Source organism: Thermocrispum agreste DSM 44070 (assembly GCF_000427905.1).
Taxonomy (GTDB): Bacteria; Actinomycetota; Actinomycetes; order Mycobacteriales; family Pseudonocardiaceae; genus Thermocrispum; species Thermocrispum agreste.
In genome coordinates this window covers 115,098-172,066 of record NZ_ATYX01000009.1, presented here as the reverse complement: position 1 = coordinate 172,066, position 56,969 = coordinate 115,098, and the positions used below count along the sequence as shown (strand labels likewise).

Below are 56,969 nucleotides of genomic sequence, written 5' to 3'. Positions count from 1 at the left end.
CCGTTCTCGTTCATCGAGTACAGGATCCGCCGATGGACCGGCTTCAACCCGTCCCGCGCATCGGGCAGGGCACGGGAGTGGATGACCGAGTACGCGTATTCCAGGTACGACTGCTCGATCTCCTGCTTGACCGGGCTGTCGTAGACGTGCGCGCCCGCCTTGTCGAACGCAGCGGGGTCGATGCGGGTGGTAGGGCCGGTGCGGCGTGCCATGCTGCGGCTCCTCGTGTAGCGCTACGCGTGTGGGATCAGATGTCGATGGCTTCCTGGTCGACGCGGGAGGACGACTCCACCAGCCAGTTGCGCCGGGGCTCCACCTTCTCGCCCATCAGCAGCTCCAGCGCCGCTTCCGCGGCCTCGGCGTCCTCCAGCGTGATCCGGCGGACCGACCTGGTCGCGGGATTCATGGTGGTCTCCCATAACTCGTCCGGGTCCATCTCGCCGAGGCCCTTGAACCGGGGCACCGGTTTGACCACCTGATGGCCGGCCGCCTCCAGCCTGGCCACGGTCTGCTCCATCTCCCGCTGGGTGAACGTGTAGTGGGTCTGCGGATTGCGACCCTTGGTCATGACCTTGTGCAGCGGCGGCATCGCCGCGTACAGCCTGCCCGCGGTGATCACCGGCCGCATGTACTTGGCGAACAGCGTGATCAGCAGCGTGCGGATGTGCGAGCCGTCCACGTCCGCGTCGGCCATGATGATCACCCGGCCGTAGCGCATGGCGGACAGGTCGAACGTGCGGCCGGTGCCCGCGCCGAGCACCTGCACGATCGCGGCGATCTCGGCGTTCTTCAACGTGTCGGCCAGGCTGGCCTTCTGCACGTTGAGGATCTTGCCGCGCAGCGGCAGCAGCGCCTGGTACTCCGAGGACCGCGCCAGCCTGGCCGAGCCGAGCGCGCTGTCGCCCTCGACCAGGAACAGCTCGCTGCGCTCGATCCCGGTGGACCGGCAGTCCACCAGCTTGGCGGGCATGGCCGCGCCCTCCAGCGCCGTCTTGCGCCGGGCGGCGTCCTTCTGCTGCTTCTGCACCAGGCGCACCCGGGCCGCGTCGACCACCTTCTGCAGCACGACTTTGGCCTCGGACTTCGTCCTGCGCGCCTGGGTCCACGCCTTGACCTCGCGCTCGACGATCTGCTGGACGACCTTGGTGATGCCCGCCGTGGAGAGCTCGTCCTTGGTCTGCGAGGTGAACTGCGGTTCGGGCAGCTTGACGTGCACCACCGCCGTCATGCCCTCCAGCACGTCTTCCAGCGTCGGCAGCGCCTCTTTCGGCTTCAGCAGGCCGCGGCTGCGGGAGATCGCGTCGTTGATCGCGCGCAGCACGCCCCGCTCGAACCCTTTGCGATGCGTGCCGCCGTGCTGGTTGCGGATGGTGTTGGTGAAGCACTCGACGATGCGCTCGTAGCCGGTGCCCCAGCGCAGGGCGACCTCGACCTCGGCGCGGCGTTCCACGTTGGACCGCATGACGCCGTTGGCGTCGGCCGCGTTCTCCCGGTAAGTGCCCTCCCCGGCGATGACCAGCGTCCCGGACACCGGCTTCTCGTCGCTCGGCGCCAGGAACTCCACCATGTCCGCCAGGCCTCGCGGATAGTGGAAGACCTCCTCGGAGATGCCGTCCTCGCCGGCCAGGCGCAGCACGTACGTCACACCGGGCACCAGGAACGCGGTGTGCCGCATCTTCTGCCGCACCGCCTCCACGTCCAGCGCGGCACCGGATTCGAAGTAGCGGGAGTCGTGCCAGTACCGCACCGACGTGCCGGTGGGCTCGCCGCGCTTCATCTTGCGCACCACGCGCAGCCCGGACCGCTCGGTGAACCGGGCTTTCGGCCCCGGACCGTGGAACTCGCCCGGCGTGCCGTGGGCGAACGAGATCTCGTGGACCTTCCCGTCCCGTTTCACCACCACGTCCATGCGGTGTGACAGCGCGTTGACCGCGGACGCGCCGACGCCGTGCAGGCCACCGGACGTCTTGTAGCCTGCCCCGCCGAACTTGCCGCCCGCGTGCAGCTTGGTGAGCACCAGCTCGACACCGCTGAGCCCGGACTTGGCGTGCACGTCGGTCGGGATGCCCCGGCCGTCGTCGTCGACCTGGACGCTGCCGTCGGCGTGCAACGTCACCACGATGCGGGTGGCGTGCCCGGCTATGCCCTCGTCGGTGGAGTTGTCCAGGATCTCCGACAGCAGGTGGTTGATTCCCCTGCTGTCGGTGGACCCGATGTACATTCCGGGCCGCTTGCGTACCGCTTCCAGGCCTTCGAGGTGGGTCAGGTCGTCCGCCCCGTACAGGGGCTCCACGGTGGCAGTCACGAGCGAGAAGGTTAACCGGGTCGGCCGACGAACCCGTGGACCCGCGCCGGTCGGTGCCCGAGCTGTGACTCGGGCGGCACGAAAGCCGCCGTGCGGAAGTCCGTGCGGAAGTCTGTGCGCAACTCTGTGCGAACCTCTCGGAATATCCCGGCCTGCGGTGGCCGTTGCAGCTGGCAGTGTCGTGATCCGATGTGATCTCCCAGTGGCGAGGACGGCGTGATGCTTCCGGTTCCGTTGTCGGTGCTCGACCTGGCCACCGTCGACCGTGGGTCGACGGTGAGCGCGAGCTTGCAAGGCAGTGTCCGGCTTGCCCAGCTGGCCGAGCGGGCCGGCTACCGCCGCGTCTGGTACGCCGAACATCACAACTTCGCGTCGATCGCCTCCTCGGCGACGGCCGTGCTCATCGCGCACGTCGCGGCCAACACCACGCGCATCCGGGTCGGCGCGGGCGGGGTGATGCTGCCCAACCATGCGCCGCTGGTGATCGCCGAGCAGTTCGGCACGCTCGCCAGCCTGCATCCGGGCCGGATCGACCTCGGTCTCGGCCGGGCCCCCGGCACCGACCCGGTCACCGTGCGAGCGCTGCGACGGGACCCGCAGGCGGCCGACACCTTCCCGGAGGACGTCCTCGAGCTGCAGGGCTACCTGACCGGGGACAGCCGGGTCCCCGGCGTTCAGGCGATACCCGGCCGTGGCACCAACGTCCCGCTCTACATCCTCGGCTCGTCGTTGTTCGGCGCTCAACTGGCTGCCCAGCTCGGGCTGCCGTACGCGTTCGCCTCTCACTTCGCGCCCGCCGCGCTGCAGCAGGCGGTGCGCATCTACCGCGAGCGATTCCGGCCTTCCGATCAGCTCGAGCGCCCTTACGTCATCGCCGCGGTCAACGTCATCGCCACCGACACCGAGGAGGAGGCGCAGGAGCATCTGCAGGCCGCCCGCCGCACCCGGGTGCGGGTGTTGTTCGGCCGCAGGGACCGCAAGATCACCGACGAGCAGGCGGACGAGATCCTGCGCGGGCCGCATGCGGCGCAGGTGGACGAAATGCTCACCTACACCGCGGCGGGCACCCCGGATCGTGTGGTGGAGTACCTGGCCAAGTTCGCCGACCACGCCGACGCCGACGAGCTGATCGTCGCCCTCCAGAGCCCGACCGTGGACACCCGGTTGCGGTCCGCGCAGTTGCTCGCCGAGGCGGCCGGGCTACCGGCCGAGTCCTGATTGTGACGCGCGTCGCCACATTCATGCCGAATCGGACATTGGCAGGGAAGTGAGGTTAGGCTAGCCTCACTAGCCGTGAATGTGCTCAGCGGTCACGCACTCGACGTCGGCTATCACGGCACCACCGTCGTGCACGCGGCTTCCCTGACGTTGACGGCGGGCAAGGTGACTGCCCTCGTCGGACCGAACGGCAGTGGGAAGTCGACGTTGCTGCGCGCACTCGCCCGCTTGCACAAGCCGACCTGCGGCGACGTCCTGCTGGAGGACGGCGAGTCCGCGTTCGCGTTGGCGCCGAAGGAGTTCGCGCGGCGCGTGACGCTGCTGGCACAGAGCCGGCCGACCCCGACCGGCATCACTGTCCGGGACGTGGTCAGCTACGGGCGGTACCCCTACCGGAGCCGGTTCAGCGGCGAAGACCCGGACGGCCTGCGGGCGGTGGAGCACGCGTTGGAGGTCACCGGGACGACGCCGATGGCGCACCGCCCGGTGGACGAGCTGTCCGGCGGTGAGCTGCAGCGGGTGTGGCTGGCGACCTGCCTGGCCCAGGACACCGGCGTGCTGCTGCTGGACGAGCCGACCACGTTCCTCGACCTGCGTTATCAGGTGGAAATCCTGGACCTGGTGCGTGACCTGGCCGACGAGCACAACGTCGCCGTCGGTGTGGTGCTGCACGACCTGAACCAAGCGGCCCAGGTGGCCGACGAGGTGGTGCTGCTGCACCGGGGGCGGGTGCGTGCCTTCGGTCCCCCGGCCGACGTGCTGACCAGCGAGCACTTGACCGAGACCTACGGCATCCGCATCGACGTCACCACCGATCACACGACCGGCCAGCTCACCGCTGTCCCGGTCGGCAAACACACCCATCGAGTAGTCAGGACATGATGATGAGGACCCGGATCGCCGCGTTCGCGGCGTCTGCCATGCTGCTCGCGCTCGGCGCCTGCGGCACGACCGAGAACCCGGAGCAGGTCGCCGACTCCGGCTCCGCCGCGTCGTCCGGCCCGGTCACGGTGACCGACAGCCGCGGCAAGACCATCGAACTGAAGGCCCCGGCCAAGAAGGTCGTGGCGCTGGAGTGGGGCGAGGCGGAAATGCTGGCCAGCCTCGGGGTCATGCCGGTCGGCGTCGCCGACGTCAAGGGCTATTCCACCTGGGTGACCGCCGAGAAGCTGGACGCCGGCGTCAAGGACGTCGGCACCCGCGCCGAGCCGAGCGAGGACTCGATCCTCGGCCTGACGCCCGATCTGGTCGTCATGGAGGAGAACCGGGACTCCAACCTGAGCAAGCGGCTGGAGGACAAGGGCATCCCGGTGCTGGTCACCAAGGGTGCCGACGCCAAGCGCGGCGAGCTGGACCGGATGCGTGACGACCTGATGATGATCGCCACCGCGACCGGTACCGAGGACAAGGCCGAGCAGCTGCTGGAGGAACTGGACGCCACGCTTGCCGAGGCGAAACAGAAGCTGGCCGACGCGGGCAAGGACGGCGCCAAATTCGTCATGGCCGACGGCTACAAGGAAGGCAACGTCATCTCCATCCGGCCGTTCGGGCAGGGCGCGCTGGTGTCGCGGGTCGCGCAGGAGATCGGGCTGGAGAACGCCTGGCAGGGCAAGGTCGACGAGATGTGGGGCCTTGGCGCCACCGACGTCGAGGGCCTGACCACCATCAAGGACGCCGACGTGCATTTCTTCTACAACGCCTCCGACGGCAACGACGTGTTCGCCGACGGGCTCAGCAGCAACCCGATCTGGAAGTCGCTGCCGTTCGTCAAGGCGGGCAACGTGCACAAGCTGACCGACGGCATCTGGACCTTCGGCGGCCCGAAGTCCTGCGCCCAGTACGCCAACGAGCTCGTGCGGATCCTGACGTCTTGAGCCAGACCGTCGCGGCACCGCAGGCGGATCAGGCACCCCCGCCGCTTCGGCCCATCCCGGTGGCCACGGCGTTCGTCGTGGCCACCGCGGCGGTGGTGGTGCTCGCGGCGGTGCACCTCACGCAGGGCACGTCCGGGGTCGGCGCGCTCGATCTGCTGGAGCTGCTGGCCGGCCCGGCCGATCAGCAGGTGCTCGACATCCTCAGCGGCTCACGGCTGCCGCGCATGCTCGCCGCGCTGTTGGTGGGCGTGGCGCTCGGCTGCGCAGGCGCCGCGCTGCAGTCGGTGGCGCGCAACGCGCTGGCCTCGCCGGACACCCTGGCGGTGAACGCGGGCGCTCACCTTGCGGTCGTGCTGTCGGCGGCGCTCGGCATCTCGTTGACCGCGGGCAGTTCTCTGCTGAGCGGGCTGGCCGCGCTCGGCTCGGCCTTCGTCGGCGGACTGCTCGCCGCCGGGCTGGTGCTGCTGCTGTCGTCCGGGGGGACCTCGCCGACCAGGATCATTCTGGCCGGCTCGGCGATCACCATGGCCGTGCAGTCGGTGACCTACCTCTTCCTGCTGCTCTACGAGGAGGAGACGCACGGGCTGTTCGCATGGGGGATGGGATCCCTGGTCCAGGCCGACGTCACCCCGGTCGTGCAGCTCGCGCCGGTGGTGCTGCTGTGCGTCGCCTGCTGCATGCTGCTCGGTCATCGGCTGGACATCCTGGCGCTGGGCAGCGACACCGCATCGGTGCTCGGGGTGCGGGTGCGGCAGACCCGGTTGATCACCGCGATGCTGGCCGTGCTGCTGGCCGCCGCCGCGGTCAGCCTCGCCGGGCCGATCCCGTTCATCGGACTGGTCGCCCCCGCGGTCGTGCGGCTGATGGGCGCGCGCATCCCCGGTCTGATGCGGCACCGGGTGCTGTTCCCGCTGTCCTCGCTCGTCGGCGTGGTGATCGTGCTGAGCTCGGACATCGCGGTGCGTGCCGTGCTCGGCGGGCAGGCGGGCGTGGACGTTCCGGCAGGGGTCGTGACGACGATCCTCGGCGCCGGGGTGCTGATCGCGCTCGCCCGTCGTTACCGGGACGCGGGACCGACCCGCAGGCCACCGACACCGCATTCGGCGGCGGTGCGTTCGCGTCGTTTCGTGCTCACCGTGGTGGCGGTCCTGGCCGTCCTGCTCGGTGCGGCGCTGTTGGCGGGCATGCTGCTCGGCGACCGCTGGGTGCTGACCGGCGACATCGTCAACTGGCTCACCGGCAACAGCAGCGTCGGCATGGCGGCGATGCTGGAAGGCCGCTGGCCGCGGGTGGCGGCAGCGCTGCTGGCGGGTCTGGCGTTGGCGATCGCCGGGTCGGTGGTGCAAGCGGTGTGCCGCAATCCGCTCGCCGAACCCGGGATCCTCGGCGTCACCGCGGGAGCCGGGGTCGGTGCGGTCACCCTGATCACCGTGGTGCCGATGGCCGGGACGGTCACCATGACGGTGATCGCCACCGGCTCCGCGCTGCTTGCGTTCGGCACGGTCTACCTGCTGGCGTACCGCGGCGGGCTCAATTCCGACCGGCTGGTGCTCATCGGCGTCGGCATGTGGATGGGCTGCAACGCGATCAGCACGTTCCTCATCGTCGCGTTCGATCCGTGGAACACGGTCAAGGCGCTGACCTGGCTGTCCGGGTCCACCTACGGTCGGACACCGGAGCAGCTGCTCCCGGTGGGCGTCGCGCTGTTGGTGCTGACGCCGCTGATCGTGCTGGCGCGCCGGGAGCTCGATCTGCTCGCCCTCGACGACGACACCCCGCGGGTGCTCGGGGTGCGACTGGAACGGGCCCGGCTGCTCGCGCTCGGGGCGGCGGCCGTCCTCACCGCGACCGCCGTCGCCGCGGTGGGCGTCGTCGGGTTCGTCGGGCTGGTCGCCCCGCACATCGCGCGCGGCTTGGTCGGGAGCAAACACGCCCGGATGATCCCGGTGGCCGCGCTCATCGGCGCCCTGGTCATCTCGCTTGCCGACACGGTGGGCCGGACGGTGATCGCCCCGGCACAGATCCCGGCCGGCCTGCTGGCCGCGTTGATCGGCACGCCGTACTTCGTCTACCTGCTCTGGCGGACCCGCACGCGGTGATCAGGCGAGCCACCCGTAGGTGTGGCTGACCGCGATACGCAGCACCAGCCTGCGCTCGTCCACCATGGCCTGGCGAAACTCCGCCCAGTCCGGATGCTCCCCGGCGATCGTGCGATAGAGGTCGACCAGCTCGTCGACCGTCGCGTCGTCGGGTTGCCGCGCGACCGGCGTGAGCTCGGCCGTGCCTTCCAGGACGACGTAACCGCGCATGGACGGCGGGGTGACCAGCAGGCTGGCGCGCGGATCCCGCCGCAGGTTGCGCGTCTTGGCCCGCGAGTCGGTGACGGAAATGCGGATCAGCCGGTCCTGGTCGTCGTAGGCGAACCCGACGATCGACATCTGCGGGGTGCCGTCGCGCTTGAGCGTGGTCAGCACACCGTGCCGCACCTTGTCCAACAGGTCTCGTTGCGCATGGTCGAGCATGCCGTGTGCAACGGCCACGACGGCGCGGCGATTCCCTTGGCGAAGAAGTGAATTCGTGATTCACTTCTTGCATGGCGTATCGCCGGACACCGGCCGTGCAAGCCCGGCTGGACGCCCAGCGGGCTGCGATCGTGCAGGCCGCCCACGACGTCCTGGCCGAACACGGCTACACAGGGTGCACGATGGCTGCGGTCGCGGCCAGGGCAGGTGTTGCCACCGGCACCATCTACCGGCATTTCCCCAGCAAGTCGGCGCTGGCCGTGGAGCTGTTCCGGGCCGTGGTGGACCGGGAGGTGTCCGCGGTGGCCGAGGCGAGCGCGTCCGGTGATGCTCTCGAGCGGGTCGTGGCCGTCACCGAGACGTTCGCCCGGCGCGCGCTCAAGGCGCCCCGGCTGGCCTACGCGCTGCTGGCCGAGCCGGTCGACCCCGCGGTGGACGCCGAACGGCTGGTCTACCGGCGCGCATTCCGCGACATCATCGCCAAGCACGTCGCCGAAGGCGTCGCCGCCGGGGTCCTGCCGCCACAGGATGCGGAGCTGACCGCCGCCGCGCTGGTCGGGGCCGTGGCGGAAGCGCTGATCGGCCCGCTGTCCACCGGCGATCACCCCGACATCGTGCCCGCGATGACCGCGTTCACCCTGCGAGCGTTAGGAGTGCAGCATGCCCCCAACCCATGAGGTCACCAACCAGGTCCCGCCACTAGCCGGTCACGACGTCGCCAACTATCCGGCGTTGCTGGAGAGCGTGCGCGCCGGGGGAGCGGAGTGGGCGGAGGCGGAGCTGCATACGCTGGGGCGGCTGGCCGGCAGCGAGCAGGCGCAGGAATGGGGACGGCTGGCGGAGCAGAACCCGCCGGTGCTGCGCACCCATGACCGCTACGGGCATCGCATCGACGAGGTCGAGTTCCACCCGTACTGGCACGAACTGATGCAGGTGGCGGTGGAGAACGGCTTGCACGCCGCACCGTGGGCCGACAGCAGGCCGGGGGCTCATCTGGCCCGCGCCGCCAAGACGTTCGTGTGGACGCTGGCCGATCCCGGGCACATCTGCCCGATCTCGATGACGTATGCGGCGGTGCCTGCGCTGCGCGAAGAGCCGGAGCTGGCCGAGCGGTTCGAGCCGCTGCTTGCGTCCCGTGTGTACGACTACGGGTTGCGCGAACCCATGTCCAAGCGCGGTCTCATCGCGGGCATGTCGATGACGGAGAAGCAGGGTGGCTCGGACGTGCGCGCCAACACCACGCGGGCCACCCCCAACGGCGATCACTACCTGCTCGTCGGGCACAAGTGGTTCACGTCCGCGCCGATGTCGGACATCTTCCTGGCGCTGGCGCAGGCGCCCGGTGGCCTGTCGTGTTTCCTGGTGCCGCGGATCCTGCCGGACGGCACGCGCAACCCGATGCGCCTGCAGCGGCTGAAGGACAAGCTGGGCAACCGGTCGAACGCGTCCGCCGAGATCGAGTACGACGAAGCGGTCGGCTACCTGGTCGGGGAAGAGGGCCGCGGCATCCAGACGATCATTCACATGGTCAACATGACCCGGCTGGACTGCACCATCGGCTCGGCCGCCGGGATGTACGCGGGCCTGCTGCAGGCGGTGCACCACGCGCGGCACCGCTCGGCATTCGGCGGCCTGCTGATCGACAAGCCACTGATGGCCAACGTGCTGGCCGACCTGGCGATCGAGGCGGAAGCAGCGACGACCGTCGCGATGCGGTTGGCTGCGGCCGTCGACCGGGCGGCGGCTGGCGACGAGCACGAAGCGCAGCTGCGCCGCATGGCCCTGGCGGTGTCGAAGTACTGGGTGTGCAAGCGAGCGCCCGCGCACGCCGCGGAAGCGCTGGAATGCCTCGGCGGCAACGGTTACGTGGAGGAATCCGGGATGCCGCGGCTGTTCCGGGAGTCCCCGCTGATGTCCATCTGGGAAGGCTCCGGCAACGTCGCGGCGCTGGACGCGCTGCGCGCCATGGCCAAGCAGCCGGAGTCGTTGCAGGCCTACTTCGACGAGGTCGACAAGGCCGCTGGGGTGGACCCGCGGTTGGACGAGGCCATCGCGCTGGTGCGCAAGGAACTGTCGGACCCCGGCAACCTGGAGTACCGAACCCGGCGGGTGGTCGAGCTGATGGCCATGGTGCTGCAGGGGGCCCTGCTGCACATGCAGGGCAACGCCGCGGTCGCGGACGCCTTCTGCGCCACGCGGTTGAGCCGCGACTGGGGCGTCGCCTTCGGGACCCTGCCTGCCGGTGTGAACACCAAAGCCATCCTCGAGCGCGTCGTCACGGGCTGAGCGCTGGAGGTCAGGTGCCGGTGAGCCCGAGGGCGCGTGGGCGTTCCGTGCGCCCTCGGGCTCACTCCAGGGCATGACCGGTCCCCAGGGACCGGTCATGCGGCTTCCTTGTGCTGCCGGATCATGTCGCGGTACCAGTAGTAGGAGTTCTTCGGCGTGCGGCGCTGGGTCTGGTAATCGATGTGGATCAGGCCGAATCGCTGGCTGTACCCCTCGGCCCATTCGAAGTTGTCGGTGATCGACCAGACGAAGTAGCCGCGCACGTCGACACCTTCCGCGATCGCCTGGCCGAGGGCGTCGATGTGGGCCCTGTGGTAGGCGATGCGTTCTTGGTCGTCGACCTTGCCGTCCGGCCCCACTTCGTCGTGATACGAGCAGCCGCTTTCGGTGATGTAGACCGGAGGGAGCTGCTCGCCGTAGCGGGACTTGAACGTGGTGAGAATCTGCCGCAACCCGTCCGGCACGACGGGCCAGCCGAACGCGGTCGTGGGGTAGCCGGTCAGGGCGCGCGGTGCGAACGGCAGGCCGGCGGGCAGCTGCGCCCCTTCCAGGACGGACGAGTCGGCCTCGCCGTCCGGGTCGGGCGCTCCGACCAGGGTGGGCTGGTAGTAGTTGATGCCGAAGAAGTCCAGGGGCTCGGCGATGATCCGCAGATCCTCCTCGACGGGGCCGGGCATCGCGGCGGCCAGCAGGGGATCGGGGTACTCGCCGCGCAGGATCGGATCCGCGAACAGCCAGTTCACCAGGGTGTCGTAGCCGTTCGCAGCCTCGACGTCGGCGGGGTCGTCGCTGGCCGGCCAGGTCGGCGCGTGGTTGGAGGCGATCCCGATCGTGCCGGCGCCCTCGGCGCGGAGCGCGCGCACCGCCTGGCCGTGGCCGAGCAGCAGGTGATGGGCGACCGGCAGCGCGCCGAAACCGAGCTCCAGGCCGGGTGCGTGCCTGCCGACCGCGTGTCCGAACATCGTCACCACGACCGGTTCGTTGATCGGCATCCACAGGTGCACCCGGTCGCCCAGCCGCCTGGCCACCAGCGCGGCGTAGTCGGCCAGCCGGGCCGCGGTGTCCCGGGACTGCCAGCCGCCGGCGTCCTGCAGCTCCTGCGGCAGATCCCAGTGGTACAGGGTCACCACGGGTTTGATCCCCGCTGCCAGCAGCTCGTCGACCAGGCGGTCGTAGAAGTCGAGTCCCGCCGGGTTGGCCGGGCCCGAGCCGGTGGGTTGCACTCGTGGCCAGGAGATGGAGAACCGGTAGGCGTCCACGCCGAGTTCGCGCATCAGCGCCACGTCTTCGCGGTATCGGTGATAGTGGTCCGCTGCCACGTCGGCGTTGTCGCCGTTGCGAATACGACCGGGTTGGGCGCAGAAGGTGTCCCAGATGGAACGGCCCCGGCCGTCGGCGGTGAGGGCGCCTTCGACCTGGAACGCTGCGCTGGCCACACCCCAGAGGAATTCGCGCGGGATCATCGGCTGCCTTTCCGGTTCGTCGTGTGACTTTTCATGTGCCTGTCACGCCACCGAGGTGATCCTGCCGACGAGCACCGCGCCGAGGACCGCGACCAGCCCGGACGCGGCGAACAGCGCCGGATAGCCGCCGAGCTGGGTGACCAGCGGCGCGGCCAGCGCGGGAGCCACCACCTGCGGCAGCGTGTTGGAGATGTTGAGCACGCCGAGGTCCTTGCCGCGGTCCGCGGCCGCGGGCAGCACCTGGGTGATCAACGCGAAGTCCACCGAGGTGTAGACGCCGAAGCCGATGCCGACCACCGCGGCGGCGATGATCGCGACCGGGTAGGTGGCGACGCCGGCCAGCAGGAACGCGGCCGCGGCCATGATCAGGCCGGAGACGATGACGAAGACCTTGCGGCGAGCCAGCCGGTCCGACCACACGCCGGCGATCAGCACCGCGGCCATCACGCCGAGCACGTTGACCACGGTCAGCACCAGCAGGGCGCCCTCGGCGTCGGCGATGCCCAGTTCGTCGCGCAGGTAGTACAGCAGATACGCCAGCAGCAGCCCGTTGGACAAGTTCAGCAGGAACCTGGTCAGCCACGCCCAGCCGAAGTCCGGGTACCGGCGCGGGCTGACCCAGAAGCCGCGGAGGAAAGCGCGCAGGTCCCACGGTGGTCGCTGCTCGGGTGGCAACGGCGGGTCACGCCGCTGCAGCAGGAACGGCACCAGGCTGACCAGCAGCACCACCGCGCAGGCGAGGTAGCCCGCGGCACCGGGCAGCACACCGGCCAGCCCGGTGGCGATCACCACGCCCAGCATCTGCGCCAACCCGAGATACCCCGCGGCGGCGCCGCGTTGCCTCCGCGGCACTTGATCGGGCACTACGGCGGTGAGTGCGGCCCACGGGGCGTTGAGCGCGGTCTGCACCAGGCACCAGCCGATGACCAGCTCGGCGACCGTGTCGGCGGCCGAGAGCAGGACCAGGCTTGCCGCGCCGGCCAGCCCACCGACCGCGATCCACGGCAGCCGCCTGCCGAAGCGGGACAGCGTCCGGTCCGACAGCGCACCCCACAGCGGGTTGAACACCGTCGAGAAGGCTGCGCCGATGCCGAACACCCACGCCAGCACGGTTTCCTTCGACTCGGCGGCGATGGCTTCCGCCTGGTTCGGCAGCAGCACCTGGATCGGCCCGTAGAAGCCGACCATCACGCCGACCCAGGCCGTGTTGTAGCGCAGCGTCCACGGCCAGCGGACGTTCTCGGTCGGCTCGACCAGCACCGTGCTCATGACGACCACCCAAACGTGAAGATGGTTCACTTTCGCCTGTCGGGTGGTGTGCCGTCAAGGCTTCGACGGGCGACGCGGGTGTGGGGTGGGAGGGGTCACCGGCTCAGTGAGCCGGGTCCGCGTCAGTCGCCGACGTCGGCAGCGGTCCCGCCGGTGATGCGCAGCAGTGTGTCGAAGGTGGTGGGGAAGACGGTGTTGGGATGGCCGGCAGCGGCCCAGACCGTCTCGTAGCGACGGAGCCAGGTGTCCACCAGTGTGCGCAGCGGAGCCGGGTGGCCGACCGGGGCGACCCCGCCGATGGGCTGCCCGGTGGCCTGGCGGACGAATTCCGGCTTCGCCCGGCGGAGCTTGCCGACCTCCAGCAGCTTGGCGCAGCGCTCGGTGTCCACCCGGTGCGCGCCGCTGGCCAGGATCAGCACCGCCTCACCGTCGGCGTCGAAGATCAAGCTGTTGGCGATCGCGCCGACTTCCACGCCGAGCTGCTCGGCCGCGGCCGTGGCGGTGGGCACCGGCTCGGTGAAGGCGCGGACTTCGGAGGTCTCCCCGTGCGCGCGCAGCGCCTCGACGACGCGGATGACGTTGGGATGCTCCAGCACGGTGGTGACTGTACCGCCGGGCGACGGCCGATCCGATTCCGGTTGGCGGCTGCGCGTGCTGCGCAGCGGCCTTGGCAACGAGTCACTGACTAACAGCAGATCCGGTGAACTTGTAGCAGTGGGTAACTGCTGGTCGGTCTCGGTCGATCACATTCTCGCGGACGGTTACCGAAGTGAGGAGAAGTGAATGCGGAGAGTAGCGGCCGTGCTGGGGGTGGCGGTGCTGACCCTGGCCGGAACGATGGTGTCCTCGGCGACGGCGCAAGCTGCCGGGGCAGTGGTGATCTACAAGGTGCAGTACAACTCTCCGGGGACGGACACCAGGTCCAACAAGAGCTTGAACGGCGAGTACGTCGTCATCAAGAACACCGCGAAGCAGACCAAGACGATCACCGGATACCGGCTGCAGGACGAAGCCGGTCACCGGTACGTGTTCGGCACCACCAAGCTGAAGCCGGGCAAGGTCATCTACGTCCGGACCGGCAAGGGCACGAACAACTACCTGAATCGGTACTGGGGACGCAGCTGGCACGTCTGGAACAACACGGGGGACACCGCCTACCTGCGGTCGCCCAACAACCGGCTGCTGGACAAGTGCTCCTGGGGCAGTAAGGGAAGCGCCAAGTACTGCTGACCAGCGCGGGCACCGGGACCGTATGCGGACTCCGGAACGTATGCGGACCCCCGTGGTCCGGGATGGCGAACGTGACGTCCCGCCACGAAGCCCAACCGGATGCGCGGGCTGGTGGCGGGGCGATTCACGGCACGGGGAGGGCTGGGCTCGACCGGGCTGACGGAGTCCGACGGCGACCGGCGCGTCGTGTGCAGTCGATCTATGGTGGGACTCCACGGTCGAACTCGGCCGCCGACGAGCACGCATTCCTGGAGGGCAGCAGTGACACCGGCGCGCGCGTTCTGGGTCAGTGCACCGGGCGTCGGTGAGATCAGGCCGTGCTCGGTGGAACGCACCGACCCGGACGACGTGCTGGTCGATACCCGCTACAGCGCGATCAGCCGGGGGACCGAAACCCTGGTGTTCACCGGACGCGTTCCGGTCGGCCAGTACGAGGTGATGCGCGCTCCGTTCCAGGAAGGGAACTTCGGCGGACCGGTGAAGTACGGCTACCTCAATGTCGGCGTGGTCCGGGAGGGGCCGCCGCACCTGGCCGGCCGGACCGTCTTCTGCCTCTACCCGCATCAGACGCACTACGTCGTGCCTGCGGCCGCCGTGGCCGTGGTACCGGACGAGGTGCCTGCCGCTCGTGCCGTCCTGGCGGGCACCGTCGAGACAGCGATCAACGCTTTGTGGGACGCCAGGCCGCTGATCGGCGACCGGGTGGCGGTCGTCGGTGCCGGCATGGTCGGTTGTGCCGTGGCGGCCCTGCTGGCCGCCTTCCCCGGGCTCCGGCTGCAGCTGGTCGACGTCGATCCGGCTCGCCGATCCGTGGCAGAGGCCATCGGAGCGGAGTTCGTGGCGCCGCACGAGGCGGCGCGCGACTGTGATCTCGTGCTGCACGCCAGCGCCACCGAGCAAGGGCTGCGCACCGCCCTCGACCTGCTCCGCACCGATGGCCGGGTGATCGAGCTGAGCTGGTACGGCGACCAGGAGGTACGCCTGCCGCTCGGCGAGCGCTTCCACTCGGCGCGGCTGTCGGTGCGATCGAGCCAGGTCGGCACGGTGGCCCGGCCCGACAGGACGCACGCCGAGCGGATGGCATTGGCGTTGAGCATGCTGCGGGATGCCCGGTTCGACGCGTTGATCACGGGGGAAAGCCGCTTCGACGACCTGCCCCGCGTGCTGCCCGCGCTGGCCGACGGATCGTTGCCTGCGCTGTGCCATCGCGTGGTGTACTGATCTTGCCCGGGTTTACGCTGACCCGGTGCACGACGCCACTCAGCTGGTTCGTTCCTATCTGTTCCTGCGCCGCGGGCTCGGCCTGATGGGGATCGCGCTGCCGTTCGTGCTGATCCTCGGCACCGCGATCGCCGACGGCGAGCTGTTGTATTCGATCAGCGGCTACTACCACTCGAGCATGCGCGACGTCTACGTCGGCACGATGTGCGCCATCGGCGTGTTCCTGCTGTTCTACCGCGGCTACGCCCGCAGCGACCGGGTGGCCAGCATCGTCGCCGGAATCTCGGCGATCGGGGTGGCGCTGTTCCCGGTCCCCGGGAATGCGCGGGTCACCAGCACGGTGAGCGGCGTGCTGCACATCGCCTTCGCCGTCGTGCTGTTCGCGACCTTCGCCTACTTCTGCCTGATCGAGTTCCGCAAGAGCGACACGGCACGCCCGGCAGGCCGCAAACGCCGCCGCAACGAGATGTACCTGGTCACCGGACTGATCATCGTGGCGTGCCTGGTGCTCGTCGCCGTCGTCGAGCTGATCGGCGGCCTGGACGACCTGCGGCCGGTGCTGTGGCTGGAGGCGATCGCCACGGTGGCGTTCGGCGTCGCGTGGCTGACCAAGGGCGAGGCGATCCTCGGAGATCGTGCCCCCGGCGGCGTACGGTGATCGCATGTTCACCGTGACCGTGCGCGATCACCTGATGATCGCCCACAGTTTCCGTGGCGAGGTGTTCGGCCCCGCGCAGCGGCTGCACGGCGCGACCTACGTGGTCGACGCGACGTTCAGCGGCCCGGAACTCACCGAGGACGGCATCCTGCTGGACATCGGGCTCGCCGCCCGGGAACTGTCCGCGGTCGTCGCCGAGCTCAACTACCGCAATCTGGACGACGAGCCCGCCTTCGCGGGCCGGAACACGTCGACCGAGTTCCTGGCCAAGGTCATCGCCGACCGGCTCGCGGACCGCATCGCTCACCTGGCCATGCCGAACCTGACCGGACTCAAGGTCACGCTGCGCGAGTCCCACGTGGCCTGGGCCTCCTACGAGCGGCAGCTGTGAACCGGCGGTTGCGTCCGGCCTTCCGCTGGGTGGTGGCCGCGGCCGTCGTGGCGCTGCTCGTCGTGCAGTTCGGTGCGGACGGTGTCGCCGCCGGATTCGCCAGGGTCGGCAGCGCCGAGATGCTGATCGCGTCGGGCATCGGACTGGCGGCGACGGCGTGCTGCGCGGCCAGGTGGTGCCTGATCGCTCGCCGAACCGGCTGCGAACTGCGTTTCGGCCCGGCGCTCGCCGAGTACTACCGTGCCCAGCTGCTCAACTCCGTGTTGCCCGCGGGCGTCGTGGGGGACGCGCATCGCGGGATCCGGTTCGGCCGCCTCACCGGAAACGTCGCCCGCGGGGTGCGGACGGTGGTCTACGAACGACTTGCCGGCCAGGTGGCGCTGCTGATCCTCGGCACGGTGGCCCTGATCGGACACCCCCAGCTGCGCCGGATCTTCGCCGAACTCGCGACGAAGAATGCGGCGCTGGTGGTCGTCGCGGGCATGCTGCTCGTCGCCGTCGTGGCCGTGGCCGCCGGTACCGAGAGGGTCCGCGCGTTGCGCGCGGAGATCAGCTCCGCCCTGACCGGAACAGGTGCGCTGGTCGTACTGGTGCTCTCCGTGCTTGCCGTGGCCGGACATCTCGTGGTGTTCGTCGTCGCCGCCCGGGCGGTTGACGACACCGCGCCGGTGGCCGACATGTTTCCGCTGGCGGTGCTGGCGCTGGTGGCGATGTCGCTGCCGATCGGCGTCGGCGGCTGGGGGCCGCGGGAGGCGGCATGCGCGGCCGGTTTCGCCGCCGCGGGTTTCGGCGCCGCGCACGGGGTCGCGGCCGCTGTGGTGTTCGGCGTGCTCGGCCTGGTGGCGTGCACACCTGGCCTGGTGGTACTACCTGCGGACGCGGTCGGCAAACGCGAGCGTATGGGGCCAGCGGTACCAGGCGACGAAGGCGAACAGCACCAGCAGGACGGCGGGCACGACCGCGCCGCCGGGCGAGCGCACCGCGAACTCGGCGACGATCGCACCGATCATCACGGCGGTCAGGCCCAGCGCCGCGAGGCCGCACAGCAGCGGGATCAGCAAGCCGACCGCGCCGGCGAGCTCGATCAAACCGGTCAGGTGCCGGAACCAGTCGCCGAAGCCGATGCGATCGAACGTCTCGGTGACGTAGGCGTCGCCACGCAACATGGGTAGCGCGGAGAAGACCCCGAGGTAGATGGCCAGCGCGAGCTGCAAGGCCCACGTCGCGAGGTTGGCAGGCATGCTGGTGCGCATCGAATCGGAGATGCGACGATTCGCTGCCATGGCACCGCTCCTTCCGTCGGCGGTCCCGTGCCGGTCGGGGACAGGGCCTCCGGCGTACCCGGAGTGTCGTACTCGGGTCGCGGGGGCGTTACCCCGCGATTGCGCGATCGTCACACGTCGCGGCTCGGCTCGACCGTTTCCAGCACCCGCAGGACGTCGGCGTTGATCTCCCGCACCCGGGGAGCCAGCTCGGGAACCTCGATCACCGTGCGCCCGGCCGCGGTGAGTCGTTCCGCGCCCTCACAGACCACGATCAGCTCCGGCTCACGCCACGCGAACACCACCCGGGGAATGCCGGAGGCGAGGATCAGGTCGGTGCACGACCGCGGCCGGGACAACCGCACGCTGCATGGTTCGAGCGAGGTGTAGATGGTCGCGGTGGCCAGCCTCGGGTCGTCGGCGGCCAGCTTGGCCAGCGCGACTTCCTCGGCGTGGTCAGCCGGGCCGGTCTCGCGGGTGTAGCCGGTGGCCAGCACCCGATGCTCGGCGTCCGCGATCACCGCTCCGACGGCGTAGGTGTGGCCGCGCGGGCTGCGCCTGGACAACTCGACGGCCTGGCGGAGCAACCGGAGATCGGCTTGGGTGAGGTCAGGCATCCGCCGCTCCGGGAAGGTAGCGCAGCAGCGCACAGTCTCCGATCTGCCGTACCTCGGCCAAGGTCATCCGTTCGGTCACCGGGAAGGCTCCTGGGTTGACGAATCGGGGCGCACGCTCGTCTGCCACGAACAGCGGTGCCACGACCACGTGGAGTTCGTCGACGAAGCCGGCAGCGAGGAACAGGGTGTGGATGGCTCCGCCCCCTTCGACCATGAGCCTGCGCACTCCGCGCGATGCCAGGTCGGCGAGCATTCCTGGCACGTCCAGTGGATCACCGGCGTCGACCACGTCGGCAAGCGCGCCGAGCCGTTCGGCGGCCTTGGGCACCGCAGAGGTGAGCGCGTAGACGATCTTCGGGCTTTCGCCGAGTTGGAAGAAGTTGGCCGCGGGGTCCAAGTCGCCGCTGCCGGTGATGGTGACCTTGATCGGGTCCGGCGGCTCGCCCCTGGCCCGGCGTCGCTCGCGCAGCCGGGGTGCGCGGACCACCAGCCGCGGGTTGTCGCACCGTACGGTGTTCGCGCCGACCAGGATCGCGTCCACGCCGGCGCGCACCTCGTCGACCCGAGCCAGGTCTTGCTCGTTCGACAGCACCAGGCGCTCGGCGCTCGCGTCGTCGATGTATCCGTCGAGCGACACCGCGACCGACAGCAGCACGTACGGGCGGGAGCTCACGGCCCCACGGTAGCCGGGTCAGGCGGACGAGCGGTGGTCGGCTTGCTCCATGGGCAGGTCGGAGCCGAAAGTCGTGACGAAGATCTCGCCGGGCTGGGCCGTGGGCGTGTTCGCGCCGACGTGGACGGCGTGCCGCACGACGTCGGTCAGGGCGCGAGCCGGCTCCAGCTCGATGAGGTCGATGTAGCCGTTGTCGACGGCCACCACTGCCACCAGCCACCGGAGTGTGGTCACCAGTGGCACGTGGCGGAACGTCAGGCGCCAGCCGGCGTGCAGGTCGTTGCCGAACGGTGCGACCGCGACCACGCCCGCGTAGGCACCCATCCGCAAGCGCAGCACGTTGCGCACGCCGGGAACGGGGCCGCCCACCCTGGCCCGCCGGGGATGGATCGCCACCGGTGCGGCGTGCTGGTCACGCAGTGACCGGTAGGTCGCGGCGAACACGTCGTCGGCCGCCGCCGCCCTGCCGACCAGAAGATCGCTTCCGGTGGCCACCGGCAGTGTCCGCGGCACGAGCAGCTCGGCGAGCAGCCACACCGCGGGGAGCACGATCCCGAGCACCACCAGTGCGGCCGGGTCACCACCGAGCTGGCGGGTCAGGTACGCCCCGAGGAACAGCGCCAAGGCCAAAGCCGCGGTGCGCATCAGCGCCCAGCCGAGCGTGCGCCGGAGCAATCGCCCGAGCGTGTGATCGGAGAAGCTTCGCGAGGGGGTCACGGGTTGCAGATTCTCGCACCTGCGGCCGTCGCGCCAGGGAAAATGTCCGAACTGGCGCCCGATTTGTGTCCCATGTCGTGGTCTGCCCGCGGTCTGTCTACGGAGGAGTAACAAACCCGCCTGCCCCGGCGACTGCACGGGACAGAAGCGAATGGGGTGGTCATGACGGCGCAGGAGTCGTACGTACTCGAAGCGATGGGGTGGCACATCACGGCCGGCCACTCCGACTGGCTCCAGTCCGGCGAATCACTGGCGGGCCGGGCCGACGTCCGGCTGGCGTACGAGGCCCTGGATCGCAAGCTCCGTCCCGATGCGCTGTACCGCGTGATCGGCTTGATGCATCACGACAGCAGCCACACCGAGTACACGCCGGTCGAGGGTGGACGCGGCGTGCGGCTGCTGGTGTCCGGCGACGGCCTGAAAGTGGAGGAGTTCGAGGTGTGTGTCGCCGACGAGGTGGCGTTCGGGCTCGTCGGTGGCTGCGACTGCACGCGATGTGGGGACGACGCGGGTCCTGTCCGGCGCGCTGCTGACCCGTCCTGACGCCATCCGGCCCGTTCGGTCCGCGCTGCCGGCGCCCGGGACGCGGTAGCGTCGGCCGTGTGACCGATGCGTTGACCGATCTGCTGCAGAAGGCGGCGAGGACAGCCGCGGAGTTCCGCACCGGGCTCCCGGAGCGGCCGGTGGCCGCTCGAGCCGACGTGGACGCCATGCGGGCTGCCTTCGCCGCGCCGCTACCGGAAACCCCGACACCGGCATCCGAGGTGGTCGACGAGCTGATCCGCACCGCGGATCCCGGCTTGACGGCCAACGCCGGGCCACGGTTCTTCGGGTTCGTCATCGGCGGTGGGCTGCCGAGCGCGACGGCGGCCGACATGCTGGCCGTCGGTTGGGACCAGTGCGCGTTCAACGGCGTGCTCGCGCCGGCGGCGATCGCCGCGGAAGAGGTGGCGGCGGACTGGATCAAACAGCTGCTGGGCATCCCGCGGACCGCGTCGGCGGGCTTCGTCACCGGTGCTCAGGAGGCCAACACCGTGGGGCTGGCGGCCGCCCGGCACCACGTGCTCGCCACCGCGGGGTGGGACGTCGAGCGGGACGGCCTGGTCGGCGCCCCGCGCATCCGGGTGGTCGCGGGCGAGGAACGGCACGCCACGATCGACCGCGCGTTGCGCCTGCTGGGGTTCGGCGACCGGGTGCTGGAGCTGGTGCCCGCCGACGACAACGGTGCGATCGACCCGGCTCAGCTGGACCGCGTGCTGGCCGACGGCGAACCCGGGCCGTTGATCGTCTGCCTGCAGGCGGGCAACGTCAACACGGGCGCGTGCGATCCGCTCGGCGAAGCTGCCGACATCGCGCACCGGCACGGCGCGTGGGTGCACGTCGACGGTGCCTTCGGGCTGTGGGCCGCCGCCAATCCGCGCACCGCGCATCTGGTCGCGGGAATCGAGAAGGCGGACTCATGGGGCTGCGACGCGCACAAGTGGCTGAACGTCCCCTACGACTCCGGCTTCGTGTTCGTGTCCCGGCCGGAGGCCCATGCCGGCACGATGAGTCATTCCGCGGCGTATCTGACCGGATCGGCCGAGCAGGTCGCCGGCTCGAGCTTCGTGCTGGGCTCGTCCCGCCGCGGGCGCGGGTTCGCGGTGTGGGCGGCGCTGCGTGAGCTGGGCCGGGAAGGTGTCGCGGAGCTGGTCGACCGGTGCTGTCGCCACGCGCGGCATTTCGCGGACGTGCTGGCCACAGGCGGAGCACGCGTGGTGAACGACGTCGTGCTGAATCAGGTTCTGGTCGACGTGCACGCCGATGCCGACGCGGTCGCGGCCGCGGTGCGCCAGGAGGGGACCTGCTGGCTGGGCGCGACGACCTGGCGGGGGCAGCGGTTGCTCCGGCTCTCGGTGTCCAACTACGGCACCACCACGGCCGACGTGGAGCGGTCGGCGGAGGCGATCCTGCGCGTGGCCAAGCAGGTGCGCGACGGGGCGGCCGGCTGATCCTTGCTCTCGGTGCCGACGGCGCGTCGTCGGCACCGAGAGGCGGCCGTGGGCGATGTGTCGGCACCGAGGGGCGACCGTGGGCGATGTGTCGGCACCGAGGGGCGGCCGCGTCCGCGGTGTGGGTGTGCGCTCGGAACGCTCGCCGCGGGCTGCGTCGTGCAGCGGCGCGATGCCCGGTCACAGCAGGTGCGTGGCCATCGGCCTGGCAGCGGCGACTGGGCGGCGCAGGGCTTGAGCACGGTAGGCAGCGTCGGCCCTGGCGCTCGTCCGGCGCCTCAGGTGGACGGAGGCCGACCGTCAGGCATGGGTGCGGGCTCGAGCGCAGCAGGGAGACCAGCGCCACGTCATCGGCGACCGAGCTCACGGTGTGCCAGGAACTCGATGAGGTCGGACCCGGCGCGTTCGCCCCAGGGCCGGTCTCGTTGGTCGGCCACGTGCCCGGCAGGGCCGCGACGGTGCCGACCAACACGGTCAGGTCGAGCCGATGGGCTGTCTGCCGGGAAGTATCAGCCGGGTGGGCAACCCGGTGGAAGTGTCAGCCGGGTGGGTAACCCGATGACCAGGCGACCAGGATCGCCGTCACCACTCCTGGTGACGGTCGGGTGACCTCCGCGCGTCCGTCTCGTGGTGCCGGGCAGCTACCGGGATGGGACGGCAACGATCGTTCCGGCAGCGATTGACAGCGGTTGACAGCGATCGACAGCGATTGACGCTGTACCGAACCAGGTTTGCCGCCGCCTTGCATCGGCCGCCGGGCGGCTGGTCGGGTGTGTGGCCGATCGCGCTGCCGGTGCTTGCGCTCATCTGGTTCGTCCGGCAAGCGGGCAGCTTCGCCGCCCACCAATCAGGCGATGGCGCTGCCGGTGCTTGCGCTCACCTGGTTCGTCCAAACGGGCAGCTTCGCCACCCACCAGCGGGACACCATCGCCGCAAACCGCGGATCGCGTCGTGTGACGTCCCAAATTCGTCCCACGCGCCCCGTCGCCGCGAATCGTGGTGGAGGGGTGCTTGTACGGGTCAGCAGGTGACGTCGATGTCTTCGCCGGAGAAGCTGACATGGACGTGGTCCATGTGGTTGGCGGTGGGGGAGCCGCGGTCTTCCATCATGGACCAGCCGCTGCCGTCGTTGTAGCGCTGCTGCCAGATCACGTAGGTGACGCCGAAGTCCTCCTGGTTGTCCAGGACGTAGTCGGCCAGCTTGTCACCGGTTGCCGGATCGACCATGAAGTCCAGCGCCAAGCCGCTGGGGTGGTCGCTGGCGTTGGCGCGGGCGGCGCGGCCGCCGATGTCGGAGACGCCGAACTTCTCCTTGATGTGGTTGCCGACCTGGGCGACGGGTGGCTGCGTGCCGGCCAGCACGGTCGGGCATGGCTCAGCCGGCTTCTTCGGTGGCGCGGTCTTCTTCGGTGCACGCACCGTCGCCGTCGCCACGGCCTTCGAGCTCGTGACGGTCGGCTTGCTGCGCGCCGTGCGGCGGTCGTCGCCCGACGTGGCGCGCTTCGCCTTCGGTACGGCCGACTTCGCAGCCGTCGCGGCCGAGCTGGACGGCGCGGCGCCGGGGGACGGGTGTGCGGCGACCTGGGCCTGTTCGCCCGACGTTTCCGTACCGTTACTGGCAGTGGCGAACGAGACCGCGGCGGCCAAACCCATCGCGGTGACCGTTCCGGCGATTGCGCCGGGAATCTTCAAGGACCGGGGAGGGCGGGGGGCACGATGTCGGCCAGCCATCACTCAACCAATCAGGACGAATGAACGGATTTCTGGCATTTCGGGGTCTGCCTTGCTGCATTACTGCAAGGCCTCGGCAAGATTACGAAAAGAAAACAGAGGTGTCATCGGGTTGTGACAGCTGTCACGCCCGGTGTGCGAGGAAGGTAGCGAAGCCGCAAGTCAGAGCAGTGATGGCAGCACGGTTCCGAGTGGTCCGCGCAGCACTTCGGCGGCGAGATGATCGTACGGAGTGGGCTCTGCGTTGCAGATGATCACCTTTGCCCCGGCGTCGGCGGCAATTCCGACCAGGTCGGCTGCGGGATGGACCGAAAGGGAAGTTCCGGCGGCCAAAAGGAGGTCGCACGACTCCGCCGCGGATTGTGCGCGAGCTAACACCTGAGGATCAAGAGCTTGGCCGAACGAGATTGTGGCGGATTTCAAAATGCCGCCGCACAGCCGACACGGTGGATCCATTTCACCGGATTCCACGCGAGCCAATGTCTCACGCATCGGCCGCCGATCGGAGCACTGCAGGCACACCGTCTGGTGGATGGTGCCGTGCAGCTCGACGACGATGTCCGCCGACGACCCGGCCTGCTGGTGGAGCTCGTCGATGTTCTGGGTGATGAGCGCGGCGAGCTTGCCGGTGCGCTCCAGCTCGACCAGCGCGCGGTGGGCGGCGTTGGGGCGGGCCTGCCACGCCGGATGACGCAACCGTTCCTGCCAGGCAGCCCGTCGCACCTCGGCGCTGGCCAGGTACGACTGGATGGTCACCAGCTTCTGGGCCGACGGGTTGCGGGTCCACACGCCTTGCGGCCCCCGGAAGTCGGGGATGCCGGACTCGGTGGATATCCCGGCACCGGTGAGAGCGACGATCCGCTCGGCTTCGGCGATCAGCTCGCGGGCGCGCTGCAGCGCCGCCGTTTCGTCTGCGTCGGTCATGTCGCCCCCATCTTGCCGCATCGTGCATCGTCATGGAGGTCGACGACGTGGTTGGCGGGTATCTCGTCGTCTGCGTCCGCACGCTGCAGCCGTCCAAGGCCTGGCGCCGGAAATCGTTCAGGTTCCCGCACCGTCGCGCGCACCCCGCGGGTGATGGCGCCGTCCATGCCCCTGGCCTGCCGGCCATCGGAGCCGTGTCCGGCCGAGTCCCTGGTGAGTGGGAGGCCCCGCGCGTCACCGGGGCTTCTTCGCCCGGCTGGGTGCCACGCGCGGCGGTTCGTTGGGCATTTTCGGGTACACCGGCGGCCACGGCGCGTCCATCATGCCGCTGGCCAGGTCCCGGTCGTACTGCTCGAGCAAGGGTTCGATCGATTGCGGCTCGCGGGCCGGGCCCGACCAGGGGTTCCCGCGCGCTGCGACCAGCGCGGGCACCGTGGCGATGGTCAGGTCGTCGGGCTCGACGTCGTCGAGCTCGTCCCACGCGAGGGGAGTGGACACCTGCCCGCCGACCCGGGGGCGGACACACCAGGCGCCGAAGACGGTCTTGTGCGGCGCGTTCTGGTTGTAGTCCACGAAGACCCGCCGCCCACGTTCTTCCTTCCACCACTGGGCGGTGATCAGATCGGGATGACGCTTCTCCAACAGGCGCGCGAGGGCGACGGCGGCCGCGCGCACCTGGTAGGAGTCCCAGCGCGGCTGCAACGGGACGTAGATGTGCAGACCGCGGGATCCGGACGTCTTCACGTTCGCCCGGATGCCCAGCTCGCCCAGCAAGTCACGCGCCAGGCGGGCGGCCTGCTTGACTTCGTGGTAGCCGACACCGGGCGAGGGGTCGAGGTCGACCCGCAGCTCGTCGGTGTGTTCCGGGGTGGCGGCGTGGAACGGCCACACGTGGAAGCCGAGACAGCCGAGGTTGACGGCCCAGACGACGTGCGCCATGTCCTGCACCACCAGGGCGTCGGACTTGGTGCCGTTCGGCGTGGCGACCTCGGTGGTGTGCACCCACTCCGGGGTGCCGGCGGGTACGCGCTTCTGCCACCACGACTTGCCGCCGACCCCGTTGGGGTAGCGCTCCATCATGACCGGGCGCCCGCGGATCCACTCCATGAACGGCTCGGCGACCGCACGGTAGTACTCGATCAGGTCGAGCTTGGTCTCCCCGCGCTGCGGGAAGAAGACCTTGCCGGGATTGGACACCACGACGTCGACCCCGTCGGCGTGCACGGTGATCGACTCGGCCTTAGCCATCGGTGCCCGTTCCCGGATCGTCTGCGGCATCCGATGGCGAGCCTCCGTCATCCGGCGCGGAGCCGTTCCGGCCGCCGGCCGTTCGCGCGGGAGCAGCTTTCGCCTCGGTGAACAGCGTCGCCAATTCGGCGGGTGGCACTTCTTCCAGCTGCGAGTACGTGCACGACTCCGGCGTGCGATCCGGGCGGAACCGCACCAGGCGGCCGCCGTGCCGCAGCCTGCCCGCCATCAGGTGCTCGTAGCGGATCTCGGCGACCAGCTCGCATCGCAGCGGCTCCCACGACATGTCCTTGTCGGCGTTCCAGCGGTTCAGCCCGCCGGGCATCCGGCTGCCCCGCAACTGGGCCTGCGTTTGCGCCTCCACCCAGTTGCGCCACGGATGGTTCTCGGCCGCGTTCTCGCGCAACGGCGCCAGCTCGTCGACCAGCTCCGCGCGCCGCTTGGCGGTGAAGCTGCTGGCGACACCGATGTGGTGCAGCCGGCCCTGGTCGTCGTACAGGCCGAGGAGCAGGGAACCGATGCCCTTGCCGTCCTTGTGCCAGCGGAACCCCGCGACCACACAGTCGGCCGTGCGCTCGTGCTTCACCTTCCACATCACGCGCTTGTCCTGCTGGTACGGAGCGTCGAGCGGCTTGGCCATCACCCCGTCGAAGCCCGCTCCTTCGAAGCGGGTGAACCAGTCGTGCGCCACGTCGGGATCTTCGGTCAGTGGCGTCAAGTGCACCCTGGCCAGCGTCTCGTCGAGGATGCTCGCCAGGGCTTGGCGCCGCTGCCGGAACGGCGCGGAGGTCAGGTCGTCGTCACCCAGCGCCAGCAGGTCGAACGCGACGAAGCTGGCCGGGGTGGCCTCGGCGAGCATCTTCACCCGTGACGCGGCCGGATGCAGACGGTTCTGCAGCGCGTCGAAGTCGAGGCCGGTGTCGGTCACCACGACGATCTCGCCGTCGACCACACAACGCGGCGGCAACGCCTCCAGCAGCAGCTCGGCCAGCTCGGGAAAGTACCGGGTGAGCGGCCGGTCGTTGCGCGAGCCGAGCTCGATCTCGTCGCCGTCGCGGAACACGATGCACCGGAAGCCGTCCCACTTCGGCTCGTAGGCCAGGCCGGGCTCGCGGGGAACCTCGTGCACGGCCCTGGCCAGCATCGGCCGCACCGGCGGCATCACGGGCAACTTCATGCATTGATCCTAGGAGCGCGCAGGGACGACCGCAGCCGTCCCAAGTCACGACCGCCAGGAGAGCAGCCGCCAGCGGGTGGCGGCGAGCAATCACCCGCTGGCGCGTGGAGGCGAGAAATTGCGCTTGGAGACGGCCTCGGGCAAAGCAGACGGCGCCGGTGGCTTGCGCGCTGCCCGGCAGAGCGGGGAGCTCACCGCGGTACACGTCATGGCGGTCGTCGTCACGCGTGAAGCGAGGAGTGCGGTTGGGGGTGAAGCCGGGTGTGCTGCCATGCGTGGACCGGAGCGTGCTGCCGCGAGTGGAGTGGAGCGTGCTGCTGCGAGTGGAGCCGGGCGTGCCGTCATGCGTGCAGCCGGGCGCGCCGTCGTGAATTGAGTGAGCAGCGCCGCCGTGGGCAGAGCGGGGCACGCCGCTAACGGCTTTCGGCAGCGGTGGGCCGCTCCGGCGTCTCGCGCCAAGCGGACAGCGAAGCCGGGCTGGTGAACCACCTCTCCTGTTTGCTGATCGGGTCGATGAACGCCAGCGTGCGGGCCAGTAGCTGCAATGGCCGGCTGAAGTCGTCCCACGCCGACGGCCGGACGTGCGGATACACCGGGTCGCCGACGATCGGGATGCCGAGCGCGTTCAGATGCACCCGCAGCTGGTGCGTGCGCCCGGTGCGCGGGACGAGCCGGTAGCGCCCGAGATCGCCCCGCCTTTCCAGCAGCTCGACGTACGTCTCGGCATTCGGCTCGCCCGGGACCTCGTGCGCCTGCAGCACTCCCCTCCGCTTGACGATCCTGCTGCGCACCACGGTCGGCAGCGTCAGATCCGGTCGCACCGGGGCGATGGCCTCGTACTCCTTGTGCACCAGCCGCTGAGCGAACAGCTTCTGGTAGGCGCTGCGCAACTCCGGCCGCACCACGAACAGCAGCACGCCCGCGGTCGCCCGATCCAGCCGGTGCGCCGGGCTCAGCTCCGGCAGGCCGAGCTTCTGGCGCACCCGCACCAGCGCGGTCTGCATGACGTGCTGCCCCCGCGGCGTGGTCGCCAGGAAGTGCGGCTTGTGCACCACCACGATGTGCTCGTCGCGGTGCAGGATCTCCACGTCGAACGGGACCGGCTTCTCCTCCGGCAGCTCGCGATGGAACCACACCGACAGGCCGGGGCGGTACGGGGACTCCGTCGCCACCGGCCCGTCCGCGGTGACGAACCGCCCTTGGCTCAGCATGGCGTCGATCCGCTCCGGCTCCAGGCGGGACAGCCGGACGTGCAGGTACTCGCGCACCGTCCGCCACGGCCCTGCGGGCGGCAGCACGATCCGCACCGCGTCCAACCCGTCCCGCTGGGGTAGGGGTGACGCCTCCCTCTTGCTCATCGCTGCCAGTGTCGCGCATCGCCGCGCGCCGCCGTCAGCGCACGCCCCGCGGCCGGAACTGAATGCTGATCCGTGGGCCGACCGGCTTGGTCGTCTTGGGCACCGCATGCTCCCACGTCCGTTGGCACGAGCCGCCCATCACCAGCAGGTCGCCGTGGCCGAGGGGGAAGCTCAGCTGCTTGCCGCCCCCGTTGGGGCGCAGCGCCAGCTCGCGCGGGGCGCCGACGGACAGGATGGCCACCATGGTGTCCGCCAGCCTGCCGCGGCCGATGCGGTCGCCGTGCCAGGCGACGCTGTCCCGACCGTCCCGGTAGTAGCACAGCCCTGCGGTGCGGAACGGTTCCCCGAGTTCGGGCAGGTAGTGCGCGGACAACTTCTCCCGCGCTTCGGCCAGGATCGGATGCGGTAGCGGATCGTCCTCGTCGTAGAAGGCGAGCAGGCGCGGAACGTCGACGACCCGGTCGTACATGACCCTGCGCTCGGCACGCCACGGCACCTCGGCGGCCAGCCGCTCGAACAGCGTGTCGGCGCCGGTCAGCCAGCCGGGCAGGACGTCGACCCACGCCCCGTGGCTGAGCTCGATGCGCTCGGCCCTGCTCAGCGGCGCCAGCCCTGGGTCGTCGACCAGATCGAGCAACGATCCTTGCAACTCCATGATGCCAGGGTAGCACACTTTTCGAACATATGTTCTAGTGCGGGTTGCGGGGGAGGGCGTGCCCGACGGCGCGCCCGGCGCAACGATCTACCGGGTATCCGCCGAACCGCCGGGTAATGTTGCGCGCATCGGCAACATTTCGATACCTCCGGATGGCGCAGTGATCGGTCCAAACGGGGTGCCTTAACTGACTTAACCGGTTGTGGGGTTTATGCTCATCGCAAAGTCCTTCCGGAGGTGACACGACATGGCCCGCAACGCCCGACGTCAGTTCGCGCGGCGGCTGCGGGAGCTGCGCGAGTTCGAGCTGGGGGAGAAGATCACCCAGGAGGGGCTGGCCGCGGCGTTCTCGGCGACCCGGGCGATATCGGGTGCGGCGATCTCCGCATGGGAGAACGGCAACAGCGACAAGCGCCCCTCCGACGAGCGGCTGAAGCAGTACGCGCTGCTGTTCAGTTCGCCGGCCAATCTGCGCCCCAAGCCGACCGTTCCCTCGGAAGCGAGCCTGGACGCGCAGGCGCGGCAACGCTTCGTGGAGCTGCGCCGGGAGCTGCACCGGCTGCGTGACGAGGCGGAACAGGAAGCACGCAGGGAGAAGTCGGTCGCCCCGGCGGCCGCACCGCGCAACGAGATGTGGGCGCACGACAGGGCGGACGACATCATGGTGGTCACGTCCGAGGTGAGCGAGGACCGGCTGCCGGAGACGGCGCGGCCGCGCAACGTCAACTACTCGCGTCTGGCTCGTTACGGCGACATCGACGCGTTCTTCGAGATGTACGTGAAGTTGGCCGCGATGGGTTACCAGAACCGGCACCATCGGTCGGCCAACGACCGCGGCATCGACCTCGAGCAGACGCTGGTGCTGATCGGCGGGCCCGGCCGCAACCGGCTGACCCGCAACTACCTGCAGTTGCTCGACCTGCCGGTGCGCCAGCAGGGCCAGCCGTTCGGCAAGCCGGAATTCTTCGTCACGCCGGAGGGCGAGGAGCTGCGGCCCCGGGTGGCCGACTTCGCCGACGGCGAGCAGGAGCTGGTGGAGGACATCGGCCTGTTCGTGCGGGCCAGGAACCCGGCCAACCCGCAGACCGACGTCACGATGTGCACCGGCTGCTACACCGCGGGCACGCTGGCTGCCGTGCGCGCCTTCACCAACCCGGACGTGGCGGACGCCAACATCGAGGTGGTGAAGTCCAAGGTCGGCCGGATCTCGGACTTCTACGTGCTGTTCCGGGTTCCCGTGGTGAACGGCAGGGTGCCCGCGCCCCGGCTGGCCGTCTCGCTGCTCGACGCGCAGGCGATCTGACCTGCTGGACGCGCAGGCGATCTGACGGCCCGGGCCGGACGGGAGCCGGGTGGACCGTGCCACCCGCCGATCGGCACGCGGTGTCAGCGCACGCTGCTGCTCACGCTGTCCTGGTCGAACCTGGCGCTGGCCTCGTCGACGATCTCGGCGAGCTGGACCACGCCGAGCAACAGCACGACCACCACCGCCGCGATGGCGAGCTTGAGTGCTTCGCGCCAGTAGGCGACGGCAAGGATCAGCAGCAGGATGATCGCGATCAACATGACCATCTCTCCTTCCCCCTCGTGCTGCCGGCGTCGCCGGTGCCGCCGGGCGAAGTGAGATGGCCCCCTTCGACGGCGGCAGGCTAAGCCTGGACTCGCGTCATAGTTAACTGCTCCACAGGTAGAGGCAGGTTGAAGTAACAACTTAACCATCGCAGTTGGTGAAGTTTAGGTCAATACTCCAGTTGGGGACTGTGGGGCGATGTCGTCGGACGACCTGGCTCGCCGGTCGCAGCGAGCCCGCCCACGGGAACGGCCGACCGAGAAGGACGTGGTCGGACCGGAACGATCACTGCCGACCGCGCAAGGACGACCCCGGCGACCGAAGGTCCGGAACCTGCGTTGCCGGGCCTGTGACGGCCGGTCGTGACGATCGGCCGTCCGCGCCCCACTCGGGCCGGCCCGAGACGGCGGGACACCCGCTTCCGACGACGACGGGCTCAGGCGCGCGCCGACGCCGGGGACGCCTGCCCGCGAATGGGCATCGGTCCGCGGTGCCGGTGAGCACGGGAGACCCCGGCTTTACCGCATTCCGGCGACGGGAGAAGATCGGCTCATGCGATTCGCACCCGGTGGCCTGCGCAAACTGGTCGGAGCGGTGGCTGCATACGCGCAGAACGGGCTCGAGGTGCTGCGGTTCGGCGGCCTGCGCACCGACGAGGCTCCCGCACCGTACGCGGTGCTGGAGCAGACGTCGATGTATCAGCTGCGGCGGTACTTCCCGGAGCAGCCGAACACCGACGGCGCCCCGGTACTCCTGGTGCATCCGATGATGCTGGCCGCGAACCTGTGGGACGTCGCGCCTGCCAGCAGCGCGGTGACGTCGCTGTACCGGTCCGGGCTCGATCCGTGGGTGATCGACTTCGGCTCTCCGGACAAGGTGGAAGGTGGCCTCGAGCGCACGCTGACCGATCACGTCGTGGCGCTGAGCGAGGCAGTGGACCGAGTGATCGGGCACACCGGCCGCGATGTGCACCTGGGCGGGTACTCCCAGGGCGGCATGTTCTGCTATCAGGCCACCGCCTACCGGCGCTCGGCGGGCGTGGCCAGCGTCGTCACGTTCGGCAGCCCGGCCGACATCCAGGGCAGCACCCCGCTCGGCCTGCCCGAGGAGCTGCTGGTCAAGGGGGCCGAGCTGCTGGCCGACCACGTGTTCAGCCGGCTTGCGCTGCCGGGGTGGGCGGCCAGGCTGGGGTTCAAGCTGCTCGACCCGGTGAAGTCCACCCGGGCGCAGATCGACTTCCTGCGTCAGCTGCACGACCGGGAAGCGCTGCTGGGCAGGGAGAAGCAGCGCCGCTTCCTGGAAGCGGAAGGCTGGGTGGCCTGGTCAGGCCCGGCGATCGTGGAGCTGTTGCGCCAGTTCGTGGTGCACAACCGGATGATGACCGGCGGCTTCGTGATCGGTGACCGCCTGGTGACGCTGGCCGACATCACCTGCCCGATCCTGGCCTTCGTCGGCGAGGTCGACGACATCGGCCGCCCGGCCGCGGTGCGCGGGATCGGCCGGGCTGCGCCGCGCGCCCAGGTGTACGAACATCCGGTGCACGCCGGGCACTTCGGCCTGGTGGTCGGAACGACGGCGAACAAGGTGACCTGGCCCGCGGTCGCGGACTGGGTGCGGTGGCACGAGCAGGGCGGCGAGGCCCCACCAGGAATCCGGCCGCTCACCGAAGCCGCGCCGGAACCGGCGCCTGCGGACGTCACGTCGCTGGTCGGCCAGGGCCTGTCCACACTGGCCGACGTCGGGCTGACCGCGGGTCGCCGGGTGGTCCGGCGCGCCACCGAGGCGGCGCGGACGTCGCGGGAGATCGCGCTGGAAGCCGTGCAGACGCTGCCGCGGCTGTTCCGCCTCGGGCAGCTGCAAAGCCACACCCGCGTTTCGTTCGGCAAGCTGCTCGACGAGCAGGCCGAACGTGCCCCGGACGGTGAGTGCTTCCTGTTCGACGACCGCGTGTACACCAACGCCGCCGTGCGCACCCGCATCGACAACGTCGTCCGTGCCTTGATCCAGGTGGGCGTCCGGCAGGGTGACCACGTCGGGGTGCTGATGCACACCAGGCCTTCGGCGCTGGTCGTCATCGCCGCGCTGTCCAGGCTCGGCGCGGTCGCCGTGCTGTTGCCGCCGGTGGCGGATCTGTCCGTGGCGATCCGGCTGGGCGGGGTGGCCGACATCGTGGTCGACCCGGAGCACGTGGTGCAGGCCTCCGCGACCGGTTGCCGCATTCTCGTGCTCGGCGGTGGTGGTGAGCGCGAGGTGCCTGCCCGCGCCGACGCCGAGGTGATCGACCTGGAGCGGATCGACCCGGAGACGGTCGATCTGCCCGGCTGGTACCGGCCCAACCCCGGATTGGCGCGGGATCTGGCGTTCATCCTGTTCAGCCGCTCCGGCGAGCAGACCGTGGCGAAGTTCATCACCAACCACCGGTGGGCGTTGTCGGCGTTCGGCACGGCGTCGGCCGCCGCGTTGACCAGCAGCGACACCGTCTACTGCATCACGCCGCTGCACCATCCGTCCGGCCTGCTCACCAGCGTGGGCGGTGCGGTGGCCGGCGGGGCGCGCATCGCGTTGTCCCGCGGCTTCGACCCGGAACGGTTCGACACCGAGGTCATGCGATACGGCGTGACCGTGGTGTCCTACACCTGGACGTTGCTGCGGGAGATCGTGGCGCGGCCGCAGGCTGCGGAGCCGCACGCGATCCGCCTGTTCATGGGGTCGGGCATGCCGCGCGGCCTGTGGCGGCGGGTGCTCGACCGCTATCCGTCGGCGCGGGTGCTGGAGTTCTACGCATCCACCGAAGGCGACGTGGTGCTGGCCAACTTGTCCGGCGCGAAGCCGGGCGCGAAGGGGCGGCCGATCCCCGGCAGCGCCCAGGTGCGGCTGGCGCGCTGCGATCCGCGCACCGGGAAGTTGGTCACCGGCGACGACGGATTCGCTGTGGAGTGCGCAGAAGGCGAGGTCGGGCTGCTGTTGGCGAACCCGCGGGCGAGCATCGACACGACGGCGCGCAAACTTCGCGGCGTGTTCGCGCCCGGCGACACCTGGGTGGCCACCGACGATCTCTTCTGGCGCGACGCGGACGGCGACTTCTGGCTCGCCGACAACCGGTTCACGGTGATCGAGACCGAGCACGGGCCGGTGTACACCCAGCCGATCTGCGATGCGCTGACCGATCTCGACCGAGTCGACCTGGCCACCGCGTACGGCGTGCCCGTACGCGGTAGGGAAGAGGTGGCGGTCGCGGCGGTGACCACGTGGCAAGGTGCGACCCTGCGGCCCGAGGACATCACCCGTGCGCTGGCGAACCTCCCGGCCGAGCGGCGGCCGGACGTGGTGCACGTCGTCGACGAGATCCCGCTGACCACGTGGTTCCGACCGAATCCGGCGCCGCTGGCCGCCGAGGGGCTGCCCAAGCCAAGCGAGCGAGCCTGGTCCTGGGACGCGGCCACCGGCCGGTACGTCGAGTTGACCGAGGACGCCCACGAACGGTTGACAACCGCGCGCTGACCGTCGGCCGTCGTGCGGCTGGCGCCGTCAGCCGCTCTTGCGCCGGAACTGCCGTTTCCCCACCGCCGGACGGTGCGGATGGGCGACCTTCGAGCCGGCGTTCGCGTGGCTTTCCCGTGCTTTGGTCGCGGCCTTCTTGCGTTCCAGGGCTGCCCGGAACTGGTCCCGGACGGTGTCGGCACCGTCCGAATTCGCCGTCGGTCCGGATGCTGAGTCGGCCATCGTGACCTCCATGCCAGCGTAGTAGGTCCTGCCAGCCTCGCACGCGCGGCCCGTCCGGTCGAGCCGCGTGGCACGTCGGGGTGAGGGATCGCGACACCGAGTGCCCGGGCGGACGGCCGGGAACCGCCGCGACACACCCGCGGAGTTGCCTCGGATGGCCCATTGACGGCCTAGGTGACGCGGCACACAATTGTGCTCGCAGTTCGTTGCGAATAAGGCAACCCAATCGTATAGCGCAACGACATACCGAACTTTCCTCCTATCTCGTGACAAGTCCCGCCCAGCTGGAGAGGTCCCCCGATGACAGCAGTTGCTCCGAAACCAGCGACCACGACGACGAACGATCAGCCTGCGGTGATGCTGTACACGCGGCTGCGGAAGTCCCCGTTCTTCTACAAGTCCCGCGAACACGGCGTGAAGGTGTACAGCGTGTACAACCACACGTATCACCCACGCCACTACGGTGACCCCGTCGCCGAGTACTGGGAGCTGCTCAACGGCGTCACGCTGTGGGACGTCGGCGTGGAGCGACAGATCGAGATCTCCGGCCCGGACGGCTTCGCGTTCACCAACTACCTGGTACCGCGTGACCTGACCAAGTGCGCGGTCGGCCAGTGCAAGTACGTGTTCGTCACGGCACCGGACGGCGGTATCGTCAACGACCCGGTGCTGCTCCGGCTGGAGGAGAACAGGTTCTGGCTGTCGCTGGCGGACAGCGACGTCGGATTGTGGGCGCTCGGCCTGGCGCATGCGGGCGGCTGGAACGTCACGGTGAAGGAAGTCGACGTCGCGCCGATGCAGATCCAGGGCCCCAAGGCCAAGGAGGTCATGGTCGATCTGTTCGGCGAGGACATCCTGGACCTGAAGTACTACTGGCTGACCCGCAGGCAGATCGACGGCATCGACGTGGTGATCAGCCGCACCGGCTACACCGGCGAGATCGGCTACGAGATCTACGTCGAGCAGGTCAGCCGCAACGGCGAGCACGTGTGGGACCGGGTGTGGGAAGCGGGCAAGGCCCACGGCATGAAGGTGATCGGTCCCAGCCACATCCGGCGGATCGAGGCGGGCATGCTCGCCTACGGCTGCGACATCACGCTGGACACCAACCCGCTGGAGGTCGGCTACGACTACAAGTGGATGGTCGATTTGGACCAGGAGGCCGACTTCGTCGGCAAGGAGGCGCTGCGCCGCATCAAGGAGGAGGGCATCTCCCGGCTGATGGTCGGCGTGGAGATCGACGGTCCGTCGGTGGGCAGCTACAACGACGGCTCGATGCTGGAGCCGTTCCCGGTGTCCACCTCCGGCGGCGAGCAGGTCGGCCAGGTGACCAGTGCCTGCTTCTCCCCGCGCTTGGAGCGCAACATCGGGCTGGCCATGCTGCCCATCGAGCTGGCCAAGACCGGCACCGAGGTGGTGGTGCACACGCCGACCGGGCCGCGCGCGGCCAAAGTGGTCGACAAGCCGTTCATCGACCCGGCCAAGGAAACCCCCAAAGGCTGAGGCGGTATGGCACGGGCGAAAGGCACCGGGCAGGAGCCGACGGGCAAACGCCAAGCCCTCGAGCCGCTGCTCGCGCGTCCGCGCTACGAGGTCCTGCCGCTGGAGTCGGTGCTCACCCAGACGGAGTCGCTGCCCGCGGGGTCGGTGGTGACCGTGACGTCCTCGCCACGGCAGGGCCTGGACTCCACCGTGGCGGTCGCCGAGAAGCTGGCGGCCCAGGGCATGTCCGTCGTCCCCCACCTGGCAGCCCGGCAGGTCACCGGGCCTGCCGAGCTGCGCAGGCTGCTGGACCGGCTGGACGTGGCGGGCATCGGCGAGGTCTTCGTCGTCGGCGGCGACGGCCGCGAGCCACGCGGGCCGTATCCGGACGCGCTGAGCCTGCTGCGGGCGATGGACGACCTCGGCCGGATGCCGGCCAAGGTGGGCGTGGCCGGTTACCCGGAAGGCCACCACGCGATCGACGACGACACCCTGTGGCAGGCGCTGCGGGCCAAGCGGGACTACGCGTCCTACGTGGTCACGCAGATGTGTTTCGACGCCGACGCGATCGGCCGCTTCGCCACGGACGTGCGGCGCGAGGCCGGGCTCCCGGTGATCGTGGGAGTGCCCGGCGTGGTCGAACCCGCCAAGCTGATGCGGATCGCGCTCAAGGTCGGCGTCGGCCAGTCCCTGCGGTTCGTGCGCGGCCACCGGTCGGTGGCTGGGCGGCTGCTGTGGCCGGGGGGCTACCGCCCCGATGCGCTGCTGCGGAAGCTGGCCGCCCGGATCGCGGCCGGCCGTGCCCAGCTGACCGGCCTGCACCTGTTCACGTTCAACCGCGTCACGGCCACCCATCGCTGGGTGGCCCAGGCCTATCGGAGGACCGCGTGAGCATGCCAACGGACCTGGACATCTCCCGGGCAGCCGAGTTGCTGCCGATACCCGAGGTGGCCGCGTCCATCGGGCTCGGCGAACACCTGCTCGAGCCGTACGGGCACTCGGTCAGCAAGATCTCCCTGGCCGCGGTCGACGAGCTGGCCGACCGGCCGATGGGCAAGTACGTGGTGGTCTCGGCCATCACCCCGACGCCGCTGGGGGAGGGCAAGACCACCACCACGGTCGGTCTCGGGCAGGCGTTCGGCCAGCTCGGCAAGAAGGCGATCGTGGCCATCCGGCAGCCGTCCATGGGGCCCACGTTCGGCATCAAGGGCGGCGCGGCGGGCGGCGGCTACGCCCAGGTGGCGCCGATGGAGACGATCAACCTGCACCTCACCGGCGACCTGCACGCGGTGACGTCGGCGCACAACCTGCTGGCCGCGATGATCGACAACCACATCCACAAGGGCAACAAGCTCGGCATCGACCCGTTCTCGATCACCTGGCGCCGGGTCATCGACGTCAACGACCGCGACCTGCGGAGCATCGTCACCGGCCTGGGCGGCAAGTCCGACGGCGTGCCGCGGCAGACCGGGTTCGACATCACCGCGGCCAGCGAGGTGATGGCGGTTCTCGCGCTGTCCACCTCGCTGCACGACTTGCGCGCCAGGCTGGGCCGCATCGTGATCGGCTACACCTACGACGGCGAGCCGGTGACCGCGGAACAGCTGCGGGCAGCGGGAGCGATGTGCGTGCTGCTCCGCGATGCGATCAAGCCGAACTTGATGCAGACGATCGAGCAGACGCCCGCGCTGGTGCACTGCGGCCCGTTCGGCAACATCGCGCACGGCAACTCGTCGGTGGTGGCCGACCTGATCGGCATCCGGGCAGCCGACTACCTGATCACCGAGGCCGGTTTCGGCGCGGACATGGGAGCCGAGCGGTTCTTCAACATCAAGTGCCGCGCCTCCGGCCTGCGCCCGGACGCGGCCGTGGTGGTGGCCACCGTGCGAGCGCTGAAGGCGCACAGCGGCAAGTACAAGGTCGTGGCGGGCAAGCCGCTGCCGGAAGAGATGCTGAAGGAGAACCCGGACGACGTCTTCCAGGGCGCGGCGAACTTGCGCAAGCAGATCGCCAACATCCGGGCGCACGGCGTCAACCCGGTGGTGGCGGTCAACGCCTTCCCGGAGGACTACGAGAGCGAGAAGCAGGCCATCCTCCAGGTGGCCGCCGAGGAAGGCGCGCGGGCGACCGTCGCCACGCACTTCAGCCGCGGTGGCAAGGGCGCGGTCGAGCTGGCCGAGGCGGTCGCCGAGGCGTGCGAGGAGCCGAGCGAGTTCCGCTTCCTGTACCCGGACGACATGCCGCTGGTGGACAAGATCGAGACGATCGCCACGCGGATGTACGGCGCGGACGGCATCGAGCTGAGCCCGAAGGCCCGCAAACAGCTGGAGACCTACGAACGCTGCGGCTTCGGCCACCTGCCGGTGTGCATTGCCAAGACGCATCTGTCGCTGTCCGACGATCCCAGCCGCAAGGGCGCGCCCACCGGATGGCGGCTGCCGGTGCGGGAGGTGCGAGCCTCGGTGGGGGCTGGATTCGTCTACCCCATTTGTGGCGAAATGCGGACCATGCCAGGACTGTCGTCGCACCCTGCGGCGGAACGCATCGACATCGACGAAGCAGGCCAAGTGGTGGGGTTGTCATGACGGACACAAGCAGCGCACAGCGGAAACTCCCGAGCACCGCCGACGTGGTGGTGATCGGTGCCGGGATCGTGGGCAACTCGGTGGCCTACCACCTCGCCGAAGAGGGCTGGCGGAACATCGTGCTGCTGGACAAGGGGCCGCTGCCGGACCCGGGCGGGTCGACCGGCCACGCGTCGAACTTCATCTTCCCGGTCGACCACGCCAAGGAGATCACCATGCTGACGCTCGACTCGATGCGTCAGTACGAGAAGTTCGGCACGCTGACCACCTGCGGCGGCATCGAGGTGGCCCGCAAGCCCGAGCGGGTCGAGGAGCTCAAGCGCCGTATGGCCTCGGCCAAGGCGTGGGGCATCGACGCGGAGCTGATCACCCCGCAGCGGGTGGCCGAGCTGGTCCCGTTCGTCGACCCGTCGATCCTGCTGGCCGGCTTCTACACGCCGTCGTGTGCGGTGGTCGACCCGCTGCAGACCGGGGCGCTGATGCGGGAACACGCGCAGAAGCGCGGTGCCCTCACCGTCTCGGCCAACACCGAGGTGCTGGACATCGAGGTGGTCGACGGCCGGGTCCGCGGTGTGCGGACCGACCGCGGCGACATCGCCACCGAAACCGTGGTGATCGCCTGCGGTGTGTGGAGCCCGCGGATCGCGCGGATGGCGGGTGCGCGCATCCCGCTGACGCCGGCGGTGCACCAGATGATCGACGTGGGCCCGATCCCCGAGCTGGCGGCGACCGGCACGGAGATCGCCTACCCGATCATCCGCGACATGGACGCCCTGATGTACGAGCGGCAGAGCGGGGCGGATCTGGAGATCGGCTCGTACGCGCACCGGCCGATCCTGCATGAGCCGGACGAGATCCCGTCGATCGAGGAAGCCGCGCTGTCGCCGACCCAGCTGCCGTTCACCGAAGAGGACTTCGACCCGCAGATGGAGGACGCGCTCGAGCTGTTCGGGTCGATCCTGAACTCCGAGGGAGCGGGCGTGCGGCACGCCATCAACGGGCTGCTGTCGCTCACCCCGGACGGATCCCCGCTTCTCGGGGAGACCCCGGAGGTCAAGGGGTTGTGGTCGGCTGCCGCGGTGTGGATCAAGGAAGGCCCCGGCGTCGGCCGCATGCTGGCCCAGTGGATGACGCACGGCCACAGCGAGATCGACCTGCACGGTGCGGACATCAGCCGCTTCTACCCGCACCAGCGCACCCCCGCGCACGTGCGGGCGCGCACGTCCGAAGGGTTCAACAAGACCTACGGCATCGTGCACCCGCGCGAGCAGTGGACGTCGGAGCGGCAGCAGCGGCTGTCGCCGTTCTACTCCCGCGAGAAGGCGTTGGGTGCGGAGTTCTTCGAGGTCGCGGGCTGGGAACGGCCGCAGTGGTACGAGTCCAACCGCGACCTGGTCGACAAGTACGGCGTCGAGGACCGGCCGCACGAGTGGGACGCCCGCTGGTGGTCGCCGATCATCAACGCCGAGCACCTGGCGATGCGGGAACGCGCCGCCATGATCGACCTGTCCGCGTTCGCCCAGTTCGACGTCAGCGGCCCGGGCGCGGTCGACTACCTGCAGCGATTGTGCGTGGCCAACGTCGATCGCCCGGTCGGCCGGATCATCTACACGCCGCTGCTGGATGCCAACGGCGGTTTCCGCAGCGACCTGACCTTGGTGCGCCTGGGACCGGACAAGTACCGGGTGATCACCGGTGGCGCGGACGGCGCGCGGGACCGCAAGTGGTTCCTCGACCACCTGCCCGACTCGGGAGTGTCGTTCTCCGACGTGACGTCGGCGGTGTGCACGCTGGGGCTGTGGGGCCCGCGGGCCCGCGACATCCTGTCGGCGGTGACCGAGGACGACGTGTCGAACGAGGGGTTCCCGTACGGCACGGCGAAGGAGATCGTCATCGGCAGCACCCCGGTGCTCGCCCTGCGGGTGTCCTACGTCGGTGACCTCGGCTGGGAGCTGCACGCCCCGTTCGAGCAGGGCACCAAGCTGTGGGACGCCATCGCCGACGCAGGCGAACCGCACGGGCTGATCCCGGCGGGCATCGGCGTCTACGGCACCACCGGCCGGCTGGAGAAGGGCTACCGGCTGATGGGCGCCGAGCTGGAGTCGGAGTACGACCCGGTGGAGGCCGGGCTGGCCCTGCCCAAGGTCAAGTCGGCCGATTTCATCGGCAAGCAGGCGTACCTGGCGGCGCGCGAGACCGAGCCCGCCGCGCTGCTGTGCACGCTGACCGTCGACGACCACACCAGCTCGGCAGGCATCGCCAGGTACCCGCAGGGCGGCGAACCGATCCTGACCGAGGACGGCGAGCGGATCGTCGACAGCAAGGGGCGCAGCTCCTACGTCACCAGTGCGGGCGCCGGGCCGTCGCTCGGCAAGTACCTGCTGATGGCCTACCTGCCGCCGGAACACGCGGTGGAGGGCCGGAAGCTGAAGGTCGAGTACATGGCAGAGCAGTACCCGGTGACGGTTGCCCGGGTCGGCCGGAAGCCGCTGTTCGACCCGGACGACACGCGCATGAAGGCGTGAGGCCCATGAGTCTGGACGTGTTGGTCTGCGTCAAGCGGGTGCCCGCCCCCGGGGCCAAGGTCCCGCTGACCGAAGACGGCAGAGACATCGACACCCGGCATCTCGGCTTCACCATCGGTCCGCACGAGGAATGCGCGGTGGAAGAAGCCGTGCGGCTGAAGGAACGGCACGGGGGCAGCGCGACCGTGCTCGCGGTCGGGCCGCCGGAGGTCGCCGAGCAGGTCCGATACGCGATCGCCATGGGCGCCGACCGCGGCGTGGTGGTGGACACGGGCCAGGACGAGCTCGACCCGCAGGCCACCGCCGCGGCCATCGTGCATGCGCTCGGCGAGCTCGACGCCCGGTTCGACCTGATCATGTTCGGCAACGAGTCGGCCGACGCCGGGCATTACCAGGTCGGTGTGCGGGTGGCGACCGAGCTGGGCTGGCCGATCGTCGGCGGCATCAAGGGCATCGAGGTCACCGACGGCGGTGTGCGGTTGCGCCGTGAGATCGCCGACGGCAGCGAGGTCTACCAGCTGTCGCTGCCGGCCGCGGTGGCGGTCAAGGAAGGGCTCAACCTGCCGCGCTACCCCAGCCTGCCGGGCAGGCTGAAGGCGAAGAAGGCGAAGCTGGACACGATCTCCTGGCAGCCGCCGCCGGGCGGGCTGCGCAAGATCCGGCTGCGCCAGCCGGAGGAGAAGCGAGCGGACAGCGTGCTGCTCGGGCACGGCCCCGAGGCGGCCCCCGCGGTCGTGGACGTGCTGGAAGAACTGGGGGTGTGCTGATGTTGCTGCTCGTGGTGCAGGTGGACGACCACCCCGCATGGCTGGACGCGGTGCAGCTCGCTCGTGGCCTGACCGACGATGTGCACGCAGTGCTGTTCGACGCGTCGCGGGCCGACGAACTGGCCAAGCAAGGCATCAAGGCCGCCCATGTCGTGGAGCATGACGTGCTCAGCGACTACGCCCCCGAGGCGTACGGCGAGGCGCTGGCCCAGCTGGTCGGCGAACTGCAGCCCAGCGGCGTGCTCGCGGTGGGCAGCGAGAAGGGCAACGAGGTCATGGCCCACCTCGCCGCACGCATGCGTGCCCCGTTTGCCGCGAACTGCACCCAGATCAGCGGCACCGGCAGGCCGTGGCTGATCACCCGGATCCGGGGCGGCGGCATGCTGCTGGAGGACGCGGAGATGGACGCGGGCTGCGGTGTGTTCACCGTTCAGCCGGGCGCCGGGACGGGCGCGGAGACCCCGTCGACCGTGGATCAGGTCGACGTCCGGCGGTTCACCCCGGATCTGCGCGACGAGCTGGCGCGCACCCGGGTGATCGAGCGGACCGAGCGGGAGGCCGGGGTCAGCCTGGCCACCGCGGACGTGGTCGTCTCCGGTGGGCGCGGGGTCGGCAGCGCCGAGGGCTACCGGGTGCTGGAGGAGCTGGCCGAGTTGCTCGGCGGCGCGGTCGGATGTTCCCGGGTGGCCACCAACAACGGCTGGCGGCCGCACAGCGACCAGGTCGGCCTGACCGGGACCAAGGTCGCACCGAAGCTGTACATCGCCTGCGGCATCAGCGGAGCCACCCAGCACTGGGTGGGTTGCATGGACGCCAAGGCGATCCTGGCCATCAACACCGACCCGGACGCGCCGATGGTCACCCGGTCGACGTACTCGGTGATCGGTGACCTGCACGAGGTGCTGCCCGCCGTGATCGCGGAAATCCGGGCACGAAACGCGTCCGCTGGGACATCCGGATGAATCTGCCCGCGTCGACCGGCCACTCCGCCGACCGTGACCTCCTAGACTCTGACGGCGTGACCAGCCAAGAGCGACGATCGGGCGGGGTGCAGTCGGTCGAGCGGGCGATTTCCATCCTGGAGTTCCTTGCGCGCTACGGGTGGTCCGGAGTGACCGACATCGGCAACGCGCTCGGGGTGCACAAGTCGACGGCGTTCCGGCTGCTGAGCACGCTGGAGGCGGGCGGCCTGGTGGAGCAGCACGCCGATTCCGGCAAGTACCGCCTGGGCGGCGGCCTGGCACGGCTGGCGCGCAGCGTCAGCGACGAGCCGAACCTCAGCCAGCAGGCGCGGCCCGGCTGCGAGTGGCTTGCCCGCCACACCGAGGAGACGGTCACGCTGAACGTGCTCGAAGGGACCGAGTGCGTCACGATCGACCAGATCGCCTCCACCTCGTTCGTGGTCAGTCGCAGCTGGCTGGGGCGGCAGACGCCGCTGCACTGCACGTCGCCGGGCAAGATCTTCCTGGCTTTCATGCCCGAGGAACAGCTGGCCGAAGTGCTGTCCGCGCCGCTCACCCGCTACACCGAACGCACGCTGGTCGACGAAGCGCAGCTGCGGGCGGAGATCAGTCGCGTGCGGGTCAACGGATACGCGGTGGCGGTGGACGAGCTGGAGGACGGCCTGACCTCCGCCGCTGCGCCGGTGCGGGACCAACAGGGGGAGGTCGTGGCCGCGATGGGCATCTCCGGCCCGTCCTACCGGCTGGATGCCGACCAGCTGAAGAAACTCGTCCCGTTGGTGTGCCAAGCCGCCGACATGGCCTCGGCCCGCCTCGGCTACCGGACAGGGGCGTGATCGCGCGCCCCGGCCGTCGGGTCCGATGAACCGGCCGCGCGCCGCCACGGCGCCCGCGACCACGGCAGGCGCACCGCACGCGGATCGGTGAGTTCGTGCGGGCGGAGCGTGTCGATGTCGAGGGCTTCGGTGTGGCGTCGGAAGACCGAGTCGACGTAGCGGTGCCCGGTGTCGGCCGCGATGAACACCGTGGTGCCGCCCGGCGCGGTCGTGCGCGCGTGCTCCCAGCGCGCGGCCAGATACGCCGCCCCGGTGGACAGCCCGGCGAAGACGGCGTGCCTGCGGAGCAGATCGATGCTGCCGGACAGTGCCATCCGGAAGGACACCCAGTGGATGACGTCGTACCGGTCGTGGTCGACGTTGCCGAAAGGAATCGAGCTGCCGATGCCCGCGATGATCATGTCCGGGTCGGCCAGGTGTTCGCTGCCGAACGTGACGCTGCCGAACGGCTGGACGCCGACCAGCTCGACGGGCACCCCGAGGTCGGCCAGCGCGGTGGCCAGCCCGCCGGTCGACGCGCCGGATCCGACGCCGCCGACCAGCGTGACGGACTGCTCGCCGAGCTCGGCGTGCATCATCTCGGCGACGCTGCGGTAGCCGAGGTAGTGGATGCGGTCGTGGTACTGGCGCATCCAGTGCCAGCCCGGGTTGGCCGCGAGGAGCTCGCGGACACGCCGCACGCGGCGGTTCTGGTCCAGGCGCAGATCGCTCGACGGGGGCATCTGCTCCAGCTGGGCGCCGAGCACCGCCAGCTGCACGCGCAGCGTTTCGTCGACGGTGGTCGAGCCGACGATGTAGCAGCGCAAGCCGTACCGGTGGCAGGCCAGGGCCAGTGCGCAGGCGTAGATGCCGCTCGAGCTGTCCAGCACGGTGTCGCCCGGCCGCACCACGCCGGTGTCGAGCAGGTGCCGCACCGCCGCGACGGCGGAGACGACCTTCATCGTTTCAAACCTCAGGCAGACGAGCCCGTCCGCGAGCCGCACCAGGTCGGGGGTGCCGATGGCCTGGCTGATGTGGTCGTGCACGCACGTCCTCCTTCGTTGCCGAGTTCGATGTCCAGGCGTGGGCCGGGCCCTGTGGCGAACGCTGTGCCGAGTGCTGCCTGACTCGGAACGTTCTGGTCGGGGGAATGCCTGCGCGGCGCAGGCGGACACGACAGCTGTGCAGCTGCTGAGCCAGGTCCGGGCGAGTGGCGTCGAACAGCAGGCCGGCGACGTTCCCGCTGTGCGCCACCTGCACACCGACGGCGCCGACGTCGTCACCGATCTCCTGCAGCGTCGCCAGCTCGGCCTTGGGCAGCACGCGTTGGTTCAGCAGGCTGCTGGCCGTGCAGACCTCGCCCACACCGGCCGGGTCGGCCGCCCGGATGGCGGCCCGTAGCCGGGCCCGCAGTCGTTCGAATCGGGCAAGGTCGGCAGGCCCGTACTCAGGCCTGAGGGCGAGGGTGTCCACCGGCCGCCCTCCGCCGGTGCAGCAGCCGACGACGGCCAGCGGAGGCAGCGAGGCACCGAGATCCTCCAGGATCCTGCCCTCGCGCTGGGCGAACAGCACCGGCTGTCCGTCGTGCATGAGCGGGTCGCTCGCCGTTTCCGCCCGTACCGCGATGCGCGCGATGTCGGTGGGCGACAGGACACAGCGGTAGCACGCGGCCACGGCGCGGATCGTCGCGATGATGTCCGCGCTCGACGATCCCATGCCCAGGCCGACCGGCAGGTGCCCGCGCAGGTGCAACCGCCCACCGGTGGCCGGGACGTCAACGCGTGCCGCGCACTCGGCCACGGCCAGCACCGCGGCTTTGGCTGCCTTCGTCCGGTCAGGTGGATCGACCACGACGTGTCCTGCGGCAAGGTCCGCACAACGCCGGTACTCCGCATGGACGCCTGCGTGCGGCGTCGGGAGAGTGACCAGGCCCCGGCACGGTTTGCCGGCGTCGTCGAGGAAGATTCCTTGGAGGAGTTCGCCGTGGTGGCCGGAGGCGTGTCCGATACCGATCACGGCCTGTCCGCCCGATACCGGTAGAGGGTGGTCGGCTCGGCGCTGAACTGTGAGAACGGGAAGGGCTCCGCGCTGAGCGCGGTCACCCCGTCGCCAAGGAACGCGCGCGCCACGGCCGCTCCGCTTTGCGCGTAGACGAGCAGCGGAACTTCGCGCCGGCGGCATTCGGTCAAGATCGTGTCGAACGTGCCGTTGCCCAACGTCATGCCGGTGGCGACGACAGCGTCGGCGGTGCCGAGCACGCGATGCATGTCGTCGGTCACCGGATCCCCCCACCGCGTGTGGCGCAGGTTGTAGTCGCACGGCAGGCACTCGGCACCACGGTCGCGGATGGCGGCCACCAGCGGGTTCACCACTCCGATGAGCGCGACCTTGCTGCCGGCGGGGACGTCGAGCAGGCCGGCGATGGCCGCGTCCCTGGCGTGCGCTCGCCGTTCCGGGGTGCCTGCCGGCAGAGTGACCCGCTCGGCGCGCGGGTCGTCCCGGAACGGCTGCCTGCCGGCCAGGTAGGCGTCCGCGGCGGCGATCCGCAGCGGCAGCGGGCCGGAGGCGATGAGGTCGGCGAGCGTCGCCCCGGACACCCGGATGCACAGCTCCGGGTCCACTTCTCCGGGTTCGAACGCGCACGCACCGAAGGCGCTGCCGCAGCGCACGAGCACGTACTGATTGCGATAGGTGACGTCCGCTCCGGCCAGCCGGGTGCCGTGGTGCACCCAGAAGACGCTGGTGGCGGTCAGCTCGGCGGGGGACGGGCCGAACCGTCCAGTGAGCACGTCGGACAGCAGGCCTGTGACGGTCACGCAAGCTCTCCTTGGTCGACGGTGAGAACGGGGGAGGGTTGCTCCGTGGCCGGAGCGGGGGACGGGCGGCTGCCTGCGATGGGGTGGGCAGGGTCGGTCAGCGGGTGCAGGCTGACGAACGGATGGCCGCGACGATCGGTCTCGAGCCGGGCGTCGACGGCGAACACCGAGCGCACCCGGTCCGGGGTCAGCACCTCGGCCGGGGTTCCGGTGGCGACGATCTCGCCGCCGGCCAGCAGGGCCAGGCGGTCGCAGAATCGTGCGGCGAGCGTGAGGTCGTGCACCGCGATCAGCACCGTGGCGGGTGATGCCGCCAGCGTGGTCAGCAGGTCCAGCTGGTGGCGGATGTCCAGGTGGTTCGCGGGCTCGTCGAGCAGCAGGCACGGGGTGCGCTGCGCCAGCCCACGGGCGATGTGCGCACGTTGGCGCTCGCCGCCGGAGAGGCTGCGCCACGGACGATCGCGTAGGTGGCTGATGTCCATGCGCGCGAGCTCTTCGGCCACCACCGCGTGGTCTTCTTCCCGCAGACCGCGCCACGGCGAGCGGTACGGTGTGCGGCCGAGCGCGACGACGTCCGCCACCCGGAGTTCGGACGCGACGTGGGCGTCCTGCTCGACGAAGGCCACCTTGCGCGCCAGTTGCCGGGGCGTGAACCGCGTAATGTCGGCGCCGTCGAAGCGCACCGTGCCCGCCGACGGCACCCGCAAGCCTGCCAGGCAGCGCAGCAGGGTGGACTTTCCCGAACCGTTGGGGCCGATGACCCCCAGGGTTTCCCCCGGCCGGACGTCGATCGTGACACCACGGAGGATCCGCTTGCCGTTCGCCGTCCAGCTCAGCCGGTCGGCCTGCACTCTCACAGTTCACCTCGCCGTTTCAGGATGAGCAGGAACAACGGCACCCCGGCCAGCGCGGTGAACACGCCCACCGGCACCTCTTGCGGGGCCAGGAGCACGCGCGCCAGCGCGTCGGCCCACACCAAGAACACCGCGCCGGCTACCGCGCTGTAGGGGAGCAGGGTGCGATGCAGCGGCCCGGCAAGGAAGCGCACGCCGTGCGGGACGATCAGGCCGACGAACCCGATCGCCCCGACCGCGGACACCGCCACCGCGGTGAGCAGCGACGTCACCACGAGCAGGACCAGCCGGGTGCGCCGGACATCGACACCAACGGACGCCGCGGTGTCGGCGCCGAATCCGAGAGCGTCGAGCGAGACCGCGTAGTAGCGGCACACCACCAGCGCGAGCACCGTGACGACGGCGCACCCGACGACGCCGTCCCACCGGGCCGACGAGAGCGATCCGAGCAGCCAGTACGTGACCGACCGGGTGGTGTCGGCGTCGCCGGACGCCATCAGCACCAGCGACGTCAGCGCGGTGAACAGCTGGCCGACCACGACACCGGTGAGCACGACGCGCAGCGAATCGAGCCCGCTGCGCCGCAACAGCAACAGCAGCAGGCCGAATGCAGTAAGGGCACCGGCCAGCGCACCCGCGGTCAGGCCGATCGTGCTTCCGACACCGGACACCGCGACCACCACGGCGCCCGTGGACGCTCCCGACGAGACGCCGAGCAGATAGGGATCAGCCAGCGCGTTCCTGGTCAACGCCTGCAGAACGGCTCCGCACACCGCCAGCGCCGCGCCGACGACCGCCGCGAGCAGCACGCGGGGAATGCGCAGTTGCCAGATGAGCGAGTCGGTTAGGGGCGGCAGGGGCTCCACCGGGAGCCCAAGGCGGGTGCCGAGCACGGTGGCGACGTGCCCGTAGGTGACGTCACCGGCGCCGATGACCACGCAGGCCGCCAGGGAGGCGACCAGAGCGACCACGGCGGCCGGGCCGAGCGCGCCCGTCCTGCCGACCCGCACGACGAGGCGGTTCGCCGTGCTCATCGGGACGTGTCACCGGCCAGAGCAGGCATGTCGGCCAGTGCCTGCGCCACTTCGGTGAGCGCGTTGTGCGAGCGCACCGACGGGTCGAGTTCGATGCCGGACACCGTGACGAACCGGTTGTGGCGCACCGCGTCCAGCCTGGACATCACCGGGTGCTGCCGGATCTGCGCGATCTTCTCCTCGGCGCTGTCGCCTGGCGCTCCACGCTCGGACAGATCGCCGACCACGATGACGTCGGGCTCACGCGCGGCGATCTGCTCCCACGACACCTCCGGCCACTGCTGGCCGACATCGTCGAAGGCGTTGCGCACGCCGAGGATTTCGCTCATCGCAGCCGGGATCCCGATGCCGCCCGCCACGTACGGCACGTCGTTGAACACCGAGTACAGCCACAGCACCGTGGGCCGGTTGCGGGCGCGCAGCGACCGCGCTTTGCCGATCGCCTTCTGCTGCTCGGCGATCAGCCGCTCGGCACGTTCGGTCACCCCGAAGATACGGCCGAGCGTGCGGTAGTCCTGGTGCAGCCGATCGAACGGGGAGTCGTCGCCGGTGGGGCAGTCGACCGCGCTGACGAACGTGGGCACGCCGAGCTCGTGCAGTTCCTCCCTGGTCCCCACGCGGTCACGGGTGAACTGGTCGGCGAACGACGCGACCACGAAATCCGGGTTGGCGGCGCGCAGTTGCTCCGACGTCAGCAGGCCGGGGCTGAGCACCTTCACCCGCCGGTAGTCGGCGGCGAACTGCGGGGCCACCCGCGTCTTCAGGTTCGACGTCCCGGCCATGCGATCGGCCAGGCCGAGCGCCAGCAGTGTCTCGGTCGACGTCTGGTCCAGCGTCACTACCCGCTGCGGGCGTTCGGCGAACGTCAACGGCATGCCGCAACTCGTCACGTGAACGGCCCCTGACGACGCGGACGGTGCCTGCTGAGCGGGAGCGGAGCACCCGCCGAGCAGAACGGCACCGCAGGCCAGCGCGGCGATGACACGAGGGGTCATGGCAACTCCAGGATCGTGTGGGTCTCGTGACGGACCCTAATCGAGGTTGATTATCGTTTTCAATAACGATCGAGAAGCTCACATCGTCGAAGGGACACCCGTGCCGTCGCAGCCGAGCACGTCAACCGATGCCATCCAGCCCGCCCTGGCAGACCCGCCCGCCGATGCGCGGTCACCGGAATCCGGATCGGCGGCGACCACGTCGGGCGAACAGGCCGCCGGACCCGGCCGCCGGGCAGCGGAGGGGCCTCCGCCGACGAACCGGTCGATCCTGCGCGACCGGCACTTCGTCCGGCTGTGGCTGGGCACCACGGCGTCCGGCCTGGCGACGTGGGCCCTTCCTTTCGTCCTGGGCCTGGCCGTGCTCGAGGGCAGCCTCTCCGCCACCGGCTTGGGCATCGTGCTGGCCGCTCGCACCGCGGGCTTCCTCGCCGCCGTTCCGGTCAGTGGTGTCCTGGCGGACCGATACGCCAGGCGACACGTGGTGTGGGCCGCGTGTCTCACGGCGGCGGTCGCCACACCTGTCATCGCGGCAGGGCTGGGGCGGTCGTTGAGCTTGATGGCGGTTGCGGCCGCCTTCGCCGGCGCCGGGCAAGGCGCCTGCCGGCCGGCTTTCCAAGCACTGACGGCCGAGGTCGTGGCGGAGGACCGGCGCCAGCAAGCGAACGCGGCGATGACGTTCTCGGTGCGGGTGACCACGCTGATCGCGCCGGGAGTGACTGCCGTGCTGGCTGCGGTGGCCGGTGCGACGACGCTGCTGATCGGCATCGGAGTGCTGTGGTCGACGGCAGCTGTGGTGCCGCCACGCGGTGCAGCCCGCGCACCCGGCGGCACCAGGCGCGGCATCGGGTTCGTCCGTGAGTTCGCCGAGGGCCTGCGGGAGGCGCGGCGGCACCCGTGGTTCCTGGCCGGCCTGGCGGCGCTGACGGCCGTGATCGCGACCGGGTACGCGGCGACCGGAGTGGTGTTGCCGCTGGTCAGCCGGGACACGTTCGGTTCGGGTGCGGTGCTGGCCGCGGCGATGACCGGATACACCGCCGGGGCGCTGGTGGGCGCGATGGTGGTGGCGCGCTGGCGGCCGCGGGCACAGGGCTGGGCGGCACTGGCCGGGCTCGCCTGCTACGGGTTCGCGCCGCTGGGCATGCTCGTTCCCGTTCACCCGGCGGTGGTGGTCGCCGGGTACGTGATCGCGGGGATCGGCATCGAGCTGTTCAACGTCCCGTGGTTCACCGCCGCGCAACGCGAAGTGGATCCCGGCAAGCTGGCCAGGGTGTCGTCGCTGGACTTCCTGGTCTCCTACGGCCTGTCACCGGTCGGCCTGGCGTTGATCGCGCCCGCGGTCGACGCGTTCGGCGTCGACGCGGTCCTGGTGACCTGCGCTGGCGTGTGCTTCCTCGCCCCGGCCCTGGCGGCGTTGGTCCCGACAGCACGACGATTCGGTCGCGGGTCACCGTGACGGAGGCCGATCGGCTTTCGAGCATGATCCGTTCGTCCTACCCTGGGGCGATGACCGAGCGATGGCCACGGTGGCACGGCCCGGTGGTCGCCGGGGTGGACGGGTCGGAGGCGTCGCTGCGCGCGGTCCGGTGGGCCGCCGCCGAGGCGGCCGGGCAAGGCGCGGGCCTGCGCCTGGTCCATGCCATCGGCTCGGCGGAATTCTTCCCCGGCGGGGCCATCGCCCCGTCCACCGAGCTGTTCGGCCTGCTGGAGCAGGAGTCCACGGCGTTGCTCGAGCAGGCCCGGCTGGCCGCCACCGAGATCGTGCCCGATCTGCAGGTGAGCACGTCGTCCACCACCGAGCCCGCGGTGCTGGCTCTGATCGCCGAGTCGGGCGCCGCCCGGTGCGTGGTGCTCGGTGGCTCCGGGCGCGGAGCGCTCGCCGGGGTGCTGCTCGGCTCGACGACGCTCACGCTGTCGGCGCACGCGCAATGCCCGGTGGTCGCCGTCCGCGGGCGGGATCGGCCGCACGCTCCCGTGGTGGTCGGCGTGGACGGCAGCGAGCTGAGCAACCTCGCCCTCGGATGCGCCTTCGCGCAAGCCGCCCGGCGCAACGTCCCGCTGGTGGCGGTGCACGCCTGCCATCACGGCGACTCCCACCGGCCGCGTACGGAACAGGGCCAGGCGAGTGAACCGCAGGAGGCGGACGAGCGGCGCGTGCTCGATCGCTGGCTCGATCGGTGGGCCGGCTTGTACCCGCAGGTCGACGTCGAACCGGTGGTCGTGCGGGCCCGTCCCCGGGAATGCCTGATCGAACGCAGCGCGGAGGCCAGCGTCCTGGTCGTCGGCAGCCGGGGCCGCGGCGGATTCACCGGCCTTCTGGTCGGTTCCACCAGCCACGCGATGCTGCACTACGCCGAATGCCCGGTGATGGTGGTTCGGCCGCAACCCGGCTAGGCGCCGCCGGGGTGACATCCCGGGCGTGTACGGTCCTGGAATGGACGTGATCCTGGTTCCCGGGTTCTGGCTGGATGCTTCGTCGTGGGACGCGGTGCTGCCCGCGTTGCGTGAGGCGGGGCATCGTCCGCACCCGATGACGTTGCCCGGCCTCGAGTCACGTGAGGCGAACCGATCGGCGATCACACTCCGCGACCACGTGGACGCGGTCGTGGCGAAGGTGGACGCTTGCGCGCGGCCCGACCCGGTGGTGCTTGTCGGTCACTCCGGTGGCGGACCGGTCGTGCACGCGGCGGTCGACGCGCGCCCGGACAAGGTGGCGCGCGCGGTCTACGTCGATGCGGCTCCGCTCAACGACGGCGATCCGATCAACCCCGAGCTGCCCGCACAGGGAGGCGAGATTCCGCTGCCCGACTGGGCGTTCTTCGACGAACGGAGCCTCGCCGGCCTGGACGACGAGCTGCGTGCGCGGTTCCGGGCCGGTGCGATCCCGACCCCGGAGCGCGTGGCCAGGGACCCGGTGCGGCTGACGGACGAGCGGCGATACCAGGTGCCGGTGACGATCATCGCGTGCGAGGTCAGCAGCGCGGAAATACGGCAGATGATCGACAGCGACAACCCGTACACGCGGGAAGTGGCCAAGCTGCGGCACGTCGACTACATCGACCTGCTGACCGGGCACTGGCCACAGTTCAGCCGGCCCGACGAGCTCGGTGCTGCGCTGGTGTCGGTGGCGAACGCGGCGGCAGGATGATCGCGCCCGGTGGTGCTCAGGGGCGTGCGGAGTCGATCAGCTCGCGGCCGTACGCCGCCATCGAACGCTGATACCGGGGGAGATGACGGGAGAGCGCGTAGACGGCGTGCCCGACGGCTTCCCGGCTCCTGCCGACGTCGGCCAGTGCCAGCGCCAGCGTCGCGCGCACCGCGTCATCGAGCTCGTCCGAGTGCGTTTCCAGCTCCCGCTCCAGCAGCCGCACGCCTTCTTCCGCCCGGCCGACGTTGCGCAACGAGCTGGCCAGCTGGATGACCGCCCGGCGCCGACGGAGCCCGGTCAGTCCTGCGCTCAGCGCCTGCCGGTAGAGGGCGACGGCCTGTTCCGGGCAATCGGTGGAGTCGAAGGCCGAGGCCCGCTCGAAGTCGGCGACACCGCCCCCGTGCGGACAGCGCGCAGCCAGCTCGTCGATCCGCCGGCGGAACGTCTCCGGCGGCAGGTCGTCCAGTTGCGCCCAGACCTCCGCCAGCTCGGTCTCCCAGTCCCGGCCCATGGCCCGTCCCTCCGTGTCACCCGCCGCTTCGTCGCCTTCGCCCACGATAGCCACGCGGACGACGAAGGACGGCCCGCCGACGCCGTTGTCGGCGGGCCGTTGACCGGGGGCCCGAGCTCCGCTCAGGCGATCGGGCGGTCGGTGGGCTTGATCGGCGCAGGCAGGATGTCCCGCCCGGTCAGGTAGGCGTCCACGCCCGCGGCTGCCGCCCTGCCCTCGGCGATCGCCCACACGATGAGCGACTGACCACGGCCCATGTCACCGGCACTGAACACGCCGTCGACGTTGGTCTGGAAGTCCGGCCCGCGCGCGACATTGCCGCGCTCGTCGAACTCCACGCCGAGATCGGTCAGCAGCCGGCTCTTCTCCGGGCCGACGAAGCCCAGCGCCAGCGTGACCAGCTGCGCGGGCAGCTCCCGTTCGGTGCCGGGGATCGGCTCGAACCGGCCGCCGACGCGCTCGACCTCGACCACCTGCAGACCGCGCAGCTTGCCGTGCTCGTCGGTGAGGAACCGTTGCGTGCTCACCGAGTACAGCCGCTCGCCGCCCTCCTCGTGCGCCGACGAGACCCGGTAGATCATCGGGTAGGTCGGCCACGGGTGGGCGTCCGACCGCGTCTGGGGCGGCTTGGGCATGATCTCCAGCTGGGTCACCGAACGCGCGCCCTGCCGGTGCGCGGTGCCCAGGCAGTCGGCGCCGGTGTCCCCGCCGCCGATGATCACCACGTCCTTGCCCTTGGCCGAGACCGGCGAATCCGCCAGCTTGCCTGCGGCGACCCGGTTGGCCAGTGGCAGGTATTCCATCGCCTGGTAGACGCCCTCGGCGTCGCGCCCGGGGATGGGCAGGTCCCGCCACTGGGTGGCGCCTCCGGCCAGCACCACCGCGTCGTACTGCGCGCGCAGCTCGTCGGCGGTGATGTCCACACCGACCTCGACCTCGGTGACGAACCGGGTGCCCTCGGCCCGCATCTGCTCCAGCCTGCGGTCCAGCCGCCACTTCTCCATCTTGAACTCGGGGATGCCGTAGCGGAGCAGGCCACCGATGGCGTCGGCGCGCTCGAACACCGTCACCGCGTGCCCGGCTCTGGTCAGCTGCTGGGCAGCGGCCAGCCCGGCTGGCCCCGAACCCACCACCGCGACCGTCTTGCCGGTGGTCGTGGCCGGCGGCAGCGGGCGCACGTACCCGGCTTCCCACGCCTTGTCGATGATGGACAGCTCGACCCGTTTGATGGTCACCGGATCGTCGTTGATGCCCAGCACGCATGCCGACTCGCAGGGCGCGGGACACAACGCGCCGGTGAACTCCGGGAAGTTGTTCGTCGCGTGCAGCCGCTCGATGGCCTCTGCCCAGTTCTGCTTCCAGACCAGCGTGTTCCAGTCCGGGATGAGGTTGCCCAGCGGGCAGCCCTGGTGGCAGAACGGGATGCCGCAGTCCATGCACCGGCCCGCCTGCTTCGGCAGCTTGTTGGCGATGTAGTCGCGCGGGTCCTCGTAGACCTCCCGCCAGTCCTTCAGCCGGAGCGTGACCGGACGCGTGCCGGGAAGCTCCCGGCGCGTGGTGAGGAATCCCTTCGGATCAGCCATGAGCCGCCTCCATCACAGCCTCGTCGATGTCCCGACCGTCGCGCTCGGCGGCAGCCTTGGCGGCGAGCACGCGCTTGTAGTCCTTCGGCATGACCTTGCCGAACCGCTGCACCTCGGCGTCCCAGTCGGCCAGCAGCGCACGGGCCACCGCGGAGTCGGTCTCCGCGAAGTGCTTGCTGACCGCCTCGTGCAGGAACGCGATGTCCTCCTCGTCCAGCGGGTCGATGTCGACCATCTCCATGTTGACCCGGTGCTTGTACGCGGCCAGGTCGTGCACGTAGGCGATCCCGCCGGACATACCGGCGGCGAAGTTGCGGCCGATCCGGCCGAGCACCACCACCCGGCCACCGGTCATGTACTCGCACCCGTGGTCACCGACGCCCTCCACCACGGCGGTGGCGCCGGAGTTCCGCACGCAGAACCGCTCGCCGACCAGGCCACGCAGGAAGATCTCCCCGCTGGTGGCCCCGTAGCAGATGACGTTGCCCGCGATCAGGTTCTTCTCCGCGGCGAACTGGGCGCCGGGGTGCGGGCGGATGACGATACGACCGCCGGAGAGCCCCTTGCCCACGTAGTCGTTGGCGTCGCCGTAGAGCCGCAGCGTGACGCCGCGCGGGATGAACGCGCCGAACGACTGGCCCGCGGTGCCGGTGAAGGTCACGTCGATGGTGTCGTCCGGCAAACCCTCGCCGCCCCAGCGCTTGGTGACCTCGTGCCCGAGCATCGTGCCGACCGTGCGGTTGACGTTGCGCACCGGCAGCTCGAGCTTGACCGGCCTGCCCTCGTCGAGCGCACCCTGGGACAGCTGGATGAGCGTGTTGTCCAGCGCCTTGTGCAGCCCGTGATCCTGCGGCCGCTGCTGGTTGCGCAGGCCGGCCGGGGCGTTGTCCGGCACGTGCAGGATCGGCGACAGGTCCAGCCCGGCCGCCTTCCAGTGGTCGACGGCCTTGCGGGTGTCCAGGTACTCGGCGTGGCCGACCGCCTCGGCGATCGAGCGGAAGCCGAGCGCGGCCAGGTACTCGCGTACCTCCTGGGCGATGAACTCGAAGAAGTTCACCAGGTACTCGGCCTTGCCGCTGAACTTGGCGCGCAGCTTCGGGTTCTGCGTCGCCACGCCGACCGGGCAGGTGTCCAGGTGGCAGACCCGCATCATCACGCAGCCGGACACCACCAGGGGAGCGGTGGCGAAGCCGAACTCCTCGGCGCCGAGCAGCGTGGCGATGATGACGTCCCGGCCGGTCTTCAGCTGGCCGTCGGTCTGCACCACGATCCGGTCGCGCAGCTTGTTGTGCAGCAGCGTCTGCTGGGTTTCCGCCAAGCCGAGCTCCCACGGGCCGCCCGCGTGCTTGATGGACGACAGCGGGGAGGCGCCGGTGCCGCCGTCGTGCCCGGAGATCAGCACCACGTCGGCATGCGCCTTGGCCACGCCTGCGGCCACGGTGCCCACGCCCACCTCGGAGACCAGCTTCACGTGGATGCGGGCCGCCGGGTTGGCGTTCTTCAGGTCGTGGATCAGCTGCGCCAGGTCCTCGATCGAGTAGATGTCGTGGTGCGGCGGCGGGGAGATCAGGCCGACGCCGGGGGTGGAGTGCCTGGTCTTGCCGATCCACGGGTACACCTTGGCGCCGGGCAGCTGCCCGCCCTCGCCCGGCTTGGCGCCCTGCGCCATCTTGATCTGGATGTCGTCGGCGTTGACCAGGTATTCCGACGTCACGCCGAACCGGCCGGAGGCGACCTGCTTGATCGCCGAGCGACGCTCGGGGTCGTACAGCCGCTCCGGGTCCTCGCCGCCCTCTCCGGTGTTCGACTTCGCGCCGAGCCGGTTCATGGCGATGGCCAGCGTCTCGTGCATCTCCTTGGAGATCGAGCCATAGGAGATGGCGCCGGTGGAGAACCGCTTGACGATCTCGGACACCGGTTCGACCTCGTCGATCGGCACCGGCGGACGCACCCCGGTCTTCAGCTCGAACAGGCCGCGCAGCGTGCCCAGTCGCTCGGACTGGTCGTCGACGGCCTTGGTGTACTCCTTGAAGATCTCGTACTTGCCCGCGCGGGTGGAGTGCTGCAGCTTGAACACCGTCTGCGGGTTGAACAGGTGGTACTCGCCCTCGCGCCGCCACTGGTAGTCACCGCCGGGCTCCAGCTCGCGGTGGCTGGCCCGGACCCCGTCCGGCGGGAAGGCCAGCCGGTGCCTGCGCGCCACCTCTTCGGCCAGCACGTCGAACCCGACGCCGCCCAAGCGCGACGTGGTGCCGGTGAAGCAGGTGTCGATGACCTCCTTGCCGAGGCCGAGCGCCTCGAAGATCTGCGCCCCGGTGTAGGAGGCGACGGTCGAGACGCCCATCTTGGACATCGTCTTGCGCACACCCTTGCCCAGCGCCTTGATCAGGTTGCTGGTGGCGCGCTCGGGGTCGACGTCCGGGCCCAGCTCGCCGCGCTCGGCCATGGCCTCGGCCGTCGCCATGGCCAGGTACGGGTTGACCGCCGCCGCCCCGTAGCCGATCAGCAGCGCGATGTGGTGCACCTCGCGGGCGTCGCCCGCCTCGACGACCAGGCCCACCTGGGTGCGCAGCTTCTCGCGCACCAGGTGGTGGTGCACCGCGCCGGTGAGCAGCAGCGACGGGATCGGCGCCAGGTCCTTGGTGGCGCCGCGGTCGGACAGGACGATCAGCCGGGCGCCGTCACGGATGGCGGTGACCACGTCGGCGCAGATCTCCTTGAGCTTGGCCTGCAACGCCGCTCCGCCGCCGCGCACGTCGTACAGACCGCGCACGGTGTAGGACTGGAACTCCGGCAGGGTGCCGTCGTC

52 protein-coding genes and 1 pseudogene (2 of these 53 cut by a window edge) are annotated in these 56,969 nt (G+C 70.3%); 26 read left to right on the top strand and 27 right to left on the bottom strand.

The window, feature by feature from the left end; all coding sequences use genetic code 11:
• Together YWY_RS0108180 and YWY_RS0108175 are read right to left on the bottom strand one after the other, a co-directional pair.
• On the bottom strand, positions 1 to 212 hold the beginning of the coding sequence (locus YWY_RS0108180) for a DNA gyrase/topoisomerase IV subunit A (RefSeq protein WP_028847221.1). It extends 2,272 nt beyond the left edge of the window; only the first 212 of its 2,484 coding nucleotides appear in the window; the start codon lies at positions 210 to 212; its stop codon lies off the left edge, out of view.
• Between the two features lie 35 nt (positions 213 to 247).
• Complete coding sequence (locus tag YWY_RS0108175; protein WP_028847220.1) at positions 248 to 2,305, bottom strand: DNA gyrase/topoisomerase IV subunit B; 2,058 nt, start codon at positions 2,303 to 2,305, stop codon at positions 248 to 250.
• Between the two features lie 219 nt (positions 2,306 to 2,524).
• On the opposite strand from YWY_RS0108175, the gene YWY_RS0108170 reads away from it, so the two are divergent.
• The 4 genes from YWY_RS0108170 to YWY_RS0108155 all read left to right on the top strand — a co-directional run bounded on the left by YWY_RS0108170 (position 2,525) and on the right by YWY_RS0108155 (position 7,496).
• Positions 2,525 to 3,523, top strand: coding sequence for an LLM class flavin-dependent oxidoreductase (locus YWY_RS0108170; protein WP_038044826.1), 999 nt, complete (start codon positions 2,525 to 2,527; stop codon positions 3,521 to 3,523).
• A 75-nt stretch (positions 3,524 to 3,598) separates the two neighbouring features.
• Complete coding sequence (locus tag YWY_RS0108165; RefSeq protein ID WP_028847218.1) at positions 3,599 to 4,405, top strand: ABC transporter ATP-binding protein; 807 nt, start codon at positions 3,599 to 3,601, stop codon at positions 4,403 to 4,405.
• Positions 4,402 to 5,397 (top strand): ABC transporter substrate-binding protein, encoded by a 996-nt coding sequence (locus YWY_RS0108160; RefSeq protein ID WP_211227501.1) that lies wholly within the window; start codon positions 4,402 to 4,404, stop codon positions 5,395 to 5,397. The genes YWY_RS0108165 and YWY_RS0108160 overlap by 4 nt, the downstream gene beginning before the upstream one ends.
• On the top strand, positions 5,394 to 7,496 hold the full coding sequence (locus YWY_RS0108155; RefSeq protein ID WP_051310047.1) for an iron ABC transporter permease: 2,103 nt from the start codon (positions 5,394 to 5,396) through the stop codon (positions 7,494 to 7,496). The genes YWY_RS0108160 and YWY_RS0108155 overlap by 4 nt, the downstream gene beginning before the upstream one ends.
• On the opposite strand, the gene YWY_RS0108150 is transcribed toward YWY_RS0108155, so the two are convergent.
• Positions 7,497 to 7,919, bottom strand: a complete 423-nt coding sequence (locus YWY_RS0108150) for a PPOX class F420-dependent oxidoreductase (RefSeq protein ID WP_028847215.1) — start codon at positions 7,917 to 7,919, stop codon at positions 7,497 to 7,499. It abuts the gene before it with no gap.
• A gap of 71 nt (positions 7,920 to 7,990) precedes the next feature.
• Between YWY_RS0108150 and YWY_RS0108145 the strand changes: the two genes are divergently transcribed.
• Together YWY_RS0108145 and YWY_RS0108140 are read left to right on the top strand one after the other, a co-directional pair.
• Entirely contained in the window at positions 7,991 to 8,596 is a 606-nt protein-coding gene (locus YWY_RS0108145; protein ID WP_028847214.1) for a TetR/AcrR family transcriptional regulator, read from the top strand.
• Entirely contained in the window at positions 8,580 to 10,205 is a 1,626-nt protein-coding gene (locus YWY_RS0108140) for an acyl-CoA dehydrogenase family protein (protein WP_028847213.1), read from the top strand. Before YWY_RS0108145 ends, YWY_RS0108140 begins: the two co-directional genes overlap by 17 nt.
• Positions 10,206 to 10,300: 95 nt before the next feature.
• Here the strand turns inward: YWY_RS0108140 and YWY_RS0108135 are convergent, their stop codons facing one another.
• From YWY_RS0108135 to YWY_RS0108125, 3 genes are all read right to left on the bottom strand, one after another.
• Entirely contained in the window at positions 10,301 to 11,668 is a 1,368-nt protein-coding gene (locus YWY_RS0108135) for a GH1 family beta-glucosidase (RefSeq protein WP_028847212.1), read from the bottom strand.
• Between the two features lie 42 nt (positions 11,669 to 11,710).
• Positions 11,711 to 12,937, bottom strand: a complete 1,227-nt coding sequence (locus YWY_RS0108130) for an MFS transporter (RefSeq protein ID WP_028847211.1) — start codon at positions 12,935 to 12,937, stop codon at positions 11,711 to 11,713.
• 122 nt (positions 12,938 to 13,059) lie between these two features.
• Complete coding sequence (locus YWY_RS0108125; RefSeq protein ID WP_028847210.1) at positions 13,060 to 13,533, bottom strand: YbaK/EbsC family protein; 474 nt, start codon at positions 13,531 to 13,533, stop codon at positions 13,060 to 13,062.
• 187 nt (positions 13,534 to 13,720) lie between these two features.
• Between YWY_RS0108125 and YWY_RS0108120 the strand changes: the two genes are divergently transcribed.
• From YWY_RS0108120 to YWY_RS24600, 5 genes and pseudogenes are all read left to right on the top strand, one after another.
• Positions 13,721 to 14,167, top strand: coding sequence for a lamin tail domain-containing protein (locus YWY_RS0108120; RefSeq protein ID WP_028847209.1), 447 nt, complete (start codon positions 13,721 to 13,723; stop codon positions 14,165 to 14,167).
• A gap of 261 nt (positions 14,168 to 14,428) precedes the next feature.
• Complete coding sequence (locus YWY_RS0108115; protein WP_028847208.1) at positions 14,429 to 15,388, top strand: zinc-dependent alcohol dehydrogenase; 960 nt, start codon at positions 14,429 to 14,431, stop codon at positions 15,386 to 15,388.
• Positions 15,389 to 15,413: 25 nt separating this feature from the next.
• Positions 15,414 to 16,046: a hypothetical protein gene (locus YWY_RS0108110; protein ID WP_028847207.1), complete on the top strand. Its 633-nt coding sequence runs from the start codon at positions 15,414 to 15,416 to the stop codon at positions 16,044 to 16,046.
• Positions 16,047 to 16,050: 4 nt separating this feature from the next.
• Positions 16,051 to 16,437 (top strand): 6-pyruvoyl trahydropterin synthase family protein, encoded by a 387-nt coding sequence (locus YWY_RS0108105; RefSeq protein ID WP_028847206.1) that lies wholly within the window; start codon positions 16,051 to 16,053, stop codon positions 16,435 to 16,437.
• Positions 16,434 to 17,273 (top strand): annotated as a pseudogene (locus YWY_RS24600) (lysylphosphatidylglycerol synthase domain-containing protein); the annotation flags it as partial. The gene YWY_RS0108105 and the pseudogene YWY_RS24600, both read left to right, overlap by 4 nt.
• 30 nt (positions 17,274 to 17,303) lie before the next feature.
• On the opposite strand, the gene YWY_RS23650 reads toward YWY_RS24600, so the two are convergent.
• From YWY_RS23650 to YWY_RS0108085, 4 genes are all read right to left on the bottom strand, one after another.
• Positions 17,304 to 17,603, bottom strand: coding sequence for a DoxX family protein (locus tag YWY_RS23650; protein WP_245566607.1), 300 nt, complete (start codon positions 17,601 to 17,603; stop codon positions 17,304 to 17,306).
• Between the two features lie 227 nt (positions 17,604 to 17,830).
• Positions 17,831 to 18,316, bottom strand: coding sequence for a deaminase (locus YWY_RS20885; protein ID WP_051310043.1), 486 nt, complete (start codon positions 18,314 to 18,316; stop codon positions 17,831 to 17,833).
• Complete coding sequence (locus YWY_RS0108090; protein ID WP_028847205.1) at positions 18,309 to 18,989, bottom strand: RibD family protein; 681 nt, start codon at positions 18,987 to 18,989, stop codon at positions 18,309 to 18,311. The genes YWY_RS20885 and YWY_RS0108090 overlap by 8 nt, the downstream gene beginning before the upstream one ends.
• Positions 18,990 to 19,007: 18 nt before the next feature.
• A complete protein-coding gene (locus YWY_RS0108085) occupies positions 19,008 to 19,706 on the bottom strand; it encodes a hypothetical protein (RefSeq protein ID WP_156899148.1) in 699 nt (232 codons plus the stop codon).
• A gap of 162 nt (positions 19,707 to 19,868) precedes the next feature.
• On the opposite strand from YWY_RS0108085, the gene YWY_RS0108080 reads away from it, so the two are divergent.
• Complete coding sequence (locus YWY_RS0108080) at positions 19,869 to 20,249, top strand: hypothetical protein (protein ID WP_156899147.1); 381 nt, start codon at positions 19,869 to 19,871, stop codon at positions 20,247 to 20,249.
• A gap of 71 nt (positions 20,250 to 20,320) precedes the next feature.
• Positions 20,321 to 21,697 carry a pyridoxal phosphate-dependent decarboxylase family protein gene (locus tag YWY_RS0108075; RefSeq protein WP_156899155.1) on the top strand — a complete coding sequence of 459 codons (1,377 nt, stop codon included), beginning with the start codon at positions 20,321 to 20,323 and terminating at the stop codon, positions 21,695 to 21,697.
• A 1,020-nt stretch (positions 21,698 to 22,717) separates the two neighbouring features.
• Here the strand turns inward: YWY_RS0108075 and YWY_RS24910 are convergent.
• Positions 22,718 to 23,059 carry a VldE C-terminal domain-containing protein gene (locus YWY_RS24910; protein ID WP_342665102.1) on the bottom strand — a complete coding sequence of 114 codons (342 nt, stop codon included), beginning with the start codon at positions 23,057 to 23,059 and terminating at the stop codon, positions 22,718 to 22,720.
• On the opposite strand from YWY_RS24910, the gene YWY_RS24905 reads away from it, so the two are divergent.
• Entirely contained in the window at positions 23,046 to 23,546 is a 501-nt protein-coding gene (locus YWY_RS24905) for a hypothetical protein (protein ID WP_342665101.1), read from the top strand. The genes YWY_RS24910 and YWY_RS24905 overlap by 14 nt on opposite strands.
• Before the next feature lie 44 nt (positions 23,547 to 23,590).
• On the opposite strand, the gene YWY_RS0108065 is transcribed toward YWY_RS24905, so the two are convergent.
• The 5 genes from YWY_RS0108065 to YWY_RS0108045 all read right to left on the bottom strand — a co-directional run bounded on the left by YWY_RS0108065 (position 23,591) and on the right by YWY_RS0108045 (position 28,790).
• Positions 23,591 to 24,352, bottom strand: a complete 762-nt coding sequence (locus YWY_RS0108065; RefSeq protein WP_038044784.1) for an SIR2 family NAD-dependent protein deacylase — start codon at positions 24,350 to 24,352, stop codon at positions 23,591 to 23,593.
• 234 nt (positions 24,353 to 24,586) lie between these two features.
• Positions 24,587 to 25,600 carry a non-homologous end-joining DNA ligase gene (ligD, locus tag YWY_RS0108060; protein ID WP_028847199.1) on the bottom strand — a complete coding sequence of 338 codons (1,014 nt, stop codon included), beginning with the start codon at positions 25,598 to 25,600 and terminating at the stop codon, positions 24,587 to 24,589.
• The gene (locus YWY_RS20880; RefSeq protein ID WP_211227500.1) at positions 25,593 to 26,777 is read right to left on the bottom strand and encodes an ATP-dependent DNA ligase; all 1,185 of its coding nucleotides are present in this window, start codon (positions 26,775 to 26,777) and stop codon (positions 25,593 to 25,595) included. Before YWY_RS20880 ends, ligD begins: the two co-directional genes overlap by 8 nt.
• A gap of 413 nt (positions 26,778 to 27,190) precedes the next feature.
• Positions 27,191 to 28,135, bottom strand: coding sequence for a pseudouridine synthase (locus tag YWY_RS0108050; RefSeq protein ID WP_028847198.1), 945 nt, complete (start codon positions 28,133 to 28,135; stop codon positions 27,191 to 27,193).
• Between the two features lie 34 nt (positions 28,136 to 28,169).
• Positions 28,170 to 28,790 (bottom strand): alpha-ketoglutarate-dependent dioxygenase AlkB family protein, encoded by a 621-nt coding sequence (locus YWY_RS0108045; protein WP_028847197.1) that lies wholly within the window; start codon positions 28,788 to 28,790, stop codon positions 28,170 to 28,172.
• A 247-nt stretch (positions 28,791 to 29,037) separates the two neighbouring features.
• Between YWY_RS0108045 and YWY_RS0108040 the strand changes: the two genes are divergently transcribed.
• Positions 29,038 to 30,093 carry a helix-turn-helix domain-containing protein gene (locus YWY_RS0108040; RefSeq protein WP_028847196.1) on the top strand — a complete coding sequence of 352 codons (1,056 nt, stop codon included), beginning with the start codon at positions 29,038 to 29,040 and terminating at the stop codon, positions 30,091 to 30,093.
• Positions 30,094 to 30,176: 83 nt separating this feature from the next.
• Here YWY_RS0108040 and YWY_RS0108035 read toward each other — a convergent pair whose 3' ends face one another.
• The gene (locus YWY_RS0108035) at positions 30,177 to 30,356 is read right to left on the bottom strand and encodes a hypothetical protein (protein WP_156899146.1); all 180 of its coding nucleotides are present in this window, start codon (positions 30,354 to 30,356) and stop codon (positions 30,177 to 30,179) included.
• Between the two features lie 556 nt (positions 30,357 to 30,912).
• On the opposite strand from YWY_RS0108035, the gene YWY_RS0108030 reads away from it, so the two are divergent.
• On the top strand, positions 30,913 to 33,861 hold the full coding sequence (locus YWY_RS0108030) for an AMP-binding protein (protein ID WP_028847194.1): 2,949 nt from the start codon (positions 30,913 to 30,915) through the stop codon (positions 33,859 to 33,861).
• Between the two features lie 27 nt (positions 33,862 to 33,888).
• Here the strand turns inward: YWY_RS0108030 and YWY_RS0108025 are convergent, their stop codons facing one another.
• Positions 33,889 to 34,083: a DUF5302 domain-containing protein gene (locus YWY_RS0108025; protein ID WP_028847193.1), complete on the bottom strand. Its 195-nt coding sequence runs from the start codon at positions 34,081 to 34,083 to the stop codon at positions 33,889 to 33,891.
• Positions 34,084 to 34,383: 300 nt separating this feature from the next.
• On the opposite strand from YWY_RS0108025, the gene YWY_RS0108020 reads away from it, so the two are divergent.
• The 7 genes from YWY_RS0108020 to YWY_RS0107990 are packed head-to-tail and all read left to right on the top strand — an operon-like array spanning position 34,384 to position 43,240.
• The gene (locus YWY_RS0108020) at positions 34,384 to 35,586 is read left to right on the top strand and encodes a glycine cleavage T C-terminal barrel domain-containing protein (RefSeq protein ID WP_051310041.1); all 1,203 of its coding nucleotides are present in this window, start codon (positions 34,384 to 34,386) and stop codon (positions 35,584 to 35,586) included.
• A 6-nt stretch (positions 35,587 to 35,592) separates the two neighbouring features.
• Positions 35,593 to 36,456 (top strand): methylenetetrahydrofolate reductase, encoded by an 864-nt coding sequence (locus tag YWY_RS0108015; protein WP_028847191.1) that lies wholly within the window; start codon positions 35,593 to 35,595, stop codon positions 36,454 to 36,456.
• A complete protein-coding gene (locus YWY_RS0108010; RefSeq protein ID WP_211227499.1) occupies positions 36,453 to 38,150 on the top strand; it encodes a formate--tetrahydrofolate ligase in 1,698 nt (565 codons plus the stop codon). The genes YWY_RS0108015 and YWY_RS0108010 overlap by 4 nt, the downstream gene beginning before the upstream one ends.
• On the top strand, positions 38,147 to 40,675 hold the full coding sequence (locus YWY_RS0108005; RefSeq protein ID WP_028847189.1) for a GcvT family protein: 2,529 nt from the start codon (positions 38,147 to 38,149) through the stop codon (positions 40,673 to 40,675). Before YWY_RS0108010 ends, YWY_RS0108005 begins: the two co-directional genes overlap by 4 nt.
• A gap of 5 nt (positions 40,676 to 40,680) precedes the next feature.
• A complete protein-coding gene (locus YWY_RS0108000; RefSeq protein ID WP_245566600.1) occupies positions 40,681 to 41,442 on the top strand; it encodes an electron transfer flavoprotein subunit beta/FixA family protein in 762 nt (253 codons plus the stop codon).
• Positions 41,442 to 42,404, top strand: coding sequence for an electron transfer flavoprotein subunit alpha/FixB family protein (locus YWY_RS0107995; RefSeq protein WP_028847187.1), 963 nt, complete (start codon positions 41,442 to 41,444; stop codon positions 42,402 to 42,404). The genes YWY_RS0108000 and YWY_RS0107995 overlap by 1 nt, the downstream gene beginning before the upstream one ends.
• Before the next feature lie 56 nt (positions 42,405 to 42,460).
• Positions 42,461 to 43,240, top strand: a complete 780-nt coding sequence (locus YWY_RS0107990; protein WP_028847186.1) for an IclR family transcriptional regulator — start codon at positions 42,461 to 42,463, stop codon at positions 43,238 to 43,240.
• Here YWY_RS0107990 and YWY_RS0107985 read toward each other — a convergent pair.
• The 6 genes from YWY_RS0107985 to YWY_RS20870 form a co-directional block, all read right to left on the bottom strand.
• Positions 43,222 to 44,265, bottom strand: coding sequence for a pyridoxal-phosphate dependent enzyme (locus YWY_RS0107985; RefSeq protein WP_028847185.1), 1,044 nt, complete (start codon positions 44,263 to 44,265; stop codon positions 43,222 to 43,224). The genes YWY_RS0107990 and YWY_RS0107985 overlap by 19 nt on opposite strands.
• Positions 44,186 to 45,070, bottom strand: a complete 885-nt coding sequence (locus YWY_RS0107980) for a GHMP family kinase ATP-binding protein (protein WP_245566599.1) — start codon at positions 45,068 to 45,070, stop codon at positions 44,186 to 44,188. Before YWY_RS0107980 ends, YWY_RS0107985 begins: the two co-directional genes overlap by 80 nt.
• 161 nt (positions 45,071 to 45,231) lie before the next feature.
• A complete protein-coding gene (locus tag YWY_RS0107975; protein ID WP_028847183.1) occupies positions 45,232 to 46,035 on the bottom strand; it encodes a Rossmann-like domain-containing protein in 804 nt (267 codons plus the stop codon).
• Positions 46,032 to 46,892, bottom strand: a complete 861-nt coding sequence (locus tag YWY_RS20875) for an ABC transporter ATP-binding protein (protein WP_084609107.1) — start codon at positions 46,890 to 46,892, stop codon at positions 46,032 to 46,034. Before YWY_RS20875 ends, YWY_RS0107975 begins: the two co-directional genes overlap by 4 nt.
• Positions 46,889 to 47,923, bottom strand: coding sequence for a FecCD family ABC transporter permease (locus YWY_RS0107965; protein ID WP_051310037.1), 1,035 nt, complete (start codon positions 47,921 to 47,923; stop codon positions 46,889 to 46,891). The genes YWY_RS20875 and YWY_RS0107965 overlap by 4 nt, the downstream gene beginning before the upstream one ends.
• Positions 47,920 to 48,798, bottom strand: a complete 879-nt coding sequence (locus YWY_RS20870) for an ABC transporter substrate-binding protein (protein WP_211227497.1) — start codon at positions 48,796 to 48,798, stop codon at positions 47,920 to 47,922. Before YWY_RS20870 ends, YWY_RS0107965 begins: the two co-directional genes overlap by 4 nt.
• Positions 48,799 to 49,186: 388 nt before the next feature.
• Between YWY_RS20870 and YWY_RS0107955 the strand changes: the two genes are divergently transcribed.
• Genes YWY_RS0107955 through YWY_RS0107945 form a run of 3 tightly spaced genes read left to right on the top strand, consistent with a single transcriptional unit; the run spans position 49,187 to position 52,066 of the window.
• On the top strand, positions 49,187 to 50,374 hold the full coding sequence (locus tag YWY_RS0107955) for an MFS transporter (protein ID WP_028847181.1): 1,188 nt from the start codon (positions 49,187 to 49,189) through the stop codon (positions 50,372 to 50,374).
• A 50-nt stretch (positions 50,375 to 50,424) separates the two neighbouring features.
• Complete coding sequence (locus YWY_RS0107950; RefSeq protein ID WP_028847180.1) at positions 50,425 to 51,312, top strand: universal stress protein; 888 nt, start codon at positions 50,425 to 50,427, stop codon at positions 51,310 to 51,312.
• A 40-nt stretch (positions 51,313 to 51,352) separates the two neighbouring features.
• The gene (locus tag YWY_RS0107945) at positions 51,353 to 52,066 is read left to right on the top strand and encodes an alpha/beta fold hydrolase (RefSeq protein WP_028847179.1); all 714 of its coding nucleotides are present in this window, start codon (positions 51,353 to 51,355) and stop codon (positions 52,064 to 52,066) included.
• A 16-nt stretch (positions 52,067 to 52,082) separates the two neighbouring features.
• Here the strand turns inward: YWY_RS0107945 and YWY_RS0107940 are convergent, their stop codons facing one another.
• From YWY_RS0107940 to gltB, 3 genes are all read right to left on the bottom strand, one after another.
• Positions 52,083 to 52,631: a tetratricopeptide repeat protein gene (locus YWY_RS0107940; RefSeq protein ID WP_245566598.1), complete on the bottom strand. Its 549-nt coding sequence runs from the start codon at positions 52,629 to 52,631 to the stop codon at positions 52,083 to 52,085.
• A 68-nt stretch (positions 52,632 to 52,699) separates the two neighbouring features.
• Positions 52,700 to 54,160: a glutamate synthase subunit beta gene (locus YWY_RS0107935; RefSeq protein WP_028847177.1), complete on the bottom strand. Its 1,461-nt coding sequence runs from the start codon at positions 54,158 to 54,160 to the stop codon at positions 52,700 to 52,702.
• On the bottom strand, positions 54,153 to 56,969 hold the 3' portion of the coding sequence (gene gltB, locus YWY_RS0107930; protein WP_028847176.1) for a glutamate synthase large subunit. The gene runs 1,755 nt beyond the window's last position; 2,817 of the gene's 4,572 nt are visible here — the last part of the coding sequence; its start codon lies off the right edge, out of view — the gene reads right to left on this strand; its stop codon occupies positions 54,153 to 54,155. Before gltB ends, YWY_RS0107935 begins: the two co-directional genes overlap by 8 nt.

Coding starts and splice junctions, on each gene's coding strand:
- YWY_RS0107945 (WP_028847179.1), top strand. CDS start 51,353: ATGGACGTGATCCTGGTTCCCGGGTTCTGGCTGGATGCTTCGTCGTGG.
- YWY_RS0108080 (WP_156899147.1), top strand. CDS start 19,869: ATGACGGCGCAGGAGTCGTACGTACTCGAAGCGATGGGGTGGCACATC.
- YWY_RS0107935 (WP_028847177.1), bottom strand. CDS start 54,160: ATGGCTGATCCGAAGGGATTCCTCACCACGCGCCGGGAGCTTCCCGGC.
- YWY_RS0107950 (WP_028847180.1), top strand. CDS start 50,425: ATGACCGAGCGATGGCCACGGTGGCACGGCCCGGTGGTCGCCGGGGTG.
- YWY_RS0108170 (WP_038044826.1), top strand. CDS start 2,525: ATGCTTCCGGTTCCGTTGTCGGTGCTCGACCTGGCCACCGTCGACCGT.
- YWY_RS0108005 (WP_028847189.1), top strand. CDS start 38,147: ATGACGGACACAAGCAGCGCACAGCGGAAACTCCCGAGCACCGCCGAC.
- YWY_RS0108050 (WP_028847198.1), bottom strand. CDS start 28,135: ATGAGCAAGAGGGAGGCGTCACCCCTACCCCAGCGGGACGGGTTGGAC.
- YWY_RS0108035 (WP_156899146.1), bottom strand. CDS start 30,356: ATGTTGATCGCGATCATCCTGCTGCTGATCCTTGCCGTCGCCTACTGG.
- YWY_RS0108160 (WP_211227501.1), top strand. CDS start 4,402: ATGATGATGAGGACCCGGATCGCCGCGTTCGCGGCGTCTGCCATGCTG.
- YWY_RS0108145 (WP_028847214.1), top strand. CDS start 7,991: ATGGCGTATCGCCGGACACCGGCCGTGCAAGCCCGGCTGGACGCCCAG.
- YWY_RS20885 (WP_051310043.1), bottom strand. CDS start 18,316: ATGCCTGACCTCACCCAAGCCGATCTCCGGTTGCTCCGCCAGGCCGTC.
- YWY_RS23650 (WP_245566607.1), bottom strand. CDS start 17,603: ATGTTGCGTGGCGACGCCTACGTCACCGAGACGTTCGATCGCATCGGC.
- YWY_RS0108040 (WP_028847196.1), top strand. CDS start 29,038: ATGGCCCGCAACGCCCGACGTCAGTTCGCGCGGCGGCTGCGGGAGCTG.
- YWY_RS0108150 (WP_028847215.1), bottom strand. CDS start 7,919: ATGCTCGACCATGCGCAACGAGACCTGTTGGACAAGGTGCGGCACGGT.
- YWY_RS0107995 (WP_028847187.1), top strand. CDS start 41,442: ATGTTGCTGCTCGTGGTGCAGGTGGACGACCACCCCGCATGGCTGGAC.
- YWY_RS0108015 (WP_028847191.1), top strand. CDS start 35,593: ATGGCACGGGCGAAAGGCACCGGGCAGGAGCCGACGGGCAAACGCCAA.
- YWY_RS0108045 (WP_028847197.1), bottom strand. CDS start 28,790: ATGGAGTTGCAAGGATCGTTGCTCGATCTGGTCGACGACCCAGGGCTG.
- YWY_RS0108120 (WP_028847209.1), top strand. CDS start 13,721: ATGCGGAGAGTAGCGGCCGTGCTGGGGGTGGCGGTGCTGACCCTGGCC.
- YWY_RS20880 (WP_211227500.1), bottom strand. CDS start 26,777: ATGAAGTTGCCCGTGATGCCGCCGGTGCGGCCGATGCTGGCCAGGGCC.
- YWY_RS0108065 (WP_038044784.1), bottom strand. CDS start 24,352: ATGACCGACGCAGACGAAACGGCGGCGCTGCAGCGCGCCCGCGAGCTG.
- YWY_RS0108105 (WP_028847206.1), top strand. CDS start 16,051: ATGTTCACCGTGACCGTGCGCGATCACCTGATGATCGCCCACAGTTTC.
- YWY_RS0108130 (WP_028847211.1), bottom strand. CDS start 12,937: ATGAGCACGGTGCTGGTCGAGCCGACCGAGAACGTCCGCTGGCCGTGG.
- YWY_RS0108135 (WP_028847212.1), bottom strand. CDS start 11,668: ATGATCCCGCGCGAATTCCTCTGGGGTGTGGCCAGCGCAGCGTTCCAG.
- YWY_RS0108030 (WP_028847194.1), top strand. CDS start 30,913: ATGCGATTCGCACCCGGTGGCCTGCGCAAACTGGTCGGAGCGGTGGCT.
- YWY_RS0107965 (WP_051310037.1), bottom strand. CDS start 47,923: ATGAGCACGGCGAACCGCCTCGTCGTGCGGGTCGGCAGGACGGGCGCG.
- YWY_RS0108025 (WP_028847193.1), bottom strand. CDS start 34,083: ATGGCCGACTCAGCATCCGGACCGACGGCGAATTCGGACGGTGCCGAC.
- YWY_RS0108020 (WP_051310041.1), top strand. CDS start 34,384: ATGACAGCAGTTGCTCCGAAACCAGCGACCACGACGACGAACGATCAG.
- YWY_RS0108140 (WP_028847213.1), top strand. CDS start 8,580: ATGCCCCCAACCCATGAGGTCACCAACCAGGTCCCGCCACTAGCCGGT.
- ligD (WP_028847199.1), bottom strand. CDS start 25,600: ATGGCTAAGGCCGAGTCGATCACCGTGCACGCCGACGGGGTCGACGTC.
- YWY_RS20870 (WP_211227497.1), bottom strand. CDS start 48,798: ATGCCGTTGACGTTCGCCGAACGCCCGCAGCGGGTAGTGACGCTGGAC.
- YWY_RS0108000 (WP_245566600.1), top strand. CDS start 40,681: ATGAGTCTGGACGTGTTGGTCTGCGTCAAGCGGGTGCCCGCCCCCGGG.